Annotated in this window: 55 protein-coding genes and 1 pseudogene (2 of these 56 running past the window's edge); 22 read left to right on the top strand and 34 right to left on the bottom strand. The window is 61.6% G+C overall.

The window, feature by feature from the left end; translation table 11 throughout:
- Window positions 1–1,603 carry the 3' portion of an AMP-binding protein gene (locus J4E63_RS07500; RefSeq protein ID WP_207281515.1) on the top strand. The gene continues 95 nt to the left of window position 1, outside the view, so only the last 1,603 of its 1,698 coding nucleotides appear in the window; the start codon falls outside the window, past its left edge; it ends in the stop codon at window positions 1,601–1,603.
- A 654-nt stretch (window positions 1,604–2,257) separates the two neighbouring features.
- On the opposite strand, the gene J4E63_RS07505 is transcribed toward J4E63_RS07500, so the two are convergent.
- The 3 genes from J4E63_RS07505 to J4E63_RS07515 form a co-directional block, all read right to left on the bottom strand.
- Complete coding sequence (locus J4E63_RS07505; RefSeq protein WP_060738294.1) at window positions 2,258–3,157, bottom strand: hydroxymethylglutaryl-CoA lyase; 900 nt, start codon at window positions 3,155–3,157, stop codon at window positions 2,258–2,260.
- A gap of 151 nt (window positions 3,158–3,308) precedes the next feature.
- Window positions 3,309–3,710: a MerR family DNA-binding transcriptional regulator gene (locus J4E63_RS07510; RefSeq protein ID WP_057447765.1), complete on the bottom strand. Its 402-nt coding sequence runs from the start codon at window positions 3,708–3,710 to the stop codon at window positions 3,309–3,311.
- A gap of 188 nt (window positions 3,711–3,898) precedes the next feature.
- Window positions 3,899–4,828 (bottom strand): LysR family transcriptional regulator, encoded by a 930-nt coding sequence (locus tag J4E63_RS07515; RefSeq protein WP_207281516.1) that lies wholly within the window; start codon window positions 4,826–4,828, stop codon window positions 3,899–3,901.
- Window positions 4,829–5,017: 189 nt separating this feature from the next.
- On the opposite strand from J4E63_RS07515, the gene J4E63_RS07520 reads away from it, so the two are divergent.
- Entirely contained in the window at window positions 5,018–6,247 is a 1,230-nt protein-coding gene (locus J4E63_RS07520) for an acyl-CoA dehydrogenase (protein WP_053120907.1), read from the top strand.
- A gap of 234 nt (window positions 6,248–6,481) precedes the next feature.
- Here J4E63_RS07520 and J4E63_RS07525 read toward each other — a convergent pair whose 3' ends face one another.
- The 11 genes from J4E63_RS07525 to J4E63_RS07575 all read right to left on the bottom strand — a co-directional run bounded on the left by J4E63_RS07525 (window position 6,482) and on the right by J4E63_RS07575 (window position 16,615).
- Window positions 6,482–7,351 carry an oxaloacetate decarboxylase gene (locus J4E63_RS07525; protein ID WP_092175054.1) on the bottom strand — a complete coding sequence of 290 codons (870 nt, stop codon included), beginning with the start codon at window positions 7,349–7,351 and terminating at the stop codon, window positions 6,482–6,484.
- Between the two features lie 181 nt (window positions 7,352–7,532).
- On the bottom strand, window positions 7,533–7,715 hold the full coding sequence (locus J4E63_RS07530) for a hypothetical protein (RefSeq protein WP_207281517.1): 183 nt from the start codon (window positions 7,713–7,715) through the stop codon (window positions 7,533–7,535).
- Between the two features lie 38 nt (window positions 7,716–7,753).
- On the bottom strand, window positions 7,754–8,395 hold the full coding sequence (locus tag J4E63_RS07535) for a transposase (RefSeq protein WP_207281518.1): 642 nt from the start codon (window positions 8,393–8,395) through the stop codon (window positions 7,754–7,756).
- Window positions 8,392–9,165 carry a hypothetical protein gene (locus tag J4E63_RS07540; RefSeq protein WP_259333600.1) on the bottom strand — a complete coding sequence of 258 codons (774 nt, stop codon included), beginning with the start codon at window positions 9,163–9,165 and terminating at the stop codon, window positions 8,392–8,394. The genes J4E63_RS07535 and J4E63_RS07540 overlap by 4 nt, the downstream gene beginning before the upstream one ends.
- Before the next feature lie 218 nt (window positions 9,166–9,383).
- On the bottom strand, window positions 9,384–10,418 hold the full coding sequence (astA, locus tag J4E63_RS07545; RefSeq protein WP_207281519.1) for an arginine N-succinyltransferase: 1,035 nt from the start codon (window positions 10,416–10,418) through the stop codon (window positions 9,384–9,386).
- A gap of 61 nt (window positions 10,419–10,479) precedes the next feature.
- On the bottom strand, window positions 10,480–11,496 hold the full coding sequence (locus J4E63_RS07550) for an arginine N-succinyltransferase (protein WP_207281520.1): 1,017 nt from the start codon (window positions 11,494–11,496) through the stop codon (window positions 10,480–10,482).
- Window positions 11,497–11,607: 111 nt separating this feature from the next.
- Window positions 11,608–12,957 carry an APC family permease gene (locus J4E63_RS07555; RefSeq protein WP_207281521.1) on the bottom strand — a complete coding sequence of 450 codons (1,350 nt, stop codon included), beginning with the start codon at window positions 12,955–12,957 and terminating at the stop codon, window positions 11,608–11,610.
- Window positions 12,958–13,028: 71 nt separating this feature from the next.
- Complete coding sequence (locus J4E63_RS07560; protein WP_207281522.1) at window positions 13,029–13,781, bottom strand: N-formylglutamate amidohydrolase; 753 nt, start codon at window positions 13,779–13,781, stop codon at window positions 13,029–13,031.
- Window positions 13,765–15,117 carry a glutamine synthetase family protein gene (locus J4E63_RS07565; RefSeq protein ID WP_207281523.1) on the bottom strand — a complete coding sequence of 451 codons (1,353 nt, stop codon included), beginning with the start codon at window positions 15,115–15,117 and terminating at the stop codon, window positions 13,765–13,767. The genes J4E63_RS07560 and J4E63_RS07565 overlap by 17 nt, the downstream gene beginning before the upstream one ends.
- Window positions 15,114–15,758 carry an isochorismatase family cysteine hydrolase gene (locus J4E63_RS07570; RefSeq protein ID WP_207281524.1) on the bottom strand — a complete coding sequence of 215 codons (645 nt, stop codon included), beginning with the start codon at window positions 15,756–15,758 and terminating at the stop codon, window positions 15,114–15,116. Before J4E63_RS07570 ends, J4E63_RS07565 begins: the two co-directional genes overlap by 4 nt.
- A 2-nt stretch (window positions 15,759–15,760) precedes the next feature.
- Entirely contained in the window at window positions 15,761–16,615 is an 855-nt protein-coding gene (locus J4E63_RS07575; protein WP_060738282.1) for a MurR/RpiR family transcriptional regulator, read from the bottom strand.
- A gap of 300 nt (window positions 16,616–16,915) precedes the next feature.
- Between J4E63_RS07575 and J4E63_RS07580 the strand changes: the two genes are divergently transcribed.
- Both J4E63_RS07580 and cobF read left to right on the top strand, forming a co-directional pair.
- The gene (locus J4E63_RS07580; protein ID WP_207281525.1) at window positions 16,916–17,494 is read left to right on the top strand and encodes a histidine phosphatase family protein; all 579 of its coding nucleotides are present in this window, start codon (window positions 16,916–16,918) and stop codon (window positions 17,492–17,494) included.
- Entirely contained in the window at window positions 17,491–18,249 is a 759-nt protein-coding gene (cobF, locus tag J4E63_RS07585) for a precorrin-6A synthase (deacetylating) (RefSeq protein ID WP_207281526.1), read from the top strand. The genes J4E63_RS07580 and cobF overlap by 4 nt, the downstream gene beginning before the upstream one ends.
- A gap of 168 nt (window positions 18,250–18,417) precedes the next feature.
- On the opposite strand, the gene ftrA is transcribed toward cobF, so the two are convergent.
- Window positions 18,418–19,377 carry a transcriptional regulator FtrA gene (gene ftrA, locus J4E63_RS07590; RefSeq protein ID WP_207281527.1) on the bottom strand — a complete coding sequence of 320 codons (960 nt, stop codon included), beginning with the start codon at window positions 19,375–19,377 and terminating at the stop codon, window positions 18,418–18,420.
- Between the two features lie 103 nt (window positions 19,378–19,480).
- Here ftrA and J4E63_RS07595 point away from each other — a divergent pair, with 103 nt between their 5' ends.
- Window positions 19,481–19,915 carry a rhodanese-like domain-containing protein gene (locus tag J4E63_RS07595; protein ID WP_207281528.1) on the top strand — a complete coding sequence of 145 codons (435 nt, stop codon included), beginning with the start codon at window positions 19,481–19,483 and terminating at the stop codon, window positions 19,913–19,915.
- 232 nt (window positions 19,916–20,147) lie between these two features.
- Here the strand turns inward: J4E63_RS07595 and J4E63_RS07600 are convergent.
- A pseudogene (locus tag J4E63_RS07600) lies at window positions 20,148–20,433 on the bottom strand (fructose-bisphosphate aldolase).
- 817 nt (window positions 20,434–21,250) lie between these two features.
- Between J4E63_RS07600 and J4E63_RS07605 the strand changes: the two are divergent.
- The 3 genes from J4E63_RS07605 (at window position 21,251) to J4E63_RS07615 (ending at window position 24,045) form a co-directional block, all read left to right on the top strand.
- Window positions 21,251–22,030, top strand: a complete 780-nt coding sequence (locus J4E63_RS07605) for an ABC transporter substrate-binding protein (protein WP_207281529.1) — start codon at window positions 21,251–21,253, stop codon at window positions 22,028–22,030.
- A 120-nt stretch (window positions 22,031–22,150) separates the two neighbouring features.
- Entirely contained in the window at window positions 22,151–23,263 is a 1,113-nt protein-coding gene (locus J4E63_RS07610; protein ID WP_207281530.1) for a M14 family metallopeptidase, read from the top strand.
- 65 nt (window positions 23,264–23,328) lie between these two features.
- Window positions 23,329–24,045 carry an alpha/beta hydrolase gene (locus tag J4E63_RS07615; RefSeq protein WP_092472662.1) on the top strand — a complete coding sequence of 239 codons (717 nt, stop codon included), beginning with the start codon at window positions 23,329–23,331 and terminating at the stop codon, window positions 24,043–24,045.
- Window positions 24,046–24,719: 674 nt separating this feature from the next.
- Here the strand turns inward: J4E63_RS07615 and J4E63_RS07620 are convergent.
- From J4E63_RS07620 to J4E63_RS07635, 5 genes are all read right to left on the bottom strand, one after another.
- Window positions 24,720–25,556: an IS3 family transposase gene (locus J4E63_RS07620; protein ID WP_259333607.1), complete on the bottom strand. Its 837-nt coding sequence runs from the start codon at window positions 25,554–25,556 to the stop codon at window positions 24,720–24,722.
- The gene (locus J4E63_RS30790) at window positions 25,553–25,810 is read right to left on the bottom strand and encodes a transposase (protein ID WP_237140769.1); all 258 of its coding nucleotides are present in this window, start codon (window positions 25,808–25,810) and stop codon (window positions 25,553–25,555) included. The genes J4E63_RS07620 and J4E63_RS30790 overlap by 4 nt, the downstream gene beginning before the upstream one ends.
- Before the next feature lie 145 nt (window positions 25,811–25,955).
- On the bottom strand, window positions 25,956–26,543 hold the full coding sequence (locus J4E63_RS07625) for a hypothetical protein (protein ID WP_060738272.1): 588 nt from the start codon (window positions 26,541–26,543) through the stop codon (window positions 25,956–25,958).
- 76 nt (window positions 26,544–26,619) lie between these two features.
- Complete coding sequence (locus J4E63_RS07630) at window positions 26,620–27,384, bottom strand: hypothetical protein (protein WP_207281531.1); 765 nt, start codon at window positions 27,382–27,384, stop codon at window positions 26,620–26,622.
- 98 nt (window positions 27,385–27,482) lie between these two features.
- Window positions 27,483–28,412, bottom strand: coding sequence for a LysR family transcriptional regulator (locus J4E63_RS07635; RefSeq protein ID WP_207281532.1), 930 nt, complete (start codon window positions 28,410–28,412; stop codon window positions 27,483–27,485).
- Between the two features lie 142 nt (window positions 28,413–28,554).
- Between J4E63_RS07635 and J4E63_RS07640 the strand changes: the two genes are divergently transcribed.
- Window positions 28,555–29,157 carry an NADPH-dependent F420 reductase gene (locus J4E63_RS07640; RefSeq protein ID WP_092145707.1) on the top strand — a complete coding sequence of 201 codons (603 nt, stop codon included), beginning with the start codon at window positions 28,555–28,557 and terminating at the stop codon, window positions 29,155–29,157.
- Between the two features lie 13 nt (window positions 29,158–29,170).
- Here the strand turns inward: J4E63_RS07640 and J4E63_RS07645 are convergent, their stop codons facing one another.
- Entirely contained in the window at window positions 29,171–30,103 is a 933-nt protein-coding gene (locus J4E63_RS07645) for a LysR family transcriptional regulator (protein WP_207281533.1), read from the bottom strand.
- A gap of 114 nt (window positions 30,104–30,217) precedes the next feature.
- Between J4E63_RS07645 and J4E63_RS07650 the strand changes: the two genes are divergently transcribed.
- Window positions 30,218–30,715: a DMT family transporter gene (locus J4E63_RS07650; RefSeq protein WP_207281534.1), complete on the top strand. Its 498-nt coding sequence runs from the start codon at window positions 30,218–30,220 to the stop codon at window positions 30,713–30,715.
- 2 nt (window positions 30,716–30,717) lie between these two features.
- The gene (locus J4E63_RS07655) at window positions 30,718–31,170 is read left to right on the top strand and encodes a DMT family transporter (protein WP_092174976.1); all 453 of its coding nucleotides are present in this window, start codon (window positions 30,718–30,720) and stop codon (window positions 31,168–31,170) included.
- 5 nt (window positions 31,171–31,175) lie between these two features.
- Here J4E63_RS07655 and J4E63_RS07660 read toward each other — a convergent pair whose 3' ends face one another.
- The 3 genes from J4E63_RS07660 to J4E63_RS07670 all read right to left on the bottom strand — a co-directional run bounded on the left by J4E63_RS07660 (window position 31,176) and on the right by J4E63_RS07670 (window position 33,695).
- A complete protein-coding gene (locus tag J4E63_RS07660; protein ID WP_207281535.1) occupies window positions 31,176–31,460 on the bottom strand; it encodes a hypothetical protein in 285 nt (94 codons plus the stop codon).
- 212 nt (window positions 31,461–31,672) lie between these two features.
- Window positions 31,673–32,698, bottom strand: coding sequence for a purine nucleoside permease (locus tag J4E63_RS07665; RefSeq protein ID WP_207281536.1), 1,026 nt, complete (start codon window positions 32,696–32,698; stop codon window positions 31,673–31,675).
- Window positions 32,699–32,744: 46 nt separating this feature from the next.
- Window positions 32,745–33,695, bottom strand: coding sequence for a nucleoside-specific channel-forming protein Tsx (locus tag J4E63_RS07670; protein WP_207281537.1), 951 nt, complete (start codon window positions 33,693–33,695; stop codon window positions 32,745–32,747).
- Between the two features lie 298 nt (window positions 33,696–33,993).
- On the opposite strand from J4E63_RS07670, the gene selD reads away from it, so the two are divergent.
- Together selD and mnmH are read left to right on the top strand one after the other, a co-directional pair.
- Complete coding sequence (selD, locus tag J4E63_RS07675; protein WP_072405298.1) at window positions 33,994–35,028, top strand: selenide, water dikinase SelD; 1,035 nt, start codon at window positions 33,994–33,996, stop codon at window positions 35,026–35,028.
- Window positions 35,028–36,131, top strand: a complete 1,104-nt coding sequence (gene mnmH, locus J4E63_RS07680) for a tRNA 2-selenouridine(34) synthase MnmH (RefSeq protein WP_207281538.1) — start codon at window positions 35,028–35,030, stop codon at window positions 36,129–36,131. Before selD ends, mnmH begins: the two co-directional genes overlap by 1 nt.
- Before the next feature lie 99 nt (window positions 36,132–36,230).
- Here mnmH and J4E63_RS07685 read toward each other — a convergent pair whose 3' ends face one another.
- A complete protein-coding gene (locus J4E63_RS07685) occupies window positions 36,231–36,905 on the bottom strand; it encodes a hypothetical protein (protein WP_060738261.1) in 675 nt (224 codons plus the stop codon).
- 307 nt (window positions 36,906–37,212) lie between these two features.
- On the opposite strand from J4E63_RS07685, the gene J4E63_RS07690 reads away from it, so the two are divergent.
- From J4E63_RS07690 to J4E63_RS07705, 4 genes are all read left to right on the top strand, one after another.
- A complete protein-coding gene (locus J4E63_RS07690; RefSeq protein ID WP_092174953.1) occupies window positions 37,213–37,911 on the top strand; it encodes a glutathione S-transferase family protein in 699 nt (232 codons plus the stop codon).
- Complete coding sequence (locus tag J4E63_RS07695; protein WP_207281539.1) at window positions 37,908–38,765, top strand: PhzF family phenazine biosynthesis protein; 858 nt, start codon at window positions 37,908–37,910, stop codon at window positions 38,763–38,765. Before J4E63_RS07690 ends, J4E63_RS07695 begins: the two co-directional genes overlap by 4 nt.
- A 117-nt stretch (window positions 38,766–38,882) precedes the next feature.
- Window positions 38,883–39,857: a porphobilinogen synthase gene (gene hemB, locus J4E63_RS07700; RefSeq protein ID WP_207281540.1), complete on the top strand. Its 975-nt coding sequence runs from the start codon at window positions 38,883–38,885 to the stop codon at window positions 39,855–39,857.
- Window positions 39,858–40,669: 812 nt separating this feature from the next.
- Window positions 40,670–41,764, top strand: a complete 1,095-nt coding sequence (locus J4E63_RS07705) for a DUF1615 domain-containing protein (RefSeq protein ID WP_207281541.1) — start codon at window positions 40,670–40,672, stop codon at window positions 41,762–41,764.
- Window positions 41,765–41,979: 215 nt separating this feature from the next.
- On the opposite strand, the gene J4E63_RS07710 is transcribed toward J4E63_RS07705, so the two are convergent.
- Window positions 41,980–42,453, bottom strand: a complete 474-nt coding sequence (locus tag J4E63_RS07710) for a phage infection protein (protein WP_207281542.1) — start codon at window positions 42,451–42,453, stop codon at window positions 41,980–41,982.
- 221 nt (window positions 42,454–42,674) lie between these two features.
- On the opposite strand from J4E63_RS07710, the gene J4E63_RS07715 reads away from it, so the two are divergent.
- On the top strand, window positions 42,675–43,304 hold the full coding sequence (locus J4E63_RS07715) for a glutathione S-transferase family protein (protein WP_207281543.1): 630 nt from the start codon (window positions 42,675–42,677) through the stop codon (window positions 43,302–43,304).
- Between the two features lie 103 nt (window positions 43,305–43,407).
- Here the strand turns inward: J4E63_RS07715 and J4E63_RS07720 are convergent, their stop codons facing one another.
- The 5 genes from J4E63_RS07720 to J4E63_RS07740 all read right to left on the bottom strand — a co-directional run bounded on the left by J4E63_RS07720 (window position 43,408) and on the right by J4E63_RS07740 (window position 47,363).
- Entirely contained in the window at window positions 43,408–43,944 is a 537-nt protein-coding gene (locus tag J4E63_RS07720; protein ID WP_207281544.1) for a membrane integrity-associated transporter subunit PqiC, read from the bottom strand.
- Window positions 43,945–43,961: 17 nt separating this feature from the next.
- The gene (locus tag J4E63_RS07725; RefSeq protein WP_207281545.1) at window positions 43,962–45,620 is read right to left on the bottom strand and encodes an intermembrane transport protein PqiB; all 1,659 of its coding nucleotides are present in this window, start codon (window positions 45,618–45,620) and stop codon (window positions 43,962–43,964) included.
- The gene (locus tag J4E63_RS07730; protein WP_103309733.1) at window positions 45,601–46,260 is read right to left on the bottom strand and encodes a paraquat-inducible protein A; all 660 of its coding nucleotides are present in this window, start codon (window positions 46,258–46,260) and stop codon (window positions 45,601–45,603) included. Before J4E63_RS07730 ends, J4E63_RS07725 begins: the two co-directional genes overlap by 20 nt.
- Window positions 46,257–46,853, bottom strand: a complete 597-nt coding sequence (locus J4E63_RS07735) for a paraquat-inducible protein A (RefSeq protein WP_207281546.1) — start codon at window positions 46,851–46,853, stop codon at window positions 46,257–46,259. Before J4E63_RS07735 ends, J4E63_RS07730 begins: the two co-directional genes overlap by 4 nt.
- Window positions 46,854–46,922: 69 nt before the next feature.
- Window positions 46,923–47,363 (bottom strand): CBS domain-containing protein, encoded by a 441-nt coding sequence (locus J4E63_RS07740; protein WP_060738251.1) that lies wholly within the window; start codon window positions 47,361–47,363, stop codon window positions 46,923–46,925.
- Between the two features lie 209 nt (window positions 47,364–47,572).
- Here J4E63_RS07740 and J4E63_RS07745 point away from each other — a divergent pair, with 209 nt between their 5' ends.
- The gene (locus tag J4E63_RS07745) at window positions 47,573–49,936 is read left to right on the top strand and encodes a DNA polymerase II (RefSeq protein WP_207281547.1); all 2,364 of its coding nucleotides are present in this window, start codon (window positions 47,573–47,575) and stop codon (window positions 49,934–49,936) included.
- A 133-nt stretch (window positions 49,937–50,069) separates the two neighbouring features.
- Here J4E63_RS07745 and J4E63_RS07750 read toward each other — a convergent pair whose 3' ends face one another.
- The gene (locus J4E63_RS07750) at window positions 50,070–50,891 is read right to left on the bottom strand and encodes an aldo/keto reductase (protein WP_207281548.1); all 822 of its coding nucleotides are present in this window, start codon (window positions 50,889–50,891) and stop codon (window positions 50,070–50,072) included.
- A gap of 231 nt (window positions 50,892–51,122) precedes the next feature.
- Window positions 51,123–52,274 (bottom strand): aldose epimerase family protein, encoded by a 1,152-nt coding sequence (locus tag J4E63_RS07755; protein WP_207281549.1) that lies wholly within the window; start codon window positions 52,272–52,274, stop codon window positions 51,123–51,125.
- Window positions 52,275–52,615: 341 nt separating this feature from the next.
- Between J4E63_RS07755 and J4E63_RS07760 the strand changes: the two genes are divergently transcribed.
- The 3 genes from J4E63_RS07760 to J4E63_RS07770 all read left to right on the top strand — a co-directional run.
- Complete coding sequence (locus J4E63_RS07760) at window positions 52,616–53,320, top strand: hypothetical protein (protein ID WP_259333609.1); 705 nt, start codon at window positions 52,616–52,618, stop codon at window positions 53,318–53,320.
- A 107-nt stretch (window positions 53,321–53,427) separates the two neighbouring features.
- Complete coding sequence (locus J4E63_RS07765; RefSeq protein WP_207281551.1) at window positions 53,428–54,213, top strand: sulfite exporter TauE/SafE family protein; 786 nt, start codon at window positions 53,428–53,430, stop codon at window positions 54,211–54,213.
- 270 nt (window positions 54,214–54,483) lie between these two features.
- Window positions 54,484–54,913, top strand: partial view of a DUF4174 domain-containing protein gene (locus J4E63_RS07770; RefSeq protein WP_092199211.1) — the 5' portion only. It continues 119 nt past the right edge of the window; the window shows 430 of its 549 coding nt (coding positions 1–430); the start codon lies at window positions 54,484–54,486; its stop codon lies off the right edge, out of view.

Raw genomic sequence — 54,913 nt, forward strand, 5'->3', positions numbered from 1 at the left:
GACGGTGGCCCGTTATCCGGAGGGCGAGGCGTTGGTGGTTCGCCATCAATCGCTGCGCTATACCTGGCAACAACTGGCCGAGGCCGTCGATCTGCACGCCCGAGCCTTGTTGGCGCTAGGCTTGAAAACCGGCGATCGCCTCGGCGTGTGGTCGCCCAATTGCGCCCAGTGGTGTATCAGCCAGTTCGCCAGTGCGAAGCTCGGTGTGATTCTGGTCAACATCAATCCGGCCTATCGCGTTTCCGAGCTCGAATACGTGCTCAAACAATCCGGATGCCAATGGCTGGTGTGCGCCGGCGCGTTCAAGACCTCGGATTATCACGCCATGCTGCAAGCGCTGGCGCCAGAGCTGGCAGAGCAACCGATCGGCCATATGCTGAGCGAGCGCCTGCCGGAGTTGCGCGGTGTGATCAGCCTCGATTCCCAGCCACCGGCAGGCTTCCTGCCCTGGTCGCAACTGGCCGCCCTGGGCGCGGCGGTAACGCCTGGACAACTGGCCGAGCGTCAATCCAGCCTGCACTTCGATCAGCCGGTGAATATCCAGTACACCTCCGGCACCACGGGCTTTCCCAAAGGCGCAACCCTCAGCCACCACAACATTCTCAACAACGGGTACATGGTTGGCGAAAGCCTGGGCCTGACGGCTGGCGACCGGCTGGTGATCCCGGTGCCGCTCTACCATTGCTTCGGCATGGTCATGGGCAACCTGGGCTGCATGACCCATGGCAGCACCATGATCTACCCCAACGATGCCTTCGACCCGCTGCTGACGCTCAAGGCCGTGGCCGAAGAAAAAGCCACTGCGTTGTATGGCGTGCCCACGATGTTCATTGCCCTGCTGGACCAGCCGCAGCGAGGCGACTTCGACCTGTCCAGCCTGCGCACGGGCATCATGGCCGGTGCCACATGCCCCATCGAAGTGATGCGACGGGTCATCAACGAAATGCACATGGCCGAAGTGCAGATAGCCTACGGCATGACGGAAACCAGCCCGGTGTCGTTGCAGACCGGTCCTTCAGACGAACTGGAACTGCGTGTAACCACCGTCGGCCGCACCCAGCCGCAACTGGAAAGCAAGATTATCGATGAGGCGGGCAATCTCGTCCCGCGTGGCGCTGTCGGCGAATTGTGTACCCGCGGCTACAGCGTGATGCTCGGCTACTGGAACAACCCCAAGGGCACATCCGATGCCATCGACCCGGATGGCTGGATGCACACCGGCGACTTGGCGACCATGGATGAGCAGGGTTACGTCTGCATCGTCGGGCGCAACAAGGACATGATCATCCGTGGCGGGGAGAATATTTACCCCCGTGAGCTGGAGGAGTTCTTCTTCACCCACCCGGCGGTGGCGGATGTGCAAGTGATCGGCATCCCGTGTTCACGCTATGGCGAAGAAATCGTGGCGTGGATCAAGTTCCATCCTGGTCACAGCGCCAGCGAGCAAGAGCTGCAAGCCTGGTGCAAGGAGCGCATCGCCCACTTCAAGACGCCGCGTCATTTCAAATTCGTCGAAGAATTTCCCATGACAGTCACCGGCAAGATCCAGAAATTCCGCATGCGCGAGATCAGCATCGAGGAACTGCGCGATAAGCAAAGCTAGCCCCAATACTGTGGGAGCGAGCTTGCTCGCGATGGCGGTGGGATAGTTGACAGATAGGTTGGCTGTGTCGCCGTCATCGCGAGCAAGCTCGCTCCCACAGGGGGAAATGTGAAATCCGGGAAAGCACAAAGGGGAGCCGAAGCTCCCCTTTAATTTTGTCGTCGCGTGCTCTTTTTTTATTATTGAGGGGCGGCCTGTTGTTGTTTTTGGTAGCCGTGGCCCTTTACCGCTGTTTTTGGCGATCCCCATCCGGGATCAAGAGCAAACGTATTTTTTTGAGCGCTGATCTGCTTTTTCGCCTGGCGATCCAACCGATTCGGGAGCTACCTGAAGGTAGTTTTATTGTTCTCTGCCCGGTTGCGGGTTGCTCCTGGAAGCACCCTGAAAAGCACATCTTCTCCAAAAAAATCTGTTAGCTGCGTCTCTGCCGTGTTGTTTTTGTTATGTCAGAGTCGTTTCGTCTTGTTTTTATTGGGTTTGCTGCGTTTTTTTATTCTTGTTATGCAAGAGATATAGCAGGTGGCGTGCCAACTTTTAAAAATCTATATAAATCAAATACTTGTGATTTTCGTCTGAAAATTCTGACCGACCAAACCTGACAAATTGTTTCCGTGTTACTCGTTTCGCCCCTGTTACAAAGCCGGCGGTAACACCTCAGTGTGCGTTGCGGGCCTTGGCCACGCGCGAACCACTCGGGCGGCCGAGCACATCACAAATCTGCCGGCCCGCGGCGATCAGTGCGTCCAGGTCGACACCGGTTTCGATACCCAACCCATCGAGCAGGTACAGCACGTCTTCGGTGGCGACGTTACCGCTGGCGCCCTTGGCGTACGGGCAACCGCCAAGGCCGGCGATGGAGCTGTCGAACACCGCGATGCCTTCCAGCAGGCTGGCGTAGACATTGGCCATGGCCTGGCCGTAGGTATCGTGGAAGTGTCCAGCGAGTTTGTCTCGGGGCACTTCGGCGCCTACCACTTCGAATAGCCTGCGTGTGGCGCCAGCGGTACCGGTGCCGATGGTGTCGCCCAGGGAGACCTCGTAGCAGCCCATCGCATACAGCTCCCGGGCGACCCACGCCACCTGCTCAGGCTTGACCGCCCCTTCATAGGGGCAACCCAGCACGCAGGACACGTAGCCGCGCACACTGACACCGTGCTGTTTTGCGGCCGCCATGATCGGCGCGAAGCGCTCCAGGCTGTCCTTGATGGAGCAGTTGATGTTGCGCTGGGAAAACGCTTCGGACGCGGCGGCGAACACCGCCACCTCTTTCACGCCCGCCGCCAGCGCATCTTCAAACCCCCGCAGGTTCGGCGCCAGGGCGCCATAGGTCACACCGGGCTTGCGCTGGATCTGCGCGAACACCTCGGCGGACCCGGCCATTTGCGGCACCCACTTGGGCGAGACGAAACTGCCGACTTCGATATAGCCCAGGCCGGCGGCGCTCAGGGCATCCACCAGGCGCACCTTGTCGGCGACGCTGATGGGTTGTGCTTCATTCTGCAGCCCGTCGCGGGGGCCGACTTCGATCAAGCGTACAAACGAGGGGAGGGACATGGGAATTGACCTGTGGTGAGTTGCCAATATGTCGAGCGCAATGATGAACCCATTGTGGGAGCGAGCTTGCTCGCGATAGCGGTGTGTCAGCCACATCAACTTCAACTGATCCGACGCTATCGCGAGCAAGCTCGCTCCCACAGGGAGAGTGTTACTGGACGATTTCCTCGCCCTTGATCGTCTGCTCCAACGCCTGGATGCAGCGTTCTTCGGCGGTGTCGAGTTCCAGTTTCATCTGTTCGATGTCCAGCAATTGCTGTTCGAGCTGTTCCCGGCGCTCGGCGATTTTCGCCAGCATGCTGTGCAGCTGTTTCTGATTGCCGCTGGAGGGGTCGTAGAGTTCGATCAACTCGCGGCACTCGGCCAGGGAAAAGCCAATGCGCTTGCCGCGCAGGATCAGCTTCAGGCTGACCTTGTCCCGCGGCGAATAAATGCGCTCCTGGCCCCGTCGCTCCGGGCTCAACAGGCCTTGTTCTTCATAGAAACGGATGGCCCGCGTGGTGATATCCAATTCGCGGGCGAGGTCGGAGATGCTATAGGTCTGGCTGCTCATGGAAGCGCTCGAAACGAAAGGGGCTGGCGCTAAGCTAAAGGCAGGTTGACGTTCGCGTCAAGCAGTGAGGTTCTGCACACAAAACCCTGTGGGAGCGAGCTTGCTCGCGATGGCGTCGGACCAGTCGCCCTGGATATTGGCCGGTCTACCGCTATCGCGAGCAAGCTCGCTCCCACCGTTTCGATCTTTTAAACCTTATCGAGCTTCTTCTCATGGGCCGTCACCTGCTGGCACAGCTCGATCATCTGCTCGCGCATCCAGCGGTTGGCCGGGTCCTGGTCGGTGCTTTCGTGCCAGTAGAGATGGGTCTCCACCGGGGGCACGTCGTTGACCGGGAGCAGGAAGGCGTGCAAATCGTGACGCCGTGCGAAGCGCTCGGGGACGGTCATGACCATGTCGGTCTGCTGCAGCACCTGGGAGGCCATCAGGTAATGCTGGGAACGCAGGGCGATCTTGCGCTGGATGCCCATCTTGCCGAGGGCCAGGTCGACGTAACCCAGCCCGTTGCGGCGGCTGGAAATGTGCACGTGGGTCTGGGTCAGGTAATCATCGAGGGTGATCTTTTCCTTGCCTGCCAGAGGATGGCCCTTGCGCATGGCGCACACGTAGCGATCTTCCATCAACTTGACGTGGCGCACCTGTGGGTCGGTGTTGAGCGGCGCGTCCACGGCGAAGTCGAGGCGGCCGGCGGCCAGTTCCTTGGTGGTTTCACGGCGCTTGGACAGGAAGCTCTCGATCGCCACGGTCGGCGCCAGGCGGCGCAGGCGCTGGAACAGCAGCGGCAGGATCACGCCTTCGGTGAGGTCGGTCATGCTGATGCGGTAGGTCTTGACGGCCTGCAGCGGGTTGAATATCCGGCTTTCCTGCACCGACACCCGCAGCAGCGACAAGGCATTGCGCACCGGGCCGATGATGTTCTGGGCCATGGGCGTCGGCACCATCCCTTGGGCGGTGCGCACGAAGAGCGGGTCGTTGAAGGTCTCGCGCAGACGCGCCAGGGCATTGGACACGGCTGGCTGAGTGATGCCGACGATCTGCCCGGCGCGGGTCAGGTTGGCTTCGGTGTAGATCGCATCGAAGACAATGAAAAGGTTGAGGTCGACCTTGCTCAGATTCATGGCGCTGCACTCTTATTTTTGGGCTTGTTCTTAGGCTTGTTGTGAGGTGCCGGGTGGCGATGCGAATCAGTGAAACATATATCGGTGATGAATGTTAATACACGCCGAGAATAGGTTAGGTAAATTTTCGTAGCTGAACTAGCATCGATTTCATGACCTAAAACAACCTCTGCCAAGAAGGTGCTGCTCATGGATTTTGCCTATTCCCCCAAGGTTCAGGAACTGCGTGAACGCGTCACGGCGTTCATGGATGCCTACGTCTACCCGGCCGAAGCAGTGTTCGAACGACAAGTGGCCGAGGGCGACCGCTGGCAACCCACGGCCATCATGGAAGAGCTCAAGGCCAAGGCCAAGGCAGAAGGCCTGTGGAACCTGTTTCTGCCGGAATCCGAGCTGGGCGCCGGCCTGACCAATCTGGAATATGCGCCGCTGGCAGAGATCATGGGGCGCTCGCTGCTGGGGCCGGAGCCGTTCAACTGCTCGGCCCCGGACACCGGCAACATGGAAGTGCTGGTGCGCTACGCCAACGAAGAACAGAAGCAACGCTGGCTCGAGCCGCTGCTGCGCGGCGAGATTCGTTCGGCCTTCGCCATGACCGAACCGGACGTGGCCTCTTCGGACGCCACCAACATGGCTGCCCGCGCTGAGCGTGACGGCGACCAGTGGGTGATCAACGGCAAGAAATGGTGGACCTCGGGCGCCTGCGACCCGCGCTGCAAGATCCTGATCTTCATGGGCCTGAGCAACCCCGATGCGCCGCGCCATGCCCAGCACTCGATGATCTTGGTCCCGGTGGACACCCCCGGGGTCAAGATCGTCCGGCCGTTGCCGGTGTTTGGCTACGACGATGCGCCTCACGGGCATGCCGAAGTGCTGTTCGATAACGTGCGGGTGCCGTACGAAAACGTCCTGCTGGGCGAAGGCCGCGGTTTTGAAATAGCCCAGGGTCGACTCGGCCCAGGCCGGATTCACCACTGCATGCGTTCCATCGGCATGGCCGAACGCGCCTTGGAATTGATGTGCAAACGTGCCGTCAGCCGCACCGCTTTCGGCCAGCCGTTGGCGCGTCTGGGCGGTAACATCGATAAGATCGCCGACTCGCGGATGGAGATCGACATGGCGCGCCTGCTGACGTTGAAGGCGGCGTACATGATGGACACGGTGGGCAATAAGGTGGCGAAAAGTGAAATCGCCCAGATCAAGGTCGTCGCGCCGAACGTGGCCTTGAAGGTCATCGACCGGGCGATCCAGATCCACGGTGGCGCCGGGGTTTCCAACGATTTCCCGCTGGCCTACATGTATGCCATGCAACGCACCCTGCGCCTGGCCGACGGCCCGGATGAAGTCCACCGCGCGGCTATCGGCAAGTTCGAGATCGGCAAGTACGTGCCCAAGGAGATGTTGCGTAGCGGCCGCTGAAGGCCCGTTTCACCCTGGCAACGCCATCGCGCTCACCACAAATCCCCTGTGGGAGCGAGCCTGCTAGAGATGGCGTTGGCACATCCAACACTCATGCAAGCTGAACCGCCGCTATCGCGAGCAAGCTCGCTCCCACAGGGGAGTGTGGGGTGTGCCCGAGATAGATGTCGCACCGCCAACCCACCGTGGGAGCGAGCTTGCTCGCGATGGCGGCCTCCAGGACAGTGAGCCTTCTTACTCCTTGACGCTCATGTACTCCTCGGCCCAACGGATGTAGTCCTCGGGCTGGGTGTAGGTGTGGGTCAGTTCGGTGGCGCTGAGGTCCGAGGCCTGGGTGAATATCTGCCGCTGTTCGCGAAGGCTGTCGTAGGTGGCCTTGATCGCGGCGAAGTAGGCGCCGTGGCCATCGATGGTCACGCGTACGCCCAAGTCCGCCAGGCGCTTGTCGTCGCGCAGCAGTGGATTGCCGTAGGTGACAAGCATCAACGGCACCGTCAGGTTTTCACTGATTTTTTCCAGATGATCGAAGTCTTGCACGCCCACCATGCAAATCCCGTCGGCCCCGGCACGCTCATATTGCTGGGTCCGGCTGATGATTTCCTGGACCGGCAAGATCCCGGCGTTGGTCCGGGCGATGATCGCCATTTCCGGATCGACGCGTGCTTCCAGCGCTGCCCGAATCTTGCCGACGCCTTCGGCTACACCGATCAGGTCGGTGGATTTACGCCCGAACTGGGCCGGCAGCAAGGTGTCTTCGATGGTCAGCGCCGCGACGCCGGCCCGTTCCAGTTCGATGATGGTGCGCATCACGTTCAGGGCATTGCCGTAGCCATGATCGGCGTCGGCAATGACCGGCAACTGGGCCACGCGACCGATGCGAGTGGCCTGTTCGGCAAATTCGCTGAGGGTGATCAGGGCGAAGTCCGGCGCGCCCAATACTTGCAACGACGCGACCGAGCCTCCCAGGATACCTACTTCAAAACCCAGGTCGGCGGCGATGCGCGCCGACATCGGGTCAAACACCGAGGCGGTGTGGTAGCAGGTCTGGGAAGCCAGCAGTTGACGAAAGTTACGACGCAAATCTTGATGGGAAAGCCTGGACATATGAGTTCCACCAATGGAATGGAAAGGCTTGAACAAAAGTGTCAACGCCGAAAGATCCAAAGGCTATCACGTGGCAAGCGTAAAGATGATGACGAATGTGTATGGGCGATGCGTTCGCTGCATGGGAAAAGGCCGCAACCCGGTGGGTCTGCGGCCAGCGAAAGCATCCTAGGTGTGTCGCTCAGTCTGAGGTTGGTACGCTCCACAGTTGCTTGATCTCATGGATGTTTGCAACGTTGAAACGAGTGGGGAGCCCGGGGATTGTGCACTGGGTTTCGTTGATCAACTGCGTTGCGGTGTCGATCACTTGGGTGCTGGCTCGCAACAAGGGCGTTTCATCCCAGTCTTGCATCAGGTCATTCATGGTTTTCTCCTTCTTTTAAATGCCGGACAACGAAATGACTATCCGGTGTTGAGCAATGACAACGTGTCTGTGAATAGCGCGATTTCTTGCGTCGCTACACCCGGGTGAAGCGGTCGGTAGTCTTTATCGAAACACCAGGCTTCATCGAGTTTGAGCCAATGTTGCGGATGAACGAGCAGGCTCAATGAGGCCGACATTGACATTGGCGGGATCTGTCTATGGATTTCTTTGAGTGCGGGCATGTACAGCACTTCGCCGGGTGCAAGTTTTAGTTGTCGCTCTTTACCCAGGCGCGGTCTCTTATTCTTTTGCAGCGGTAGGTCGTCGAGTATCTCGCGGGTGATAGTGGTATAGCCGTCACCGCTGTAGCCAACGGCATAAATCTCGAAGTCGTGACTGTGGTTCAGGTTATAGATGAACGTTTCTTTTTCATCAGGGGTTCCTGCCGGTGCCCAGAAATTCAAACGAAGGCTGAACGAGTCATTGCGGTGCAGAACAAACCCATAGGCGTTATAGAGGCTGCTGCGGGTATCAAAGCCCTCTCGTTGGATCGTGGTGTACAGATGATCGCTCAACAAAGCGCGATTGTTGGCCAACTGCCGCAGGTCTTCGATAATCCGGGATTTATCTCGCCGCAGGTCATGGGTTTTCAATCGCTCGACAAAGGCTTCCAGCTTCATGCCGCCTGCTCGAACGGTTGGAGCAAGTTGTCCAGGCGCGAATTCCGGTGTTTTTTCAGGAGCGGAATGTAGCTCAAGGCGTCCTGGGGATTGGCCCGATAGAGCACCTGGAAGGCTTTCCACGCCACGGCCGGGTGATAGTGGTAGACCAGCTCCCCGGCGACGCGGCTGCGTTCGGGGTCTTGAACCGTTTCGAGCAGCTCCAGGCTCACCAGGTAGCGGGCGGCGCTGTCGTCATGGGGCAACCAGGCGACCTTGCGTAACGAGGCACGATCGAATACACCGATGTCTGCACTCCTGTCCGGCAGATTGACCCTGCCCATCAGCCCGGTGTTCGTTTGCGCTGGGCGGCAGTAGTCAAAGAGTGTCCGGCTGCCATCGATCACCAGCGGGTTGTTTTTATCTATGCGTACGGTATCGGCCTTTTCAAGCCGAGGCCCCTTGAGGGTATATCGCTGTACGTCGAATGGTCGATCAACGGCGAACAGAATACTTTGGCCGGGTATTGAATACAGTTGCGAAGAGACATCGACGGATGCCAGTGGCTTGATGCTGATATTGCCAATGTTCGTGCAATGCAACGTGATGGTGGCCGTGTGCAAGTTGGTAATGTTCATGATGGCTGCACGTCGAGAACGGGCAGTGGCAAATGTTGGCTGGTTGTTCAGCTCGGCAATTAATTGATTGATTTGCGCGGTCATGTCCAATGTTTTTATTTGTTCTGCAATCTCTTCAGGCGGCCGGTGCGTGGAAATCAGAGTCTTGATCATGAGCGGGTTCGTTACAGTAGGGCGATGGGCACAAGTATGGTTTTGGGAGGAGGTGGAGGCAATTATGGAATTGTCGGGAAGTATTGCCGATGAACAATACTTGAGTTGTTAAAGAGGCAGCACGGGGCAACTCGGCAACGCTGCGCTTTTGGCAGGACGATAAGACCGGCCGCCGGGGCGGCGGTGATCGGATATCGGTGTACGAGGCGCGAGAAAGGCTATGCCGCCACTGCCTGCTGCCCCTGCCTGAGCAACGCCACGGCGCGTACCGTATCACCCGGTTGCACTTGCAGGCGTTTGGCGGTGAGGCGATCGACGAGCAGGTTGTTGCCATGCAGGCGTGCGCGGGCGCTGGTGACGCGGCAGTTTTCCAGGCGCCGGTTGTGAATCAGCCAGACCGGTGCCTGTTCGTCCGGAGTGCCAATGGCCAGGGTCAGCGCCTGGCTGTCGCGTACGCTGCGGATTTTCGACACCGGCGCTTCGATCACCGGGCCGCCGTCGAAAATGTCGATGTAGCCCCTATGGCTGAAACCTTCGGCGCTGAGGATCTTCAGGGCCGGTTCGGTATTCGGGTGAGCCTTGCCGATCACTGCCTGGGCCTGTTCGGTGAGCAGGCAGGTGTACAGCGGCTGGCGTGGCATCAGCTCGGCGATGAACGACTTGTTGCCCATCCCGGACAACTGGTCGGCGTAGCTGAAATCCTTCTGGAAAAAATGCCGTCCCAGGCTGTCCCAGAACGGCGAACAGCCTCGTTCGTCGGCATGGCCCCGCAGCTCGGCAATGAGTTTTTCGCCGAACAGCTGGGAAAACTCGGCCACGAACAGCAGACGCGCCAGGGACAGCAGACGTCCGTTGTGCCCCTGGCGTTGCTCGGGATGCAGGAACAACGAGCAGATTTCCGATTGCCCGGACATCTCGTTGTTGAGAAACAGCGTCGGGATCTGCCGCTGGATTCCCAATTCCGGCGCCGAGCTGACTGTGACTCCGACCCGATAGTTGTACCAGGGCTCACGCAGCCCCACCGCCCCGGTCAGGGCGCTGATGCCCACCACCTGCCGGTCATCGTCTTCGAGCACGAACAGGTAGTCGGCGTCGGCACGTTCGACTTGGCCGGCGAAGGTCCGCTGGGCCCAGCGAACGCGGTGGGCCAGACGCTCTTCGTTGGCCGGCAGGCTGGTAAACCCCGGGCCCGCGCAACGGGCCAGGTCCAGCAAGGCAGGCAGATCGGTGAGGGCCACCGGACGGACAATCATGATGCAGCTCCTTCATCGTGCCGGTCCAAACGTCGGTGCAGGTCATGGGATCGAGTGAGGTTCATAGGGCAATCACCCGGATCCGCGCGCCATCCTGGATGTCCAGGGCCGTCAGCATGGCGGGCGACAGGGCCACAGGGCCGTCGGCGCCGACGTCCAGCTCGGCGACGATGGCCCGGTAGCTGGCAAGGTGCTCGTTGCTCACCAGGTACAGGCCCCGTGCGTCAATCTGAGGGCTCTGCCTGGCCGTAGTGGTGCGACTTTGCGTGATGGAACGGATATTGGCGATACGGGCATGCAAGGTCGGCCCGCCGTCGAAGATATCGACGTAGCTGTTGGTCTCGAAACCCTCGCGTTCGAGGATGTCGAAGGCTTCCTGGCCGTCGGGATGCACCCGGCCGATGCAGGCCTGGGCTGCGGGTGGCAGCATGGGCACGTAGATCGGGTACTGCGGCATCAGCTCGGCGAGAAAGGTCCGGCTTTGCAAGCCACACAACCGTTCGGCTTCGGCGTAGGGCAGGTCGAAGAAGTGCTGGCCGATGGCGTCCCAGAAGGGCGACTGGCCGTCTTCGCTGCTGAAACCGACGATTTCGGTGATGACCGATTCGGCAAAACGCTGGGGGTGGGCGGCGATGAACATCAGCCGGGCCCGGGATAGCAGCTCTGATTCCGGCGTGCGCACTCGTTCGGTGTCGATGTGGAAGCCACGCAGCAGTGTTTGCCCGTTGAGGTCCTGGCACAGTGACAACGCGGGTACGCCGTGCTGGATGTTCAACTCCCGGGATTCGCTGGAAAACGGCCGGTTGCGCAGGCTGTAGAACGGTTCGTTGCAACCGGTGCTGGAGAGGATTTCCGAACAACCGACCAAGCGTCCGGATTCCAGGTCCTGCAAGACGAAAAAGTAATTCTCTGCCCCCGGCCCCTGCGCATCGGCGGCGAACGAGGCGCACGAGTCGAGGATTTTTTCCTCCAGCCGCCGGGTATCGTCCGGCAGCGACGTGACGCCCACCAGGCTGTCACGGGCCAGTCGTTGCAGTTGCGGCAGATCGGCTAATTGAACTGGACGTAAGGCCAGCATGGATTGCACTCCTGTTCCCAGAGAACCCGGTGACCGGCACCGGGCTTGACGATCACTGTCGATGTCCACGCGTTACAACCATGGCTGGCCGAACCCTTCGACCGCCGTTTCTCATTGACCCGCCGGATCGGGCAGGGCGGTACGACTGCCGAATTTGTTGAGCAGGCACAGATAGACCACACCCGCGGCGATCCAGATCAGGCCGAGTTTCTGCGCGGCCACGCCCATGTTGTACATGATGGCCGCGACGATCACGAAGCCGACCAGCGGGCAGATCAAGTGACGAATCAGTTGGCCGGAGCTCTGGCGGCGCCAGTAATGGTTGATGACCGTGATGTGCAGCAACATGAAGCCGCTCAGGGCACCGAAGTTGACCAGGGAGGTCAGGGTGTCCACGGCGTTGATGAACAGGTAGCAGATCAGCAACGACAGCACCGCCACCAGGTAGATGCTCATGTAGGGGGTGTTGTGTTTCGGATGGACCTTGGCCAGCACCTTGGGCAACTGGCCGTCCCGGGCCATGCCGAACAACAGGCGCGACACCGCTGCCTGGGAGGTGATCGCTACCGCTACGCCCCAGGCCAGGGCTGTGGCCACCGCGGTCAAGGTGGCCAGCCAACTGCCGGCTGCCAATTCGGCGATTTCATAAAACGCGGTATCGGCGGACTTGAAGCCCATGCCGGCTGCCAGATCGGTGGCGATCCAGGTCTGCACCACGAAAATCGCCCCCATCACCAGCAAGGTCACCAACGCAGCCTTGCCGACGCTGCGGCCCGGGTCGCCCTTGATTTCTTCGGCCAGGGTGGAAATGGCGTCGAAGCCCAGGAACGACAGGACCGCGATGGACACGGCTTGCATCAGCAGGGCGAAGTTGAAGTGTTCCGGGCTGTACAGCGGCGCCAGGGTCAGTTGGCCGTGACCGGCCCCGCCGTGCAGGGCATTCCAGGCGTAGAACAGGAAAATCCCCAGCACCACCAGCTGTGCCAGCAGGAAAATGATGTTCATCCGTGCGGTGAACGTGATGCCCCGCAGGTTGACGAAGGTCGCGCTCACCAGGAATGCCAGGATGAAACCGACCTTGGGAATGTCCGGGTACAAATGGTTCAGCGCCATGGCGGCGTAGACATAGAGCAGCGGCGGGATCAGCAGGTAGTCCAGCAGCATCAGCCAGCCAGCGATGAACCCGACGTGTGGGTTAAGGCCTCGTTGCGCGTAGGAATAGACCGAACCTGCCACCGGAAAGGCCCGGGCCATGCTGCCGTAGCTCAAGGCGGTAAACAGCATCGCCACCATGCCGATGATGTACGCCAGCGGCACCATTCCCGGAGCCTCGGCGTTGACGTAGCCATACACGCCGAACGGTGCGATGGGGATCATGAAAATCATCCCGTATACCACCAGGTCTGTCAGCGACAGGCCGCGTTTCAATTCCTGTTTGTAGCCAAATGCCTCAATGCTCATGAGCCGTTTTCCTTTTCAGCTGTGTGGGTTGCGCTTGCTTGCTGTCTGTCGCTGGTAACTTGCCGCTGCCGCTATAGCAGGGGCGCCAGGTAGGCGCTCCAGGTCCGTACCCCCTCGGGGCTGCGCAGCTGGTCGTTGCGCACTTCGATCAGCACCGAGTCCAGGCCGCGGCCATCGCCGTGCACCGGGACCGTCATGTCGGTCAGGGGGTTGATCTTGTAGGGCTGGTTGCCCGCTGCCCGCAAAGAATGCCGGCTCAGTCCGTCGACGATGCGCTGGGCGTACTCCTTGGCTTCGCCGAACAGCACGCCGGCTTCCAGGGCGCGTGGCTGGCCATAGAACACTGGGGTGAAACTGTGGATGCCCACCACGCGCACCGGCCGGTTGGCGGCCAGGCGCTGGTCGATCAGCGCCCGCAAGCGATCATGGAAGGGATGGAACAGGCGCTGCTGGCGATACTCGCGCGTGGCCTCGTCCAGGTCGTGGTTGCCCGGGACCTGGTAGATCTCGCTCTGGGGCGGAATGCTGTCCGGCACGTGCAGCGGGCGGTTGAGGTCGATCAACAGCCGTGAATAATTGGCCGACAGCAAGGTCGCGCCGAGGGTTTCGGACAGGCGTTCGGCCAGGAGCAGGGCGCCGATGTCCCAGGCGATGTGTTCCTGGGACGCGGTTTCATCCAGGCCCAGGTCGTTCAGCGCCGCGGGAATGAAACGGCTGGCGTGTTCGCACACCAGCAGCACCGGGTGGTCGGATTCCTCCCGGGTCAGTCGATAGGCTGGCCTGGTGTAGAGGCCCGATTCAGCACATTCAATAGATTCGTGCATAGTGCTCGCAACGTTCGGCAGGTGAGAGCGCCTGGGTTAAGGCCAGCTCCTGGGCCTTCAAGGCGAAATAGGTTTCGACCAGCGGGCCGGGCAGGGTCTCGAGCAGCGCCCCACTGTGGCGCAGGCAGTCCAGTGCCTGGGCCAGGGTTGTCGGCAGGGCGATAATGCCACGGGCGCGACGTTGTGTTTCATCCAGCTCATCGGGTATTTCATCGGTGACAGCCTGCAGTTCTCGCCGTTGCTGGATACCCAGTCGCCCGGCAATCAACAGCGCGGCCATCGCCAGGTGCGGTGAGGCGGTGGCGTCCATGGCGCGAAACTCCAGGTTGTACTGGTTCGCCAGCGGCTTGCCACCCAGGCTCACCGTCGGGCAGATGCGCAGCGCCGCTTCGCGGTTGCGCTGTCCCAGGCACGCATAGGATGCGCTCCAATGATGAGGTTGCAGGCGCTCGTAGGACAACGGCGTCGGCGCGGTCAGCGCGCACAGCGCCGGCAGATAATGCAGCACCCCCGCGGCCCAATGCTGGCCGAGGCTGGACAAGCCATTGCTGCTGGCGGCGTCATGCAGCACCGGGTCTGCGCTCAGGTTTTGCAGGCTCAGATGCAGATGCACGCCGTTGCACACGGCATTTTCCGAGGTCTTGGGGGCAAAACTCACGTCCAGGCCCATCTGCCGGGCGATCTCGCGGGTGATTTCCCGTACGTTCACCGCCCGATCGGCAGCGGCCACGCCCAGGGTCGGGCGGCAGGTGATCTCGTATTGCTGCTTGCCGTATTCCGGCAGGAACATTTCCGGTTCGACGCCGCCGGCCCGCAGGGCACTGAGCAGCCACCCGGCGAAGCCGGCCTGCTGGCGCTGGGCCTGGAGGCTGAAGGCCAGGCGATCAGGCTGCGCAGGCACGGCAGCCAGGTTGAATTCATGCTCGAACGCGGCGAAAACCTGCAGACCCAGTTCGCTGCGATAACGCTCCACTTCGTCCTGCAGCAGCGTGCGCGGGCAGGCGCTCCAGGGCCGGCCGTCGGTCTCCCGGATATCGCAATGGATGAAGTCCAGGGCCGGCGCCTGGGCGTCGGGGCCATTGTTGACGGTCACCCGGCTGGACAGGTCCGGTACCAGCCGCAGGTCGCCATAGGCGCCCCAGGGGTTGGTCGAGGCGATGACATCCTGGGGCGTCAACGCGCTGTTGGCCGGCACCCAGCCGCAACCGGCGGTGACGTAGTGGGGCAACTCATCGCTGGGAAACGAGCGCCCACGGGTGACGCCGATCAGGTCGGTGGTCACCAGGGTCGTGACCGGCAGCGGTGCGAGGAGGGCAGCGGCATCGAGACGGCTCATGGCTGCATCTCCTGCAAACGAGCGAGTACGGTGTCGGTGTCGGTGATCCAGCAATAGCCCTTGATCGCGTTCAGGCACGCCAGGTGCCGTTGTTCGGTGTGGGTCGCACAGGCGTCTTCCACCAGCGTGACCAGGTAGCCGCGGTCGGCGGCGTCACGCACGGCCATGTCGACGCACTGGTCGGTGACGATTCCGGCGACGATCAGGTGCCGGGTCTGCAGGTTGCGCAGCACGTAATCGATGTTGGTGGAATTGAACACCCCGGAGGAGGTCTTGGGCAGCACGATTTCGTTTTCCTGCGGCGTCAGCTCGGCAATGATCTGCGCCTCGGGGCTGCCCTTGGGCAGGTGCATGTCCGACAGCTTGTGATCCAGGGAGCGGTCGCGGCCATCGGCGGTGAGGCTTTCGATGTGGGTGTGCAACACGTTGTGCTGCGCCGCGCGCATCGCCTCGAGCAAGCGCTGCTGATTGGGAATGACCTGCTGGCGAGCCCGTTGTAGGAAATACTTGGCCTCGGGGCTGTGCAGGTGGGCATCGAATTGCGGTTCCAGCCAGGCGCGTTGCATGTCTACCAACAGCAGGGCCGTGTGCTGGCGGGTGAACGGCAAATCCCGGGGCGAGTGGTGGGGGAGCGAGAACATCCTTATTTTTCCTCCAGCAGGTGCGTGTTGAATTCCGTGCGCAGGGCATCGATGCCTTCCAGGCGTTCGGCCAGCTCGGGGCATTGCAGGGTCAGGCAGGCGATCAGGGCCTCGACCTGAGCCAGCGCCGGTACCAGGCTGTCGAAGGCCGACGCCGATTCCACCGGGGCGCTGATGATCAGGTCGGCCAGCTCGCGCAACGGCGAAGCATAGACGTCGCTGAACAGGACGACCCGGGCGTGCCGCGCCTTGGCCGCGCTGGCCACGCGCAGGGCCTGGGCCTGGTAGCGGCGGTAATCGAAAATCAGCACCACGTCCTGGCGCTGCACGTCGAACAGGCGGTCAGGCAGTTGGGCATTGTCTTCCAGGGCAAAACAGCCGGCGCGCAGCAGCCGCAAATGGTTGAGCAGGTAATGGGCCAGGAAGCTGCTGAAGCGCCCGCCGAAGCAATGCACCTGGTGGCGGCTGTCGAGCAACCACTGCACGAGAATGCGCACGTCTTCGGGTTGGGTCAGGGCCTGGGTGTCGACGAGGTTGCGTTGGCTGGCGGCCAGGTACTGGCTCCAGGTATCGCCTTGCTGCAACTTGGCCCGCGGTTGCAGCAGCGTGCGAGGGGAGCGCAGGCGATGGTCCATGTCACTGAGCAGCGCATCCTGGAATTCGGCATAACCGCCAAACCCGAGTTTTTTCACCAGCCGCACGATAGTCGGGTCGCTGACGCCGGCATGGTCTGCCAGGCGTGACATCGGACCGAGGCCGTTGCGTGGGTAGTGATCGAGCAGGGCACGGACGACCTTGCGCTCCGACGGTGTCAACACCAGGCCGGGATCGGTGATCAGGTCTCTGAGGGGCGGCATCCGTGCTCCTTGCCTGGATGAATGTTGAATTTCTTTCATAACTCCTGAAAACAGTATTTATGTAGCTGGTGCTACATGTCCAGTGGTTTTTACGTTCCGTTTAAAATGCTCCAAAGTTGTGCGAAAACCCTGTAGGAGTTGGTCTCGGCCGGGTGGAGTGAGTATGTCAGCCGTTGCATCTTGGACATGTAGGACATAGCTCCTTTTTGTCTCACTTATTTGATTTCGTATAAGGTGCTGTACAACTAAACCCGTGAATATCCCGTCCATGCGACCCGTTCGATTACCCGAGAATCCAGTGTGCAAGCCACTCGCCTGACGTTGATCTGCCACGCCCGCACCGTTTCCCAGAAACAGGCGCGCTTCAGCGTGGACGAGGCGCTGGACGCCGACTGGTTGAGGCGACGCGGGCAGGTCGAGCATGGCTATCGAAACGTCCGGCAACTGCTGTGCGGGCCGGAACTGCGCACTCGCCAGACGGCCGCGCTGTTCGGCGACGAGTTTGAGGTGGACCCGGCCCTGGCCGATTGCGATCTGGGACGCTGGCGCGGGTTATCCATCGATGAATTGCTCAAGGTGGAACCGCAGGCCCTGCAAACCTGGCTCGACGATGCCGAGGCGGCTCCCCATGGCGGTGAGTCCGTCGCCCGGTTGTGTCGCCGTGTCGGGGATTGGCTGGTCAGCCTGGAAACCCGACCGGGGCATCTGCTGGCCGTCACCCACCCCTTCGTGATCCGCGCAGCCTTGATGAACGTCTTGGGCTGCCCGGCCGCCACCTTCAATCGAATCGACATTGAACCGTTGTCCACCCTGGAGTTGCGTTTCAACGGCGTATGGCGATTGCGCACCCAGGAACCTGGCCAGGAGTCGCCGCGATGAAGAGGTTGTCAGTCATTGGCATTGGGGCCGGCGATCCGGATCACCTGACGATCCAGGCAGTGAAAGCCTTGAACCGTTTGGACGTGGTCTTCCTCATGGACAAGGGCCCGGCCAAGGACAAACTGTTGGACCTGCGGCGCGAAATTTGTCGACGCTACATCGTTGATCGCCCCTACCGTTTCGTCGAAACCTACAGCCCGGAACGCCAACGCGGCGACCTGGACTACAAGGACAGCGTCGAAGCGCTGAACCGTGCGAAACAGGCCACCTTCGAACGCTTGATCGATGAAGAACTGTCCGATGGGCAGCGGGGCGGTTTTCTGGTGTGGGGCGATCCGGCGTTGTACGACAGTACCGTGCGCATCCTGCAGGCTATTCTCGACGGGGGCCGTTGCGCCTTCGAGTTCGAGGTGATCCCGGGTATCACCAGTGTCCAGGCCCTGGCCGCCCGGCACAAAGTGCCGTTGAACAGCATTGGTGGTGCGCTGGAAATCACCACCGGACGCCGTTTGGCGACGGGGCAGGTGGGCGACGCGGCGAGCGTGGTGGTGATGCTCGATGCCGAGGATGCCTATCGCCAGGTGAGCGATCCCGATACGCAGATTTACTGGGGCGCCTATGTGGGGACGCCGGATGAAATCCTGATCGCCGGCCGGCTGGGGGATGTGGCCGATGACATCGAACGCACCCGCAAGTCCGCGCGAAAAGCCAATGGGTGGATCATGGATACGTATTTGTTGCGTAAGCCTCAATGATGCCGCACATCAACCTGTGGCGAGAGGGATGTGGGAGCAAGGCTTGCCCGCGATACAGGCGATGTAAGTCTTCCAGAAATCGACGCGCTCATATCGCGAGCAAGCTTTGCTCCCACCTGTATTCCCTCGCCCTGACAGCGTTCGACAGCTTCATCGCCAGTAGGCTATTTACCCCCTTCCAAACCGCTCCCGATACACCGACGGCGCCAACCCCACGACGCTGCGAAACGCCACGCGAAAGCTTTCCACCGAGCGGTAGCCACACAGTTGCGCGATATTGTCGGTGTTGTCGCCGGTGCTTTCCAGCAGCTCGCGGGCCCGGGCCAGGCGTTCGTGTTGCAGCCAGGCCTTGGGCGACATGCCGCAGGCCTGGGTGAAGTGGCGCAGGAAGGTGCGTTCGCTCATGGCCGCCTGGCTGGCCAGTTCGCGCACACCGAGGGGGGCGTGCAGGCGCTCGCGGGCCCATTGCATGACGCTCGACAGGTCGCTGCGTGGCGTACGGCTGACCGGCGAGGGAATGAACTGCGCCTGGCCGCCCGTACGTTGCGGTGACATGACCAATCGGCGCGCCACGGTGTTGGCGACCTGGACGCCATAATCCCGTGCCACCAGGTGCAGGCAGGCATCGATGCCGGCGGCGCTGCCCGCCGAAGTGATGACCTGTCCCGAGTCCACGTACAGCACATCCGGGTCGACCCGGACGGCGGGAAAGCTCTTGGCCAGTTCGTCGGTGTAGCGCCAGTGAGTCGTGGCGCCCAGGCCATCGAGCAGCCCGGCGGCGGCCAGTACGAAGGCCCCGGAGCAGATCGACAGCAGGCGCGCCCCACGGGCGTGGGCCCGGCGTAGTGCATCGAGCAACGCCTCGGAAGGTGGCTCGCTGCGGCTGCGCCAGCCTGGCACGACAATGGTCCGGGCGGTTTCGAGCAGTTCCATGCCGCCATCGGCCAATATCTGGAAGCCACCCATGGCGCGCATCGGACCGTCATCGACCGCGACGATCCGATGCTCGTACCAGGGGAAATCGAATTCCGGCCGCTCCAATCCGAAGATCTCGACGGCAACGCCGAATTCAAAGGTGCATAGGCCGTCGTAGGCGAGGATCGCGACCAGACCCGGTAGAGGCTGCATTTGTCGGAAAATTCCCACAGAGTGTCTTGTACGCCACTGTAGCCGCAAGCCTCGGGGGGATAAAGTCTCTTCACGCCTTTATCTACCCCTGGAGTACACCCCCATGACCAGCCTGGTTCGCGAAGTGCCTGCCGCCCCTTCCGATATCGCCCTACAGCATTTCAGCCGTCGTCTGTCATTCGAAACGGATTGTTCCGACGTTCACGCCAGCCAACAGGCCGGCAATGTCGATTTTGTGCTGGTGGATGTACGCGGACCGCTGGCTTACGAACGCGGCCACGTACCCGGGGCGATCAACCTGCCGACCCGCACGCTCACCGCCCAGGCATTGGCCGCCTATGCCAAGACCACCCTGTTCGTGGTGTATTGCGCCGGCCCCCATTGCAATGGTGCGAACAAGGCGGCGGTGCGTTTGGCGACTTTGGGGTATCCGGTCAAGGAAATGATTGGCGGCATCATGGGCTGGCTCGATGAAGGCTTTCGCCTGACCGGTTCGGTGGAGCGCGTGGCGGACGAGGCGATCCGCTGCGACTGCTGACTTTTTGCCCTGTGCGGCTATCCCGCATTCATGCCGGGATGCCCGCTGCGCAAATGCCTGCGATCGGCCAGCGTGGTTTAACGGGGCGCCCCAGATCAAAATCAAACGCGAGGCGGTCTTATAGCCGGCCTGGTTCAGAGTGAACGCGTTCACCCTGTGGGAGCGAGCTTGCTCGCGAAGGCGATGTAACTGTCGATGAGGATATTGAGCAAGCTCGCTTCTCAGGGAAGCTTTAGTGCCCTTCGAGCCCGCGCTGTTCAATCACCCCAAAAACATCCGCCACATCCTGGACCATGATCCGGGCGATGTTGGTGACGGTATTGATGTCGGTCTCGGCTGAGTCGCGCAGGGTAGTACAGGCCATGAGCGTCAGGTAGTCGAGGGTGGCGTGCAGGCGTTCGCTGACGCAGGCGTGGAGTTCGGGCAGCGGGGCCGTTTTATCGATGAACAGGATGGGTTGGGTGGTGGCGATGGGGGGTTAGCGGGGTAAAGCGGTTAGATGATTGATTTGTCGTCATAAGGTTGGGCTCTATCAAGGAAAATGAATTGCCACCTTGTTTGCTGCGAATCAAACGGGCGGCAGTTGCGCGCGGGTTCGCAGACCGAGGAAGAGACCAAACCCGGCAGACCCGAAAGTCTCCCACGCGCAACCGCCATAAAACGAACGCGGGCAAGTTTGCCTGAGTTTTCATTCGACGGTGCAAAGTCTCATCCGTTGTTAGGGCTGCGAAACCCTCCCCACTGACCAAAGCCAGCAGGTGAACCAGACTATAGAAGGGGATTTTTGAGGCAACAACCGACCTGTAGGACGGCCACAAACCCTGTGGCGAGGGAGCTTGCTCCCGCTCGGTGGCGCAGCCGCCGTAAACCCTGGGGCATGGGGTTGGTCTGACGAAAAGAGGGGGCTGCTTCGCAGCCCAGCGGGAGCAAGCTCCCTCGCCACGGTGAGTGAATTCCTACGAGATTTTCAGAAGGCCAGGGGGAGCAATTGATTTCAGAAACGGAACGCGGAGCATCAAAAACTTGTGGGAGCGAGCTTGCTCGCGATGACGTAGGCACAGCCAACATCACCGCAAACTGGCCCTCCGCTTTCGCGAGCAAGCTCGCTCCCACAGTTGGAGCGGAGTACGACAAAGAGACAGGCCGGCTATAAAGCCGCCTCGCTTTGGCCTTTTACAAACCAAGCTATTTTTATAACTAATTGTCGCTTCTACACAATTCCCCTCCTGAGCACCCCTCTAGACTCCCGGCCACTTCGGTTCCTCGTTGACCGAACGCTGCCTACGAATCTGCCAATAATTGCCAATAAAAACCCCTGCACACTCAGGAGCGAAAATGAAGAAGCTAGCCATGTTCGGTGCCCTGGCACTGTCCGTGTTGTCCCTGTCGGCCGTGGCCGAAGACGCCAAGCCGATCCGCCTCGGGATCGAAGCCGGTTACCCGCCTTTTTCGATGAAAACCCCCGACGGCAAGCTGGCCGGCTTCGATGTCGATATCGGCGATGCGCTGTGTGAACAGATGAAGGTCAAGTGCGTCTGGGTCGAGCAGGAGTTCGATGGCCTGATCCCTGCGCTGAAAGTGAAAAAAATCGACGCGATCCTGTCGTCCATGACCATCACCGACGATCGCAAGAAAAACGTCGATTTCACCATCAAGTACTACCACACCCCAGCGCGCTTCGTGATGAAGGAAGGCTCCGACGTCAAGGATCCGCTGACCGAACTCAAGGGCAAGAAAGTCGGTGTGCTGCGCGCCAGCACCCATGACCGTTTCGCCACCGAAGTGCTGGTGCCCGCCGGTATCGACCTGGTGCGCTACGGCTCCCAGCAGGAAGCCAACCTGGACATGGTCGCCGGCCGCCTCGACGCCATGCTGGCCGACTCGGTGAACCTCGACGAAGGTTTCCTGAAAACCGACGCCGGCAAAGGTTTCGCCTTCGTCGGCCCGACCTATGAAGATGCGAAATACTTCGGCGGCGGTGCCGGCATTGCGGTGCGCAAGGGCGATAAGGCCCTGGCCGATCAATTCAACGCAGCCATCACCGAAATCCGCGCCAACGGCACGTACAAGAAAGTGCAGGACAAATACTTCGCCTTTGACGTCTACGGGCATTAATCGGTAGGAGCTGCCGAAGGCTGCGATCTTTTGATCTTTCGCTTGAGATTCAAGTGTCTGGGGAAAGATCGCAGCCTCGTTGCACTCGACAGCTCCTACACCTGCTCATTCGGAGATTTCATGCAACGCATCGACCATACCCTGCCATGGAGCCACCTGGGCACCGAGCGCCGGCTCAGTGTGTTTCGCTACGGCCATGGGCCGCGCAAGGCCTACATCCAGGCCAGCCTGCACGCCGATGAATTACCGGGCATGCGCACCGCCTGGGAGCTGAAGCAGCGGCTCAAGGATCTGGAGGCCCAGGGTTTGCTCAAGGGGGTGATCGAACTGGTGCCGGTGGCCAACCCCATCGGCCTGGATCAACACCTGCAAAGCGCCCACATGGGGCGTTTCGAACTGGGCAGCGGCAAGAATTTCAACCGTTCCTTCGTGGAGCTCAGTGCGCCGGTGGCGCAACGCATCGGTGATCGCCTGGGGGACGACCCGGCCGCCAATATCACCTTGATCCGCCAGACCATGGCCGAGGTCCTCGATGACCTGCCGCCAGCCCCTTCGCAACTCGAAGCGCTGCATCGCCTGCTGCTGCGCCATGCCTGCGATGCCGACATCACCTTGGACCTGCATTGCGATTTCGAGGCCGCGATCCATTTGTATGCCTTGCCACAGCAGTGGCCGCAGTGGCGTTCTTTGGCCGCACGCTTGAAAGCCGGTGTGGCCTTGCTGTGCGAGGATTCGGGCGGCAGTTCGTTCGATGAATCCTGCTCCTCGCCCTGGTTGCGCCTGGCCAAAGCCTTTCCTGGGGCGGCGATCCCACCGGCGAACCTGGCGACGACGCTGGAATTGGGCAGCATGGGCGATACTCGGGTGGAGCAGGCCCAGGCCAATTGTGAAGCCATCCTCGGGTTTCTCGCCGAGCAGGGACTTATCGCTGGGGACTGGCCGCCCGCACCCAGCGAGTGCTGCGAAGGCTTTCCGTTCGAAGGCACGCAATACCTGTTCGCGCCGCACCACGGCGTGGTGAGTTTCCTGCGGGAGGCTGGCGAATGGGTGGAGCGGGGCGATCCGCTGTTCGAAGTGGTCGATCCGCTGAATGATCGGGTCACCACCGTGCGGGCCGGCACCAGTGGCGTGCTGTTTGCCCTGGACCGCGGGCGCTACACGCAGCCGGGGATCTGGCAGGCAAAAGTCGCTGGGCGTGAACCGATTCGTACGGGGAAATTGATCAACGACTGATAACTGCTGTCTACCTCACCGCACGGGCCTTGCCGTGCGGCTATCGAAACGATGGAGGAAGATCGATGTTCAAAGCGCTTGCCCTGTTCCTGTTGCTGGTCTCGTCCGGGTTGCAGGCCCAACCTTCGCTGCACACGGACTTGCCGCTCAACTACCTGGCCCAAGTCGATGAGCAGGCTCGGAACCGACCGCTGGTGATCTTCCTGCACGGTTCCGGCAGTAACGAGCAGGACCTGTTCGCACTCAAGGACGAGTTGCCGCGCGATTACAACTACCTCTCGGTGCGGGCGCCGAAGAGCATGGAGCAGGACCGTTACCAGTGGTTCGCCAAAAAGGGCGAGGGCGCCTACGACGGTGACACCTCCGACCTGAAGGCCAGTGGCCAGATGCTGCTGGAGTTCATCGACAAGGCCCGGGCCAAGTATTCGACCGACGCGAGCAAGGTCTACCTGGTGGGGTTCAGCCAGGGCGCGATGATGAGCTACGAAGTGGCCCTGCGACACCCCGAAGCCGTCGGCGGCATTGCCGCGATGGGCGGGCGGGTCCTGTCGGCGCTGCGGGCGGAACTGACCCCCGACGAGTCACGACGGACGCTGGCGGTGTTCATCGGCCATGGCACGGCCGACCCGATCATTCCCTACCACGATGGCACCGAGGCCAACACTTTCCTCAAGACCTTGGCGCTGGAACCGGAATTCCATGCCTACCCCGGCGTTGGCCACAGCATCAGTGCCCTGGAAGTGCAGGACCTGCGGGCCTGGCTGGAGCGGCTCAACCCCTGACCAAAATAGAACCCTGTGGGAGCTGAGCTTGCTCGCGATAGCGGTGGTTCAGCTTGCCTCAAGGTTGGGTGTGCCGACGCCATCGCGAGCAAGCTCGGCTCCCACATTTTTGATGGTGATTGTCCTCGACTCTTCGGCGAATACAGAACCCTGTGGGAGCGAGCTTGCTCGCGATAGCGGTGGGTCAGCTTGCCTCAAGGTTGGGTGTGCCGACGCCATCGCGAGCAAGCTCGCTCCCACATTTTGACGGTGCTTGTCCTCGATTCTTCGGCGAATACAGAACCCTGTGGGAGCGAGCTTGCTCGCGATAGCGGTGGTTCAGCTTGCCTCAAGGTTGGGTGTGCCGACGCCATCGCGAGCAAGCTCGGCTCCCACATTTTTGATGGTGATTGTCCTCGATTCTTCGGCGAATACAGAACCCTGTGGGAGCGAGCTTGCTCGCGATAGCGGTGGGTCAGCCTGCATCAAAGTCGAGTGCGCCGACGCCATCGCGAGCAAGCTCGCTCCCACATTTTTTGATGGTGATTGTCCTCGATTCTTCGGCGAATACAGAACCCTGTGGGAGCGAGCTTGCTCGCGATAGCGGTGGGTCAGCTTGCCTCAAGGTTGGGTGTGCCGACGCCATCGCGAGCAAGCTTGAACTGGTCAACTAATTTTGGACACCAGTTACGGTTTCATGCTGCCAGTTTCTCCATAGCTACCGGCGACCGGTAGTCGTTGTAGCTATGGAGTCTGACGTTGTTGTAACGCATCACATAACGCTGCACATCCACGCGGGCTTCATGCTCCGAGCTGTAGCCATCTTCTGGCACCCACTCCGACTTCAGGCTCCCAAAGAAACGCTCCATCGGGGCGTTGTCCCAGCACTCACCTTTGCGACTCATGCTTTGCAGGAGTCCATGCTTGCGCATTTCATTCCTGAATTTGTGGCTGGTGTATTGGCAGCCTTGATCGGAATGAAACAGCACCTCTTTTGGGCAACCTCGCAATTGCACCGCCATTCGCAACGCTTCGCAGGTCAGCGAGGCATCGGAAATCATTGAAAACGACCAGCCCACGATCCGGCGAGCAAACAGATCCAGCACCGCCGCGAAATACATCCAGCGCTTGCCGACCTTGATGTACGTCACATCGCCACACCACACCTGGTTGATCGCCGTGACATCAAACTTGCGCTTGAGCACGTGCGGCGCCACCAACGCTTCCACGCCGGAAGATTTGTACTTGTGCCGCCGGCGCTGACGACTGGCAACACCGGCTTCGCGCATCAAGCTGCGAGCCATATGCCGCCCGACACGATGTCCCTTTGCTTGCAGCTCCTTGGAAAGGGTGCGAGACCCCGCGGATGCTCTGGACTCCTTGTGATGCTCGACCAGCACGGCTTTAAGTTTCTCCCGCTCGGGCTTCACTTTGCCTTGGCGCTGACGCCAGGCGTAAAAGCTGCTGCGGTTGACTCCAAACGCCCGACAGCAATTGTTAATGCCGTACTGCTCGTCCAGCTCATTGATCAACGAGAATGATCTTTGGAGTCCAAAAGCAGGAGAGCACTGGCCTTTTTTAGGATTTCAATGTCCAGGTCTTTTTGCCTGAGCAACGCTTTGAGCTGCTGAATTTCACGCTGATCAGCGGTAATCGCCTTGGCGCCCACCGGGGTCGAACCCAAGCGTTCCTTGCGAACCTGATCGACCCAGCGGCGAAGCGCCGTGGGCCCAATATCCAGGCTGGCGCAGACTTCGGGAACCGACTGTCCCTCGTCCAGCACCATGCTGGCCGCTTTGAGTTTGAACTCACTGGAGTAAGATTTACGCATAACCAAAACACCTCAGATTTGGGCGCCATCATAGCGCCCGATTGAAGTGTCCAAAATCATTAGGCCAGTTCAGCTCGGCTCCCACATGTTCCGGGGGGGCTTATTGACCGCTGGCGATCTGTTTCACCAACGCTTCATGGCCGGTCTTGTCGCTGGCCCGGGAGATGATCTGCACCACCGCCATGCGCGTGCCGGAGGCACCCAGCAAGGTGGTGTCGAGGGTTGGTCCGCCGCCCTGGGTCGCGCGGGTGTCGAGCTGGCGCAGGCCCAGGCCGGTGCCTTTTTGCTTCAGGCTTTTTTCGCTGAGGATCTTGGCATCCGGCAGGGACTTGAGGCGCTGGGCGGCGAAGTCGGCCATGGTGGTGTCGAGGAACGTGCCATCGTCATCCTTCACATTCGCACCGTCGATGATGATGTTTTCCGCTGCGATCACCACGGTCTTGCTGGTGGCATTGCTGTACATCGTCCCCGTCGCCCCGGCGGTGCCCTGGGCGGCTTCACCGGCGGGCAATGGCGTCGCCGTAAAACCCTTGGGCAAGGTGAAGGTGAACTTGCCGCCCAGCATCGACACCTTCTGCGCCGGTGCATCGCTGGCAGGTTTGGCTGGGGCCGCCTGGGCGGATGCCACGACCAGGCTGGCGATGGCTCCCAGCAACAGGACGGCGGCTTGTTTACTCAGCAATGACATTGAAAATCTCCACAGATGGTCGCGCTTGAAGACCGATCATCCCATGGGCGTCGTACCGGACTCCAGCAAGAGACCGTCATTTTGGCGATGCCGCCCGCACCAGCAGGCGGCGGGTCACCAGCAACATGGCCACCGACACCGCGACGCCCAAGGCAAAGGCCGGCATGCCCAGCACTGGCAGGGCGAGAGCCAGGGTCAGGCAGAAGGCGGCGAAACAATACATGCCGGTGGCCGTCGCCCGCAGCAGCGCGGCGGTGAAGGCCGGCCCACGGGTTTGTTGGGAGAACACCGCCATGACACTGCCCAGCACCGGGAACACCGCCAGCAGCCCGCTCCAGCGTTCGCCTACGGTGCTGGCCAGCAGTGTCACCGCCAGGGTCAATAGCGCGCCGGCGATCATGCGTAGCAGCAGTTTGTCGGATTTGGCCGCCGGCCCGCTCATCACCGGCCGGACCGTCGGGAACAGATACGGCGCCCCCAGCAGCGCGACCAGGGCGATCAGGCTCGACAACGGCAGCGAAGCCGGTAGCCAGGACAGGATCAACGCCACCAAGGCCCAGACGCCTAGCGCGATGCCCAACGCCCAGGGCCAGGCACGACGCTGGGCAACCTGGGCGTACACCACGCAGAAAGCGATCATTGCAAACATGGCCGCCAGTGCCGCGGTCGCCGACTGCGCGGCGAACACCTCGCCTTGCTCCACGGCCAGGAACAACAGAATCGGCCCCACCACCACCGGCAACCCCGAGAGCCAGCCGGCCACGCCCGGTCCCCAACGCCTGCCCGCCCGGGAAATCAGTAGCAGGAACGCGGGAATCACCAGCAGTTTGAGCAGCAGCACGCGATCATCCTTGTCGGAGGTGGGCCGTCACGTTAGCACCGCCTCGCCCAGGTCATCCACCGACAGCCGACGCGCCTTCAATGCCGTGTCGCCGATATTCAATCCGGCCCGGCCCTGAAGCGCCGAGCCAACGCCTCGCGCTCGAAGTGCTCGGTGATGAAGTCGATAAAGGCCCGGGTCTTGGCCGGCATCAGCGTGCGACTGGGGTAGTAGAGGGAAATCACCCCCAGATCGACGTACCAATCCGGTAACAGCCGCACCAGTTCGCCACGTTCCAGCCAGGGCAGGGCGTCGGGCACCACCAGCAGGGTCACGCCCAGGCCGAGCAAGGCGGCCTCTCGCATGGCGACGGGATCATTGAAGATCATGGATTCGGCCAGTTGCACGGCGCATTCGCACCCGGCGGCGTTGCGCAGCACGGTCTGGCGCACCCGGCCGGTGCGGCTGGCCCGCAGCACGATGTTGTCCAGGCCGGCCAGGTCCTCGGGTTGCCGGGGCAGGGCGCGTTCGGCCAGGTAGGCGGGGCTGGCGACGGCAATCAGGTGAGCGGGCGCCAGGGTGCGCGATACCACCCCGGGCGTCAGTGCGAAGCCGCCTCCGATGGCCGCGTCGAAACCTTCGGCGATCAGGTCCACCGGGCGGTTTTCGAAATGCCAGTCCGGACGGATCAACGGGTACCGAGCCAGCCATTGTGGCATCAACGGCAGTATCTGGCCGATGCCAAAACTTGGCGAGAGACTGACGCGCAAGACGCCGGCCGGTTCGCCGCGCTCCGTGGTCACCGCACCAATGGCCGACTGCAGGGCGTGCAGGTTGCCACCGATGCTGGCCAGGAAATGTTCTCCTGTTTCGGTCAGGGACAGCTTGCGGGTCGAGCGCTGGAACAGTCGCACCCCCAGGTTGCGCTCCAGCATCGCCACGTTGCGGCTCACGGCAGCGGGAGTGAGGGCAAGCAGCCGCGCGGCCGCCGAGAAACTGCCAGTTTCGGCGCTGCGGACAAAGCATTCGAGATTGGCGAGGCTTTCCATGGCATGGACCTGATAGTAATGCTTGAAAATGATTCGCCATATTACCGGCTAATCAGAAGGTAATGGCAAGGGCACCATGCACCTCAACGGCGGATATCACCGCCAGGCTTACCCAACCTTGAGGACACAAAACATGAGCAGCATCGACACCATCGGCATCATTGGCGCTGGCGCCATCGGCAGTGCTTTCGCCCGCGCCCTGGCCCGCCAGAACATCAACGTAGTGATTGCCAACAGCCGTGGCCCGCAAAGCCTGGCCGAACTTGTGGCTGACCTCGGTCCAAGCGTACGCGCCGGCACCGTGGAGGAGGCCGCCGCCCAGCCGATGGTGCTGGTGGCGGTCAACTGGTCGAAGTTGCCCCAGGCGCTGGGCGGTCTGCCGGATTTTGCCGGGCGCATCGTGATCGACGCCAACAACGCGATCGAAGTGCCGGGGTTCAAGGCCGTGGATCTCCAGGGCCGGGCTTCGACCGAGGTGTTCAGCGAGTGGGTGCCGGGTGCACGGGTGGTCAAGGCCTTCAATCATCTGCTGGCGCGCCTGCTGGAGGCAGACCCGACCTCCGAAGGCGGCAAGCGGGTGCTGTTCCTGACTGGTGACGACGCGCAGGCACGGGGTGAAGTCGCGCAGTTGATCGAGCGCCTGGGCTTTTTCGGCGTGGACCTGGGCCCCTTGAGTGTCGGCGCACGCTTGACCCAGTTCCCGGGCGGCCCGCTGCCGGTGCTGAACCTGGTCAAGTTCGACTGAGGCCGCGCCGTGTTCAGCGATCCCAGTAGGGCACTTCGCCAAAACACTCGAGGAAGAAATCGATGACCGTGCGGACCTTCACCGACAGGCGTCGACTGCCCGGCCAGAGGATGGCGATCTGTTGGGGTTCGAGGCTGTTGGATGCCTGGTAATCCTGTAGCACCGGGACCAGCGTGCCGTTACGCACGGCTTCGCCGATCAGCCACGACGGGAACATCACCAGCCCCAGGCCTTGTTCGGCGGCCTGGGTCAAGGTGTCGGCGTGGTTGCCGGTGATCGGGCCGCTGACGCTGTAGGGTGTCCAGGCGTGGCCCGGGCGGCGGAAGAACCAGCGCTGCTGACCGGTCACGCCCTTGTAGGCCAGGCACCGGTGGTGAACCAGGTCCTGGGGCTTGAGTGGTGCGCCGTGGCGGGCCAGGTAGGTCGGGCTGGCGGCGATCTGGAAGCGATGGGGCGCGAGGATGCGCGCCTGCATGCTCGAATCGTGCAGCGCACCGATGCGGAACAGCAGGTCGGCGCCTTCCTGCAGTGGGTCGACGTAGCTGTCGGTCTGCTGGATCTCCAGTTGCAGCTTCGGATAACGCTCGCATAGCTGCCCCAGCCACGGTGTCAGGTGGCGCTGGCCAAACACCACCGGCGCATTGATCCGCACCAGTCCGGACGGCTCGCTGTGTTGCTCCTGCAGCGCCTGTTCGGCTTCCTCCAGTTGCACCAGCAGCAGCCGTGCATGATGCCCCAACAGGCGGCCAGCCTCGGTGGGTGAAACGGCGCGGGTGTGGCGATAGAGCAACTGTTGGTTCAGGGCCTGTTCCATCAACTGGATCTGCCGGGAAATCGAAGACGGCGCCAAGCCTTCGCGCCGTGCGACTTCCGAAAAACTGCCGTGATCGAGCACCGCGACGAACAATCGCAATGCCTTGAAACCCAGTTCATTGAGGCCGTGCATGGGGTGGGCGTTCCTGTGCGTATTGCGCAAAAGTGTTGTCGGGATACTCACATTTATTGCACAGCGACACCAGCCGATAATGCCGGCCATCTTTCAAGTGAACAGGTTCTGATCATGCAAACATCTTCACTGAGCGAGGCCGTGCCGGTATCGACGCCCGCCAGACCCCGGACATTGCTGCGCTGGCTATTGCTGCCCCTGGTGATCCTGGCCGGCATGGGCTTGTCGGTGGAAGCCGGCCTGCTCGGGCCGCTCGGGGCCCAGGTCGGGCAGCTGTGGGCCACGCTGAGCATCTTCGGCGTCGGTTCGGCGATTCTTTTCCTGCTGTTGTTGCTCAGTGGCCGGCAGCAAGGCCCAGCCTTGCATGAGTTGCCACGCTGGCAATTGATCGGCGGTTTCCTCGGTCCGATCTATGTGGTCGTGCTGACACTCGCCACGCCGCACATCGGCATCGCCATGACCATGGTCGCGATTCTCTCCGGCCAGGTGGGTAAAAGTGTCCTGATCGATCATTTCGGCTGGTTCGGGACGGCCCGCAAGCGGGTCAACGGCGAACGCTGGCTGGCGTTGGCCTTGATTGTCGTCGCCCTTGTCCTGATTGCCCGAGGTTGAACATGAACCTGTTTGTTTTGTTGTTGCTGGTGGTCGCGGCCGGTGCGGTGTTGAGTGTGCAGGCGGCTATCAACGGGCGCCTGGGCCAGACGGTCGGTGTGTTGCGCAGCAGCTTGCTGACGTTCACGGTGGGCACGGTGACCACCGGGCTGCTGATCGTGTTTTTCGAGCCGGCCCACGGCTTGACGCTGTTGGACATGCCGAAATGGCAACTCAGCGGGGCCTTGTTCGGTGTGGTGTACATGATGGTGATGGTGGGCGCGGTGCCCAGGGTCGGCACGGCCGTGGCCACCGTGGCGGTCATTGTCGGGCAACTGGGCATGGGCATGCTGATCGACAATTTCGGCTGGCTGGGCAACCCGGCCATCGAATTGTCCGGCAGTCGAGTCCTCGCCATGGCCTGCCTGGCATTGGCGCTGGTGTTCATGTATCGCAGCAATGCCCGTCAGGCCTGAACGGTTCAGTCGGGTTCCACGTTGAGTTGCAGGCTGCCATCGGCCAGGCGTTCAGTGCTGCGCACGATGCCGCTCAGGCGCCGGCCCTCGGCGCTGAACACCACGATCTCGGCCTTGTCCAGGTCGTCCGGCATCGGCGGTTGAACGTGCAGCGCGAACCACACCGGCTTGTCCTCGTCGAGGCGCTGGACGGTGTATTGGCAGTCGATACTTTTGGTCTGGCGGCCGAACAGGGTGTCGAGACCGTAGTCCAGGTGAGTGCTGTCGGCGGGGGAGGGTGTGAGAGGCATCGGCGGTCTCCTGGGGCGCGCGGTTGATGTTCAAATGATCCTGCCCGGGAGGGAAAATTCCATTGGCTGAGCCGTTGGGAACAGCCCTGGGGCTCAGCTCGATAACCCCGTGGCGAGGGAGCTTGCTCCCGCTCGGGTGCGCAGCAGCCGCAAAGAGCCAGGGGCCGCTGCGCAGCCCAGCGGGAGCAAGCTCCCTCGCCACGGAGGAGAAATCAGAGGCCAGGCACGCCGTTCTTCCACGCCGACCAGTTCTTCACAATGTCTTGCACCAGCGGGTTGCCGGTGCGGAACAGGTTTTCCAACGCAGGGACGAACGCGCCCTGGTCGGCGTACTTGAGCAGGTTATCCACTTCATTGCCACCGGGCTCGGGGCGGTCGAAGTCGGAACCGGCCCGCAGCACTGCCAGCCGGTTGATGTCCACCCGACCTTCACGGCTGGCCCGTAGCAAGGCCTCGTAAGTCGAGTTATCTTCCTGTTGGGTCGTGCAGTAGACGCCTTTGTTGTCGGTGAGCAGGCGGGTCCAGACTTCGGCCCGCTCGCTCAGGCGCGTGCCGGAGAACCAGGTGTTGCCGGCCAGGGTGTCACAGCGGGTCACCACCGGCGGCTGGTTGGCTGGGGCATACGGATACTTCAAGCGCCAGGCTGCCGACTCCTTGCTTTCGGCCAGGGTCACCTGCTGGCTGAGGGCAAAGGCCTTGGCTTGCAGGGCCGGGTTGAGTTCGAAGACTTCTGTCTTGTAGTCCAGCGGTGGTTTTTCGTTCGGCCCCTTGGTGTTGATGCCCAGGTAGCCGGTGGGCCAATCCTTGGGTACATCCCGCGAATCCAGCTCCCATTGAGTACCGAACTCCACCAGGTAATGGGCCCAGGCGGTTGTGCCGAGCGTGCCGTGGTGCGGGTTGATGCCGGCGATCCCGGCCACCAGGAAATAGCTCTTGCGCAGGTCGACGGTCGGGGAGAGCGCCAGGGCCAGGGTCGAAGCCGCCGCGTTGGTCTGGCCCATGCCGGTGATCAGCAGGCAGACCCGTTCGGCATTGCAGCGGATCGTCGGGTACTCGGCGGACAGCCCCGGTACACGGATTTCATCCTTGAGCTGCAAGCGTTCGATCCAGTTCTGCGCTTCAGGGGCGAACATCGTGATCAGCATCACTTTGGGTTGAAGTGGCGGTGCGGCCCCGGCGCTTGCCGCGAAGAGTGCAGTACTTGCCAGGCCGATTGAAGCAAACAGGCGATTGATCATGTGTTCGTGACCTCCATGGATTCGAAAGGGTGCTGCGACGATGTGCTCAGAATTGATAGCCGACCCCGGCGTAATAGCCCCACCCATCGGAGCGGGCGCGGAAGTTGCCCTCGCCAAAGTTGAGTTCACTGCCATCCTGCCAGTTGCCGCCGTTGTGGAAGTAGCGGCCCACCAGAGTGAAGCGTACGTGGGTGAACGCGTACAGCAAGACATTGGTGGCGACCGTGGCGTTGGCGGTGCGGGCCGGGTTGTCCTTGTGCAGGTCCGAACCGAAGTCGAAGTTGGTGAAGCCAATGTACGTCAGCGAGGCACCATTGCTGAACTGGCTGATCGGCACGATGTACTTGAGTTGAGCGCGGTAGCCGTCCCAGGAATATTCATTGCTGGCGCCATAGTTTTCCCATTGATAACGGCCATAGAGGTTGGCCGACAAGTTGACCCTCGAGTGCGTGTCAATGTCGGTGCCCAGGCCGCTGTACAAGGTGTTCGCGCGATTGGCGCTGTTGCTGCCGTGATCGTAGATCCAGTCGAACGCCACATACCATTCCTTGAACGGCCCGATGGCCAGGCTGCGGCCGGCCAGGTAGTCGATGGAAACCCGCGGTTCGTGTTCCATGAACACGGGTGAGCCGTGGTCCCACGCACCTTTGTCGTGGCTGTTGCCAATGTTGAAAATCTTCGGGATGTCGACGTAGCCATAGAGCTCGAAGGGCCCCTTGCGTCCGAAGTATTCATATTCCAGATAGATATCGTCGACCGGTTGCGGGCCGAAGCTGATGTCCTTGCTGCCGATGAGCGTCAGGTCCTGGTTGTACCAGTCCGACAGGTAGGCGCCTTTTTTCGATGGGGTGGCTTCTGGACTGAGGGCTTCGCCTTGGGCGGACACCTCGGTGGGTTGGGCGTGGGTCGTGGCGCTGAGTAGTCCGGTAACGGCGGTCAGTAGCAGGGTGGTTGCCCATACGCCGGGCGTGGCGCGACACCGGGAAGTGAAGTGCATGGAAAGTCCTTGTTCGTGCGGGCCGAAGCCCGGGTTCCGTGATTGAAAAAAACCGTCGATCCGCTGGCGGTGATCGAATGCGCAAACGTTTGCACATCCCATACCAATTTTATGCAGTGGCTTGAAAAGCTTGGGTTTAAGGTGGTTTTCCTGTCCTTTTGGTCAGGCCTGGTGCGCCGAATGCTTCACGCTCGCCTGAAGCAGCACCAAAGTGTTGCACGGGCGAATGCTCGGCACGGCACTGAGTCGGCGGCGTTGCTGTTAGAATCGATCCCCTTGATTGACCGGAGATATGCCCATGAGCGAGCCGATTCGCCTGACCCAGTACAGCCACGGCGCCGGTTGCGGCTGCAAGATTTCGCCCCAAGTGCTGGAAGTGATCCTGGCCGGCAGCGGTGCGCAGAACCTCGATCCCAAGCTGTGGGTCGGCAATGCTTCTCGCGACGACGCCGCGGTGTATGCCATCGACGAAGAGCGTGGGGTGGTCTCGACCACCGATTTTTTCATGCCGATTGTCGATGATCCCTTCGATTTTGGTCGCATCGCCGCCACCAATGCCATCAGCGACATCTACGCCATGGGCGGTGATCCACTGATGGCCATCGCGATTCTTGGCTGGCCGGTCAACGTATTGGCCCCGGAAATTGCCCGGGAAGTGATTCGCGGCGGTCGTTCCGTGTGTGACGAGGCCGGTATTCCCCTGGCGGGCGGGCATTCGATCGACGCGCCCGAGCCGATCTTCGGCCTGGCGGTCACGGGCCTGGTGCAAAAGCGTCATATGAAACGCAACGACACGGCCACCGCCGGTTGCCGCCTGTACCTGACCAAGCCCCTGGGCATCGGCATCCTCACCACGGCGGAAAAGAAAGGCAAGCTGCGCGCCGCCGATGTTGGCCTGGCCCGTGACTGGATGTGCACCCTCAATAAACCCGGCAGCCGCTTCGGCAAGCTCGATGGCGTGACGGCGATGACTGACGTCACCGGTTTCGGCCTGCTCGGGCACCTGGTGGAAATGGCCGACGGCAGCCAGTTGACCGCGCGCATCCGCTATGACGCGGTGCCGCGTCTGCCGGGCGTCGAATACTACCTCGACTTGGGCTGTGTGCCGGGCGGTACGCTGCGCAACTACGACAGCTACGCCAGCAAGGTCGGTCGAGTCCAGGAACTGCACAAGCGAGTGCTGTGCGACCCGCAGACCAGCGGCGGCCTGTTGATTGCCGTCACCCCCGAAGGCGAGGACGAGTTCCTGCGGGTGGCCACTGAACTCGGCCTGGCGCTGGAGCCCATCGGCGAGTTGGTCGAGCGACAGCGTTACGCGGTCGAGGTGTCTTGATGAGCCATGACATCACCGATTACCGCGACATCTTCCTCCGTGACCGACCGATGATGGACACGCGCGCCCCAGTCGAATTCATCAAGGGCGCTTTCCCCGGCGTGGTCAATTTGCCGTTGATGACCGACAACGAACGGCAACGTGTCGGGACCTGCTACAAACAACAGGGGCAACAGGCCGCCATTGTCCTGGGGCATCAATTGGTGTCCGGTGAGACCAAGGCCCAGCGCATCCAGGCTTGGGCGGCGTTCGCCAAGGCCCATCCCGACGGTCTGCTGTATTGCTTTCGCGGCGGCTTGCGTTCGCAGATCGTCCAGCAATGGCTCAAGGACGAAGCGGGCATCGACTACCCTCGGGTCGGCGGTGGCTACAAGGCCATGCGCACGTTCTTGCTGGACACCGTCGAACAGGCGGTCGCCGAGTGCGACCTGGTGCTGCTGGGCGGCATGACCGGTACCGGCAAGACCGAAGCGCTGGGCCAACTGGGCAACAGCCTGGACCTGGAAGGGTATGCCAACCATCGCGGTTCGAGCTTCGGCAAACGCGCCACCGGCCAGCCTTCCAACATCGATTTTGAAAATCGCCTGGCGGTGGATGTGCTGAAAAAACGCGCCGCCGGCATCGAACAGTTTGTGCTGGAAGATGAGAGCCGCGCGGTCGGCAGCTGCGCCTTGCCACTGTCCTTGTACCAGCGCATGCAGCAGGTTCCGATGGTCTGGCTGGAAGACAGCCTGGAGCGCCGGGTCGAACGGATCCTGCAGGATTACGTCATCGACCTGTGTGCGGAATTTGTCGCGGTACATGGCGACGAAGGTTTTTCGCTGTTTTCAGAGCGATTGCTGGCAAGCCTGGACAACATCCACAAGCGCTTGGGTGGCGACCGTCACCGGCGCTTGAAGGACATCCTGGAAATAGCCCTGGCCGAGCAGGCCCACAGCGGCGCGGTCGATGCGCATCGCGGTTGGATCGAGGGTTTGCTGCGTGAGTATTACGACCCGATGTACGTGTTCCAGCGGGAAAAGAAGGGCTTGCGGATCGAGTTCTCGGGAGAGCAGGCGGCGGTGCTGGAGTATTTGCGCGAGCGGGCGGCCTCGGTACGGTGACCTGTGGGAGCGAGCTTGCTCGCGATGGCGGCGACACAGGCACCCTTGAGGCAAGCTGACTCACCGCCATCGCGAGCAAGCTCGCTCCCACACTGATGATCAGGTCGGACAGGTTTGCTGGCCATTGTCCAAACCTTGCTTGTAGCTCTGGCTGGTGAGGCTGGCCTTGCCGTTGTGCCAGGTCAGGGTCAGCACATACAGCGAATCGAAGTCCCCGGATGCCCAGTCTTCGGTAATGGTCTGCTCCTTGCCCACCGCCTCACCGGCGACCTTGTTGATCAGCTCCGGCAGGTAGCCATGGGACCAGGCAGTATAGATGGTGGAGTTGTGGTACTTGTCGTGCAGCAACTCGTCAGCCAGGTCGCTGGTGTCGTTGGCTGAAAAATTGATGTTTACCGGCAGCCCGAGCTTGATGGCGCTGGGGCTGATGGTCATCAGCGGGCGAATATAGCTGTAGGAGTTGTCCAGCTCACCCTCTTCGACATTGCGGGTCGGGTTAGCCGCGAACACGTAGTCGGCCTTGCCGAATTTTTCCGGCAGCAGGGTGGCCAGGTCGATGGCGCGGTTGAGGCCCTGGCAGTTGAGCTGGCCCAGGCCACCGGCGGGTTTCTCGGCGTGGCGCAGGAACACCAGGGTCTGGACGCCGTCGGCTGGCTGGGCGCGGCTGACGCTGGATTCCAGCGACAGCACCAGGCCACAGACCACAAGCAGCGTTGGCAGCATCAGCCACGAACGGTGTTTGAAGCGTCTGGCGAAATTCAGTGGGTTCATCATCGAATAATAGTCTTCAGCACGCTTGAGTCAGGCTGACAAACCCTGGCACCGCGAAGCGCTTGGCCTCGGGTGTTTTCCCTGTCGTTACGCCTCGTCGGTTCTTCGGAGGCATTGCTCAGAGTCCCTTCGAGCGCTTTGGTTCGATTCCGGTGCACTGTAGCGATCTCCGTCAGGAGATGGGACGAACGTTAACGACAGGATGTTGCTGAATTAAGAAGGGACGACGTGAATTCTGTGACGGGCAGTGGTGTCGTCCCCAACATCTTGGATTATCCTCGGGGTTTTCTTCATTTCCGAGCCGACCCCCATGCCCGACTTGACGCCATACCTCATCACCCAGAAATGGCCCGCCCAATACCCGGAGTGGATCCAGCTCTACTCCCTGCCAACCCCCAACGGCGTGAAGGTTTCGATCATGCTGGAAGAGATCGGCCTGCCGTACGAGCCCCACAAAGTGGACTTCGCCAGCAACGACCAGCTGTCGCCCGAGTTCCTGTCCCTGAACCCCAACAACAAGATCCCGGCGATTCTCGATCCCCATGGGCCAGGGGACCAGCCGTTGGCGTTGTTCGAGTCGGGGGCGATCCTGATTTATCTGGCGGACAAGAGCGGACAGTTGCTGGCCCAGGAGTCGGCGGCGCGCTACGAGACGATCCAGTGGCTGATGTTCCAGATGGGGGGGATCGGGCCCATGTTCGGGCAGTTGGGGTTCTTCAACAAGTTCGCTGGCAAGGATTACGAGGACAAGCGGCCACGCGATCGTTATGTCGAGGAAAGCAGGCGCCTGCTCAAGGTGCTCGATGGCCGTCTGCAAGGGCGGGACTGGATCATGGGCGAGCGCTACACCATTGCCGATATCGCCACGTTTCCCTGGGTGCGTAACTTGATCGGTTTTTATGAAGCCGGTGATTTGGTGGGTATCCAGAACTTCCCCAATGTGACGCGGGTATTGGAGCGCTTCCTGGCGCGACCGGCCGTGGCCCGTGGGTTGAAGATTCCGGAATGAGCAAACCGACGACCCGCCGATTCGATTACAAGCAACTGGATGTATTCAGCGACGTACCGCTCAAGGGTAATCCGCTGGCAGTGGTGCTGGGGGCCGATGGGCTCAGTGACTCGCGCATGGCCGCTTTTGCCAACTGGACCAACCTCAGCGAAACCACGTTCCTGCTGGCGCCGCAGCACCCGGAAGCCGATTACCGGGTGCGTATTTTCACCACGTCCACCGAATTGCCGTTTGCCGGGCATCCGACCCTGGGCAGTTGTCACGCCTGGCTGGAAGCCGGAGGCGTGCCCAAAGGGCAGGAGATCGTGCAGGAGTGCGGCGTCGGCCTGGTCAGGGTGCGCCGCAGCGATCATGGGTTGGCGTTCCTCGCGCCGCCCTTGCTCAAGTCCGGCCCGCTGGAGGCCGAGCTGCTGGAGCGGGTGCGCAAGGGGCTGGGGCTCGCAGCGCAGGCGATTGTCGAGGCGCAATGGGTCGATAATGGTGCCGGCTGGCTGGCGGTGATGCTCAAGGATCGCCAGCAAGTCCTGACGCTCGAGCCGGATTACCCGCAGTTGCTGGATTTGGCCGTGGGTGTGGTCGCACCCTGGGATCGGGCCGTGGATGGCGATGAGGCCCACTTCGAAGTGCGCGGCTTTATCGCCGGTGATGGCATGCCCGAGGATCCGGCCACCGGCAGCCTGAACGCCGGGCTTGCCCAATGGATGCTGGGCAAAGGGCTGGCGCCTGCGTCCTACGTGGTCAGCCAGGGGCTGACGATGGGCCGGGCCGGGCGAATTCATGTCGAGCAATTGGGAGAAGAGGTTTGGATTGGCGGTGCCGTCGTGACGTGCATCAATGGCTCGCTGACTTTGTGAGGCGATTATTACCCGGCTGGTAACACTCTGTTTTCCAGCTGGCGTTTGTGCCCTGGCTGGCCTGGGCATAAGCTTCGCTCCCTGTGATCGAGCCGCATTTTTTTGCCCAGGAGTCCCATGTCCAGCCAGTTCCCCGAAGCACGTCCACGCCGCCTGCGTCGCAATGCAAGCCTGCGCAGCCTGTTCCAGGAAACCGAGTTCACCCTGAATGATCTGGTGCTGCCGATTTTCGTCGAAGAAGAAATCGATGATTTTGTACCGATCAAGAGCATGCCCGGCGTGGTGCGCATCCCTGAGTCGAAGCTGGCCGGTGAGATCGAGCGCTATGCCCGTGCTGGCATCAAGTCGGTGATGACCTTTGGTGTATCCCATCACCTGGACAACGATGGCAGCGACACCTGGAGTGAGTGGGGCCTGGTGTCACGCATGGCTCGGATCTGCAAGGACGCGGTGCCGGAAATGATCGTGATGTCCGACACCTGCTTCTGTGAATACACCGACCATGGTCACTGCGGCGTGCTCCACGGCGATGAAGTGGACAACGACCGGACCTTGATCAACCTGGGCAAGCAGGCCGTGGCGGCGGCCCGCGCCGGTGCCGATGTGATCGCGCCGTCGGCGGCCATGGACGGTCAGGTCCAGGCGATTCGCAAGGCTTTGGATGAAGCCGGTTTCAGCCAGACGGCGATCATGGCCTATTCCACCAAATTCGCCTCGGCGCTGTATGGGCCGTTCCGCGAAGCCGGCGGCAGCGCACTGAAAGGTGACCGCAAGAGCTACCAGATGAACCCGATGAACCGCCGCGAAGCCTTGCGTGAATCCCTGCTCGATGAGCAAGAGGGTGCCGATGCGCTGATGGTCAAGCCGGCCGGTGCCTACCTCGACATCATCCGCGATATTCGCCAGGCTTCGAACCTGCCGTTGTCGGCTTACCAGGTCAGTGGCGAATACGCGATGATCAAATTCGCCGCCCAGGCCGGCGCCATCGACGAAGCCCGTGTGGTCCGCGAGAGCCTTGGCGCAATCAAGCGGGCGGGGGCAGACCTGATCTTCACCTACTTCGCCATGGACCTGGCGCTGAGCGGGATCTGATCCCGCGCTCCTTCTACTTGCATCAGTGGTGACTGTACCGCCGTCATCGCGAGCAAGCTCGCTCCCACAGGAGAATGACGGCGTCCCCGGATCTTCCGTCCAACCCAAAACCCATGTGGGAGCGAGCTTGCTCGCGATAGCGGTGGGTCAGCTTGCATCGAGGGGGACTGTGCGGTCGTCATCGCGAGCAGGCTCGCTCCCACAGGAGAATGGCGGCGTCCCCCGGATCTTGCGTCCAACCCAAAACCCATGTGGGAGCGAGCTTGCTCGCGATAGCGGTGGGTCAGCTTGCATCGAGGGTGCCTGTGTCGCCGTCATCGCGAGCAAGCTCACTCCCACAGGAGAATGGCGGTGTCCCCGGATCTTCCGTCCAACCCAAAACCCATGTGGGAGCGAGCCTGCTCGAGATAGCGGTGGGTCAGCTTGCATCGAGGGTGCCTGTGCCGCCGTCATCGCGAGCAAGCTCGCTCCCACAGGAGAATGGCGGTGTCCCCGGATCTTCCGTCCAACCCAAAACCCATGTGGGAGCGAGCTTGCTCGCGATAGCGGTGGGTCAGCTTGCATCGAGGGTGCCTGTGCCGCCGCCTTCGCGAGCAAGCTCGCTCCCACAGGAGAATGGCGGCGTCCCCGGATCTTCCGTCCAACCCAAAACCCATGTGGGAGCGAGCTTGCTCGCGATAGCGGTGGGTCAGCTTGCATCGAGGGTGCCTGTGCCGCCGCCTTCGCGTGCAAGCTCGCTCCCACATTGGGCATAGCCCGCATCCACTTTTGATCGTATGGTTGCTCCGGAATAACGAACGCGATGGAGCACCATGCAATTCAACCAATTGATGATCAGCCTCGCGGCGTTGCTGGCCCTGGCCGGTTGCGGCAGCCGTCAGTTGCAGGAGCCCGAGCGCCAGCCTGCTGAGGTCAAGAAGCAGATCGTGCAGTTGTTGCCGGCCAAGACGGTGGATCGTGAAGGCTGGGCGACAGACATCTACGTGGCCTTTGCGGCCCAACAGATTCCGTCCACGACGCAGAATATCTGTGCGGTCCTGGCGGTGACCGAACAGGAGTCGACGTTCCAGGCCGATCCGCCGGTGCCGGGGCTGGGCAAGATCGCTCGTCAGGAGATCAACCGCCGCGCGGCGAAGGTGCACATTCCGGAGCTGTTGGTCAGCGGCGCGCTCCAGGTGCGTTCGCCCAATGGCAAAAGCTACAGCGATCGGCTCGACGCGGCCCGTAGCGAGAAAGAGCTGAGCGGGATTTTCGATGATTTCATCGGCATGGTGCCACTGGGCAAGACCCTGTTCGGCGGTTTCAATCCGGTGCACACGGGTGGGCCGATGCAGGTCAGTATCGCGTTTGCCCAGGCCCATGCGCGGGATTATCCCTACACGATGGATGGCTCGATTCGTCGCGAAGTGTTCAGTCGCCGTGGCGGGATGTATTTCGGTATCGCGCATTTGCTGGGCTATCCGGTGAACTATACCGAGCCGTTGTATCGTTTCGCCGATTTCAATGCCGGGTGGTACGCCAGTCGCAACGCGGCTTTCCAGCATGCGGTGAGTGTGGCGTCGGGCATTTCCCTGGCGCTGGATGGCGATCTGGTTGCCCATGATTCAATCATGCCGGGCAGCACGGAGCTGGCGGTACGCACGCTGGGCAAGTCGTTGGGAATGCGCAACCCGACCATTCGCGATCAATTGGAGCAGGGCGACAGTCTGGCGTTCGAGGACAGCAAGCTCTACAAGCGTGTGTTCGAACTGGCTGAGCGGGCCGAGGGCAAGCCGTTGCCGCGGGCGGTATTGCCGGGGATCGTGCTCAAGAGCCCGAAAATCACGCGCAAGCTGACCACTGCGTGGTTTGCCAAGCGGGTGGATGAGCGTTATCAGCGCTGCATGGCGCGGGCGGCGGGGCGCTAGCCAGGCATTGAGGCATGAAAAAGCCCGGCGGATGAGGCCGGGCTTTTATTGTGATGAGTTTGGTTTGGGAGTGTTCTGCAACGGTGTGTCGGGTGAACTGCGCGGCGGCTGCTTGAAGGTTGCGGCCGCTGCGCGCCCGAGCGGGAGCAAGCTCCCTCGCCACGGGGTGTGTTGCACATGATTTGCGATATTTTCAGGCATTGCGGTCAAGCAACTCATGCGCGGTTTTCGATCAGACGATCGGAGCCGCCTTCGGCGACGCGGCGTTCCAGCAGGCGATCGGCACCGCCTTCAGCGACGCGGTTTTCGATCAGACGATCGGAGCCACCTTCGGCGACGCGGCGTTCCAGCAGGCGATCGGCACCGCCTTCAGCGACGCGGTTTTCGATCAGACGATCGGAGCCACCTTCGGCGACGCGGCGTTCCAGCAGGCGATCGGCACCGCCTTCAGCGACACGGTTCTCGATCAGGCGGTCAGAGCCACCTTCGGCGACGCGGCGTTCCAGCAGGCGATCAGCACCGCCTTCAGCGACGCGACGTTCCAGCAGGCGATCGGCACCACCTTCAGCGACGCGGCTTTCGATCAGGCGATCAGAACCGCCTTCGGCGACGATGGGTTGCGAGGAGGCGGCAAATACGTTGGCGGCCAGTACGGAGAAAGCGAGGCTGAGGATGACTTGGCGTTTCATGATGGTGTGCTCCGGGGGTGCAGTGGTTTGTGTGGGGCCATTGTTGTCCCGGGCGATCATCAAGAGAACTTCATTGGCATGATGGTGAACATCGACGGCAGTGATAGCTCGTCAGTCCCATCGATGTCGAAACTGAGCCGCAACGTGCGCGTCGTCCTCCGGGTGGAACACGGCCAGGTTTGTGGGCTCTACCGGGTAACCCACAGGCAGGAGGCAAGTTCATGTACCAGTTATTCGGTTACAGGCAATCCGGTTCTGCGGCGGTGGAAATTGCCCTGGACCTTTGTGATGTGGCATATCGGCGGGTCGACGCCTATTCGACCCAGGACAACGACGCCGCGAAAGCGCTCGAGGCACTCAACCCTCAGAAGCAGGTCCCGACCTTGCAGTTGCCGGACGGCTCGGTGCTGACCGAAGCGGCGGCGATCCTGATTCACCTCGGGCTGACCTTCCCGGCTTCGAAGCTGCTCCCTGATGACGCAACCCAGCGTGCCCAAGCCATACGGGGGCTGGTCTATATCGCAGCCAATTGCTACACGCCCATCGGCATCATCGATTTTCCGGAACGCTGGTTGGACGAGGCGGACGAAGCGACTCGGCAGCGCTTGGTAGCGGGCACCCAGCAACGGCTGTACCGCAACTGGGCGCTGTTTGCCGATCAGTTCCCGGCCCAGCCTTTCCTTGGCGGTGCCGAGCCGGGGGCGATGGATATCCTGGCGGCCGTGATCACGAAGTGGAGAAACACGCGGGAGGCAATGCTCAACGCCCGTCCGGCGTTCTACGGATTGTTGGAGCGCATCGACCACCATCCGCGCGTTGCACCGATGCTGTCGTTGCATTGGCCTTCGTAGGCGCTGCCGAGCGAAGCGAGGCTGCGATCCTTGCGCTAACGCTGGAATCTCAAGCGAAAGATCAAAAGATCAAAAGATCGCAGCCTTCGGCAGCTCCTACGGGTCAAGGACAAGCCTTGCGTACAGCCGCCTGCTCAACCAAGTCGACAAACTGCTGGACGTTCTGCTGATGCGCCGTCACCAGTTCGTCGATACTGGCCCCCGCCGGCGTTTGCAGGCTGCTGCGACAGGTGAGGGGGCGGGTATCGCCACCCAGGTTGCGCAGGCGCCATTGCACGTCCATGCGGGCATAGCGGCCGGGGATCGAGTCAAAGCGCTGCACGTCTACCCGCAGCGATGATTTCGGCGCGCCAGGGTTGCTCAGTTGTTCGTCCAGGCTGCTGTGCAGTTCATCTGCCAGGCTGGCACCCCACCATTCGGTTTCCAGGATCGCCAACCCGCTGTTGCCCTGGCGAATGACCATTTGGGTGCGATCCACCTGGGGTGGGACGCTCACCTGTTCGATCTGGATGTCCACGCCGGCGCGTGCCTGGCCTGTCGGCTGAGCCGGGCTCAGGGTGTGGTAATGAATCGGATCGCTGCGACAGGCGCCGAGCAGCAGTGCCATGGCGACCAGGGTAAATTTCAGCGTCAGTGGCATGGGACGGGCTCCTGTACTCATTCTTTCACCGGCAATGTGAGGTTCCGTGCCGGTGCGTCCTTGGGACGGCCGCGAAGCAGCGATTCGGGATGGCGGCTCAGGTAGTCCGACAGCTCGCGCAGCGAACGCGACATGCGCCCCAGGTCGTCCAGGGTCTGGGTCAGTTGTTCGCGCTGGGGTGAGTCTTCGGCCAGGGTCGAGTTGGCCGATTGCAGGGTCTTGCTGACGTCTTGCAAGGTGTGTTGCACGCCTGGCAGGGTCTTGCTGTTGAACTGGGCCAGGCCTTTGCGCAGCTCCACCAGATTGCCATCCAGGTTGCCGGCGATACTCTCCAGTGGCAGCTTGTTGATTCGCTCGACCATCGTCTGCAGTTGTTCCTGCAATTGCTGGAGGCTGCCCGGGAGGGTCGGGATACGCACGGGGCGGGCGCTGGGGTCGAAGGCCACTTTTTCGGCCTTGGGGTAGAAGTCCAGCGAAATGTACAACTGCCCGGTCAGCAGGTTGCCGCTACGGGCCTGGGCACGCAGGCCGCGCTCGACGAAGCTGCCCATCAGGCGGGCACTGGCGGCTTCGTCTTCAGGATCGTGGTTGAGCGACTTGAGCAGTTTTTCATGGGCCTTGCCCAGGCGCTGAGGGTAGATCACCACGCCGACGTTGACCGGAAAGCTGCGTTGCTTCTCATCGAAATCGAGGTTGATGGCCACCACCCTGCCGACTTCCACGCCGAGGAACTCTACCGGCGCCCCGACGCGCAACCCGCGCAGGGCCTGGTCGAAACGCAAGGCCAGGTATTGGCCCTTGCCATCGGGCGGGGCGAGGGCGCTCTGCTGGTCGGCAAACAGTTCGAAGGTCTTGTCTTCGCTGGCGGCGGTGTCGTTGGGGCTGTACTCCGGTGCCCGGAACGCGATGCCGCCCAGCAGCAAGGCCGAGAGCGATTCGGTCTTGACGGCGAAACCATTGGCGCCGACGTTCACGTCCACGCCGCTGACGTTCCAGAACCGGGTGTTTTCGGTGACATACACATCGTTGGGCGCGTTGACGAACACGTCGATGTTGACGCCTTTGCCGTCGGCGTCCAAGGCGTAGGACACCACCTGGCCCACCGGGATCTTGCGCAGGTACACCGGCGAGCCGATGTCCAGCGAGCCGAGGTCCTGGGCGTGCAGGGTAAAGCGCTTGCCCGGTTCGCCATAAGTGATCGGCGGTGGGTTCTCCAGCCCCGTGAAGGATTTGGCGCGCACTTTCGACTGGCCGGCGTCGGCACCGATGAAATCACCGGACAGCAGCGTGTCGATCCCCGAGATCCCACCGGCACCGATGCGCGGCCGTACGACCCAGAACACCGAGTCTTCGTGGGTGAAGGTGTCGGCGGTCTTGGCGAGCTTGACCGTGGCGGTGACGTTCTTCTGGTCGTTGCTCAGTTGCACGTCGGTGACCTGGCCGATGACCACGTTGCGGTATTTCACCTGGGTCTTGTTGGCGGTCAGGCCCTGGCCGGTCTTGAAGGTGATGGTGATGGTCGGGCCTTCCTGCAGCCAGTTGTGGACCACCAGGGAAACACCCACCAGCACCGCGATGATCGGCACGATCCACACCAGCGACACCGTCCAGCGGCGGGTGGTGACGTGGGCCCGGCCGGGGGCGGGTTGTTGCCCGTCAGTGGCTTGCGACTTCATCCATGACCTCCTCGGATGGTTGAGTGTCCCAGATCAGGCGGGGGTCGAAACTCATGGCCGAGAGCATGGTGAACAGCACCACCAGGCCGAAGAACAGGATACCCGGTCGTGGCTCGATATCGCTCAGTGCCTGGAACTTGACCAGGGCGGCCACCAGGGCCACCACCAGCACATCGAGCATCGACCAATAGCCGATGACTTCCACCAGCCGGTACAGCTTCGCCCGCTGGACCTGGGCCCAGGTACTGCGTCGTTGTACGGTCACCAGCAACAGGGTCAGTACCACGAACTTGATGCCGGGCACCGCGATGCTGGCGATGAAGATAATCAGCGCAATGTCCCAGGCGCCGCTTTGCCAGAACTCGATGACACCGCTGATGATGGTGCTGTCGGCACCTTCGCCGAGCATCTGGGTGTTCATGACCGGTAGCAGGTTGGCCGGGATGTAGAACACCAGCGCCGCGAGCATGTAGGCCCAGGTGCGGGTGATGGCGTCGGGTTTGCGGCGGTGCAGGGCGGCGTCGCAACGCGGGCAGGTCTGGGGGCCGTCGGCCATGTCGCAGGCCAGGCCACAACTGTGGCACAGGCACAGGTCCAGGTCGCGGGCCTCTGGCGGGGTGTCCTGCGGCTGGCCGTTCATGGGGTGTCCCACAGGTCGCGGACATCGCGCCCGGCAATACGGATCATCAGCAGGCTCAAGGCCGCCAGGGCGAACAGGCCGATACCCGGGAGCACGTCCAGCAGGCCGGCGAGCTTGATTACCGCCACCAGCGCGCCCAGCAGGCACACCTCCAGCATGCTCCAGGGCCGCAGGGTTTCCAGGCTGCGCATGCACAGGCTGAACCCTGGCGCCCGCCGCTGGACGTAGGCATGGCCCAGTACCCAGAGCAGCAGCGCCAGTTGGAAGGCCGGTGCAACGATGATCGCCACCGCTGTCACCAGGGCGATGAAGGTGATGGGGCCCTGGCTCAGCGCCACGATGGAATCCCACAACGTCGCGCTGTTGCTCAGGCCCTGGAGACGGATGCTCATCACCGGGTAGAGGTTGGCGAAAGCCCACAGCACCGCGGCCGTCACGCTCAAGGCCAGGCGCTGTTCGATGGTCAGGCCGTTGTAGCGCTGGATCACCGCGTGGCAGCGCACGCACGCGGCCTTTTGATGCGGGGCGAGCACAACCGGCTCGTACACCGCATCGCAATGTTCACAAATGATCAGTCGGTCGGTGGCGGCCATCGGGATGCTCGCAGGAACAACCCCTTCAATATAGAAGTGTGTTGGGAATGAGCAACCCGATGGAAAGGATCATTCGCCGCGAATGTATTGCTCCAGTTGTCGGATCAGGTCGGCCTGTTCGGCGATGGCTTCCTTGACCAGGTCGCCAATGGACAGCAGTCCGACGAGCTTGCCGTCTTCTACCACCGGCAAATGTCGCAAGTGCTTGTCGGTCATGATGCTCAGGCACGTCTCGACATTCTGGTGCGGGTCGATGGTGATCACGGGGGATACCATGATGTCGCTCACTTTCGTGCCCACGGATGAGCGACCGTGCAGGACCATTTTGCGTGCATAGTCGCGCTCGCTGATGATCCCCAGCACTTTTTCGTCCTTCACCACCAGCAACGCGCCGACGTTCTTCTCGGCCATGCGCATCAGGGCCTGCAATACCATGTCGTCCGGTGAGATGGTGTGCACTTGCTGGTTCTTATCATCTTTTAGCCGGAGCAACTGCGCGACGGTTTTCATGGGGAGCCTCAGGTGTTGTTTTTGCGGGTGATTAAAGAATCGTAGACCCAGCGGCGCAGAGCAAGCGGTAAAGCGGCGGCCAGTCGTCCAAAAGCGTCATTGCCCGGGAAATTACCACCCATCCCGTGGTCGGGCGCTGTTGTGGCGAGGGGATAAATCCCCTCGCCACAGGTAGAATCGTCGCCTACGCAAAATTCGAGGTTTCAGCGGTGGATTTACAGCAGGGCTTCGTCCTGACCCGGCATTGGCGCGACACCCCGGCCGGCACCGAAGTCGAGTTCTGGCTGGCGACCGACGCCGGTCCCCGGCGCGTGCGCCTGCCGGTGCAGACGTCGGTGGCCTTTGTGCCGCAGATCCAGCGCGGCCAGCTCGAAGCCTTGCTGCAAGGGGAAAAGGAGGTAGAGCTACGCCCCCTGGACCTGCTGGATTTCGAGCATCGCCCGGTGCTGGGCCTGTATTGCCAGCAACACGCCCAACTGATGCGCCTGGACAGCACTTTGCGCCGCGCCGGTGTGGAGGTGTTCGAAGCAGACATCCGGCCGCCGGAGCGCTACCTGATGGAGCGCTTCATCACCGCCCCGGTGTGGTTCGGCGGTACGCCGGCTGTCGATGGCCTGCTGGTGGATGCCCAGATGAAACCGGCGCCCGACTACCGTCCATCGTTGCGCCTGGTGTCCCTGGACATCGAAACCACCGCCCAGGGCGATTTGTATTCCATTGCCCTGGAAGGCTGCGGCGAGCGCCAGGTCTATATGCTCGGGCCGCCTAATGGCGACAATAGCGGCGTGGATTTCCAGCTGGAATACTGCGAATCGCGCACTCTGCTGCTGAAGAAACTCAACGACTGGTTCGCCCGTTTCGACCCCGACGCCATCATTGGCTGGAACCTGGTGCAATTCGACCTGCGGGTGCTGCATGAGCATGCCCGGCGGCTGGCGGTGCCGTTGCGCCTGGGCCGCGCTGGCGAAGAAATGCAGTGGCGCGAGCACGGCGCGCGCAACAACCACTTTTTCGCCTCAGCGGCCGGTCGACTGATCATCGACGGGATCGAGTCCCTGCGCTCGGCGACCTGGAGCTTCCCGTCGTTCAGCCTGGAAAACGTCGCCCAGACGCTGCTGGGGGAGGGCAAGTCCATCGACAACCCGTACCAGCGCATGGACGAGATCAATCGCATGTTCGCCGAGGACAAGCCGGCCCTGGCCCGCTACAACCTCAAAGACTGCGAGCTGGTGACGCGGATCTTCGCCAAGACCGAGTTGCTCAAGTTCCTGCTGGAACGGGCCAGCGTCACCGGCCTGCCAGCGGACCGCAGCGGCGGTTCGGTGGCAGCCTTCACGCACCTGTACATGCCGCTGATGCACCGCCAGGGTTTTGTTGCCCCCAATCTCGGCCAGCGTCCGCCCGAGGCCAGCCCGGGTGGTTTTGTCATGGATTCCCAGCCGGGGCTCTACGAGTCGGTGCTGGTGCTGGACTACAAGAGCCTGTATCCGTCGATCATCCGCACCTTCCTGATCGACCCGGTGGGCTTGATCGAAGGGCTGCGTCACCCGGATGACCGTGAATCGGTGCCGGGCTTTCGCGGGGGGCGCTTCTCCCGAAGCCGACATTGCCTGCCGGCCATCGTCGCGCGGGTCTCCGAAGGCCGGGAGACCGCCAAGCGCGAACACAATGCGCCGCTGTCCCAAGCGTTGAAAATCATCATGAACGCCTTTTATGGCGTGCTCGGCTCCAGTGGTTGTCGCTTCTTCGATCCGCGCCTGGCCTCGTCCATCACCCTGCGTGGCCACCAGATCATGCAGCGCACCCGCCAGTTGATCGAAGCCCAGGGCCATGTGGTGATCTACGGCGATACCGACTCCACGTTCGTCTGGTTGCGTCGGGCCCATGGTCAGGAGGAAGCGGCCAGGATCGGTCGCGAGTTGGTGGCACACGTCAACCAATGGTGGCGTGAGCAGGTGCGTGTCGAATTCGGGTTGGAAAGCGCGCTGGAACTGCAGTTCGAAACGCACTTCAAGCGCTTCCTGATGCCGACCATCCGGGGCGCCGAGGAGGGCAGCAAGAAACGCTACGCCGGGCTGGTGACCCGCGCCGACGGCAGCGATGAAATCGTCTACAAAGGCCTGGAAACCGTGCGTACCGACTGGTCGCCGCTGGCCCGGCAGTTCCAGCAGGAATTGTACGGGCGGATCTTCCACCGCCAGCCCTACCAGGATTATGTGCGTGATTATGTGCAGCAGACCCTGGCCGGTGCGTTCGATGATCGGCTGGTCTACCGCAAGCGCCTGCGGCGGCCGCTGGAAGATTACGAGCGCAACGTCCCACCCCACGTGCGGGCCGCGCGGTTGGCCGATGAGTTCAACCAGCGCCAGGGCCGTCCGCGGCAATACCAGAATGGCGGCTGGATCAGCTACGTCATCACCGTCGCCGGCCCCGAGCCGCTGGAAATTCGCAGTGCGCCAATCGATTACGACCACTACGTGACCAAACAACTGCAGCCGGTGGCGGATGCGATCCTGCCGTTTGTGGATGATGATTTTTCGACATTGGTGGGGGGGCAGATGGGGTTGTTCTGACGGGAGGAGACCCTGTTATTGGCAGGACGCCTTTGTGGCGAGGGAGCTTGCTCCCGCTGGGCTGCGCAGCGGCCCCTTTTGCGATCGCTTCGCGATCGAGCGCCCTCGCCACAACAAGCGTTTTGCGCGAGGACTACACCATCGCCAAGCGCTGCTTGCCCTGGGGCTGGGGAAATATCAGGTCCAGGGCGGCCAGGTCCTGAGGCTCGAGCCTGAGGTTGGCCGCTTCGGCATTCAGGCGCACATGTTCAGGTTTCACAGCCTTGGGTATGGCAATCACATTGTCCTGGCGCAGCAACCAGGCCAGTGCGATCTGCGCGGGTGTTGCCCGATGGCGTTCGGCGATTTGTCCCAGGGTGTGATCCTTGAGCAGGTGCCCGCCCTGGCCGACCGGGCAGTAAGCCATGATCGGCATGCGCCGTTGCTGGCACCAGGGCAGCAGGTCGAATTCGATGCCGCGTTCCTGCAGGTTGTACAGCACTTGATTGGTGGCGCAGGCCGGCGAGGCCAGCTCCTCGAGGTCATCGACGTCAAGGTTCGACACACCCCAACGACCGATCTTGCCTTCTTCGCGCAGACGTTCGAACGCTTCGACGGTTTCTGCCAAGGGGTACTGCCCGCGCCAGTGCAACAGATACAGGTCGATGTAATCGGTGTCGAGCCGGCGCAAGCTGCGTTCGCAGGCCAGGGGAATGCCTTTGCGACTGGCGTTGTGGGGATAGACCTTGCTCACTAGGAACACCTGGTCGCGCAGGCCGGTGATCGCTTCGCCAACGACGGTCTCGGCACCGCCTTCGGCATACATCTCCGCCGTGTCGATCAGGGTCATGCCCAGTTCGATCCCCAATCGCAGGGCCGCTACTTCTTTCTTGTGATGGGACGGTTCTTCACCCATGCGCCAGGTGCCCTGGCCGATTACCGGTACGGACACACCCGCCAATTCCAGCGTCCTCATGCCTATCTCCTGTTTTTTGCTTTGACGTGTGGCAGCAGGATAGACCAAGTGTTCCCGCATGGATCGTTCCCATGCTCTGCGCGAGCCCGCAGCATCCGAACTCAACACCAACCCGTGGGAGCGAGCTTGCTCGCGAAGGCGTCGGCCCATCCAGCATCATCACACGCAGACACACCGCTATCGCGAGCAAGCTCGCTCCCACAAGAGCATGGGAACGATTCGGCGGGGGCGTTACTTCGCAGAGAACTTCAACACCATGGTCTGGGTGTAGGTCTGGCCCGGATCAAGCCGCGTCGAAGGGAAGTTCGGCTGGTTTGGCGAGTCGGGGTAGTGCTGGGTTTCCAGAGTGAACGCGCCCCAATGCGGATAGACCTTGCCTTGCTTGCCCTTGACGGTGCCATCGAGGAAGTTGCTGGTGTAGAACTGCACGCCAGGTTCGGTGGTGTACAGCTGCAGGCGTCGTCCGGACTCCGTGTCATACACCTCGGCGGCCAGTTTTTTCACATCGCCCTTGGCGTCCAGTGCCCAGTTGAAGTCGAAGCCGCCCTGTTTCGGTTCGGCGAACTTGAGTTGTGGGTGATCAGCCTTGATATGGGTGCCGATGGCGGTGGGTTGGGTGAAATCCATCGGTGTGCCGGCCACCGGGGCCAGTTCGCCGGTGGGAATGAGTTTGCCGGTGACCGGCGTGTAGTGGGCCGCGTGCAGGGTTGCGACCTGCTCGAGTATGTCGCCGTTGCCTGCGCCGGCCAGGTTGAAATAGCTGTGGTTGGTCAGGTTCAGCACCGTGGGCTTGTCGGTGGTGGCCTGGTACTCGATGCGCAACTCGTTCTGTTCATTGAGGCTGTAGGTGACGTCGGTTTTCAGTGCACCGGGAAAGCCCATCTCGCCGTCGGGTGACAGGTAGGTCAGGGTGACGCCCACCGAGTCCTTGGCATTGTGGGGCTGGGCCTTCCAGACACGTTTGTCGAACCCTTGCGGCCCGCCGTGCAAGGAGTTGCCATGGTCGTTCTGCGGCACTTGGTAACGCTTGCCGTCCAGCTCGAAAGCCCCGTCGGCCAGGCGATTGCCGAAGCGGCCGATGGTCGCGCCGAAATACACGCTGCCATTCTTCTGGTAACCCTGCACATCGTCGAAACCGAGCACGATGTCGGCGACCTTGCCGTTTTTGTCCGGCACGCTCAATGACTGGAGGATACCGCCATAGGTGATGACCGTGGCTTCCACGCCATGACTGTTGCGCAGTACGAATTTTTCCACCGCTGTGCCGTCGTCGGTCTTGCCGAACGCGCCGCGTTCATTGGTCAGGCCGGCAGCCTGGGAAGCCGAGGTGGCGATCATCAGAGACACTCCGAGGGCCGTGAGCAGTTGTCTGGATTCAAGCATGGTATGACCTTCCTTCCTGTTGTTTTGTTGTTGTTTTAACGCGGGTCGAGTCCGTTACTGGTCGGACAGCGATGAAGGCTTTTGTGTCTAGTAGTCTTTCTATTTGATGGGTGAGAAGGGATTTATAGCCATAAATTAAGATTTATCAATTAAAAAGTAAGACTAATTAGGCAAAAAAGACTTTGCTAAAGGTCGAGGATTTTCTCTGGGCACTGCACTTTTGCGATTTTTTCCGCTCTATCCATGGCCTGGAAGCGGCGACCCCCATCGCTTCCCCCTGCCCAGATTGAGACTCGATGGCTGGTGTTTTTTCTTCTGTGACGAGGTTGCGCCGTGCCTGCATGGCAGGATTGGTCGGTGTGTCGATGTTGTTCAGCGGCGGCTGCAGCCATCAACAGGGGCAGGACATGGTCACGCAATTCAGCAATGCCAGGCCCCAGGAGTTTTTGCAGACCAGTGTCGACCGCATGGCAACGCTGGCCATGCACGACAACCTGCAAAGCCTCTACCTGCTGATGAGCAAGCTTTACCTGCGCAACCCCGAGGAACTACGAAAATCCGGCTTTCTTGACGCCCGTACCGCGGAAAAACAGGTGCGCATGGCCATCGAGCAGCAACAACCCTTGCCGACCCTGGGTGGCAAGAAGGACCTGGCCGCCCTGAGCTATGCCATGAGCCCGGAGTTTCTCGGCGATCGGGTCGGGGCGTTCATCTATGCCATCGGCAGCATGCTGGTCACCGCTCATGGCAATCGCCTCGAGTTCTACATGACCGACACCATCGACCCGCGTTTTGTCAGCAATGCGGCGCGCAACATCGAAAAAGCCACTTGGCTGCTTAGCCAGCGGCAGAACAAGGACGGCAAGCCGCTGCTGTTTTCCAATGAGATTTCGGAGGAGGGCAGCAACCTGAGTTTCGCCGTCGAGTTCGGGAAAGTTGTCGCCCGATTGGACCTGCTGACCCAGATGCTCGACGAGCGCTACCGGCGTATCGGTTTGAATTACGCCCAGAGCCTGCTGTTCCTCAATTTCCTGCCGGTTCAGTGACTAGAGGATAAAGGAATAAAGATAGATCATATCGATATAGGGCGTTATAAGAAAAATCGCTATGCTCGCGGCCAGATTTTTCATGCGGTCGTGTTGAGACGGGTTTAATGGATTTCGGTAATGTCGGTTTAGTCGTTGCGGGCCTGGTGGTCGGCTTCATCGTTGGAATGACCGGCGTCGGTGGTGGGTCGCTGATGACCCCGATCCTGTTGTGGTTTGGTATCAACCCGGCGACGGCGGTGGGTACGGACCTGCTGTATGCGGCCATTACCAAGTCTGGTGGCGTGTTGGTTCATGCCAAGAACCGCAACATCGACTGGGCCATCACCGGCTGGTTGACGTTGGGCAGCGTGCCGGCGGTCGGCTTGACCTTGTGGTTCCTCAGCAGCCTGCACAGCTCGCCCGACGCCATGAACGCGGTAATCAAGCAAGCCTTGGGCTTCGTGTTGTTCGCCACCGCCCTGGCAATCCTGTTCAAGAAGCGTCTGCTGCAATTCGCCCACGACCGTGCCGGTGGTCACTACAACCCCTCTGGCGCGCGTCTCAATGTGCTGACGGTCATCACCGGTCTCGTGCTGGGGACGATGGTCGCGTTGACGTCCATTGGCGCCGGCGCCCTGGGCACCGTCGCGCTGTTCATTCTCTACCCGTTCCTGGTCACCAAGCGCCTGGTGGGCACCGAGATCGCCCACGCCGTGCCGCTGACCCTGGTCGCTGGCCTGGGCCACGCGAGCATGGGCAATATGGACTGGCACATCCTGGGTTTCCTGCTGGTCGGTTCGTTGCCGGGGATCTACCTGGGCAGTCATTTGTCGGGACGTATCTCCGACGAGCTGTTGCGCCCCTGCCTGGCGGTGATGCTGGCGATGATCGGGTTCAAGCTGGCGTTCTAGCACGATCACCCCGATCCAGTGTGGGAGCGAGCTTGCTCGCGATAGCGGCATGACAGTCAACATCGAAGTCGACGGGTCGATCGCTATCGCGAGCAAGCTCGCTCCCACAGTGATCCCCGTTCCAACTCTCGCGCCGCACTCTCGCTACGGTTGCGCAATGATCCCCCTGGCCTAAGCTTCAAGGCAGGCAGGCGCAGTATTGAGCGACTCTCGCGGAACAATCGCCGCCCTGTGCAATCAGTACAGCGTAAATATCAAAAGGAGAGGCGCATGCTCATTCGGTCGTTGACCTTCGCTACCTTGCTGGCCATCGCCGGCCCCCTGTTCGCAGCCGATGGCGACTCACCCCTGGTGGCGGATGCAGGCAGGGCACGTCCCCTGATCGTCATCGCGCCCAGTACAGTCGACCCGGCCTGGGTCAGCCTGAAAAAGGCCTTGGATGAACCGGCGGGCAAGCAGGGTTTTTCCGAGCGCAACATGGTGCTCTACACCGTGCTCAATACCATTGGGCAGCGCGATGGCAAGGACCTGGACCCGCAAAGCACCATGGCGCTGATCCGCTCCCTCAAGCTGGGCGCCGGGGCCCAGACCAAGATCATCCTGGTAGGCAAGGACGGGGAAAAGAAGCTTGAGCATTCCGGGGCGATCGAATTGAAAGACCTCTTCGACACCGTCGATAAACTCCCCGCCGCGGAAAAAG

The organism is Pseudomonas sp. FW300-N2F2, from assembly GCF_017351655.1.
Taxonomy (GTDB): Bacteria; Pseudomonadota; Gammaproteobacteria; order Pseudomonadales; family Pseudomonadaceae; genus Aquipseudomonas; species Aquipseudomonas fluorescens_AA.

What these genes read in the sequence shown, in the direction of transcription:
- J4E63_RS07550 (WP_207281520.1), bottom strand. Translation starts at nt 11,496, where the DNA reads ATGCTGGCCTTACGTCCAGTTCAATTAGCCGATCTGCCGCAACTGCAA.
- J4E63_RS07750 (WP_207281548.1), bottom strand. Translation starts at nt 50,891, where the DNA reads ATGAGGACGCTGGAATTGGCGGGTGTGTCCGTACCGGTAATCGGCCAG.
- J4E63_RS07535 (WP_207281518.1), bottom strand. Translation starts at nt 8,395, where the DNA reads ATGAAGCTGGAAGCCTTTGTCGAGCGATTGAAAACCCATGACCTGCGG.
- J4E63_RS07695 (WP_207281539.1), top strand. Translation starts at nt 37,908, where the DNA reads ATGAGCAAACCGACGACCCGCCGATTCGATTACAAGCAACTGGATGTA.
- J4E63_RS07715 (WP_207281543.1), top strand. Translation starts at nt 42,675, where the DNA reads ATGTACCAGTTATTCGGTTACAGGCAATCCGGTTCTGCGGCGGTGGAA.
- J4E63_RS07595 (WP_207281528.1), top strand. Translation starts at nt 19,481, where the DNA reads ATGACCAGCCTGGTTCGCGAAGTGCCTGCCGCCCCTTCCGATATCGCC.
- J4E63_RS07650 (WP_207281534.1), top strand. Translation starts at nt 30,218, where the DNA reads ATGCAAACATCTTCACTGAGCGAGGCCGTGCCGGTATCGACGCCCGCC.
- J4E63_RS07655 (WP_092174976.1), top strand. Translation starts at nt 30,718, where the DNA reads ATGAACCTGTTTGTTTTGTTGTTGCTGGTGGTCGCGGCCGGTGCGGTG.
- astA (WP_207281519.1), bottom strand. Translation starts at nt 10,418, where the DNA reads ATGATTGTCCGTCCGGTGGCCCTCACCGATCTGCCTGCCTTGCTGGAC.
- J4E63_RS07520 (WP_053120907.1), top strand. Translation starts at nt 5,018, where the DNA reads ATGGATTTTGCCTATTCCCCCAAGGTTCAGGAACTGCGTGAACGCGTC.
- J4E63_RS07665 (WP_207281536.1), bottom strand. Translation starts at nt 32,698, where the DNA reads ATGATCAATCGCCTGTTTGCTTCAATCGGCCTGGCAAGTACTGCACTC.
- J4E63_RS07725 (WP_207281545.1), bottom strand. Translation starts at nt 45,620, where the DNA reads ATGAAGTCGCAAGCCACTGACGGGCAACAACCCGCCCCCGGCCGGGCC.
- J4E63_RS07505 (WP_060738294.1), bottom strand. Translation starts at nt 3,157, where the DNA reads ATGTCCCTCCCCTCGTTTGTACGCTTGATCGAAGTCGGCCCCCGCGAC.
- J4E63_RS07670 (WP_207281537.1), bottom strand. Translation starts at nt 33,695, where the DNA reads ATGCACTTCACTTCCCGGTGTCGCGCCACGCCCGGCGTATGGGCAACC.
- J4E63_RS07615 (WP_092472662.1), top strand. Translation starts at nt 23,329, where the DNA reads ATGTTCAAAGCGCTTGCCCTGTTCCTGTTGCTGGTCTCGTCCGGGTTG.
- J4E63_RS07540 (WP_259333600.1), bottom strand. Translation starts at nt 9,165, where the DNA reads ATGATCAAGACTCTGATTTCCACGCACCGGCCGCCTGAAGAGATTGCA.
- J4E63_RS07735 (WP_207281546.1), bottom strand. Translation starts at nt 46,853, where the DNA reads ATGGCCGCCACCGACCGACTGATCATTTGTGAACATTGCGATGCGGTG.
- J4E63_RS07740 (WP_060738251.1), bottom strand. Translation starts at nt 47,363, where the DNA reads ATGAAAACCGTCGCGCAGTTGCTCCGGCTAAAAGATGATAAGAACCAG.
- J4E63_RS07760 (WP_259333609.1), top strand. Translation starts at nt 52,616, where the DNA reads ATGGCAGGATTGGTCGGTGTGTCGATGTTGTTCAGCGGCGGCTGCAGC.
- J4E63_RS07515 (WP_207281516.1), bottom strand. Translation starts at nt 4,828, where the DNA reads ATGAATCTGAGCAAGGTCGACCTCAACCTTTTCATTGTCTTCGATGCG.
- J4E63_RS07530 (WP_207281517.1), bottom strand. Translation starts at nt 7,715, where the DNA reads ATGAATGACCTGATGCAAGACTGGGATGAAACGCCCTTGTTGCGAGCC.
- J4E63_RS07710 (WP_207281542.1), bottom strand. Translation starts at nt 42,453, where the DNA reads ATGAAACGCCAAGTCATCCTCAGCCTCGCTTTCTCCGTACTGGCCGCC.
- J4E63_RS07730 (WP_103309733.1), bottom strand. Translation starts at nt 46,260, where the DNA reads ATGAACGGCCAGCCGCAGGACACCCCGCCAGAGGCCCGCGACCTGGAC.
- selD (WP_072405298.1), top strand. Translation starts at nt 33,994, where the DNA reads ATGAGCGAGCCGATTCGCCTGACCCAGTACAGCCACGGCGCCGGTTGC.
- J4E63_RS07605 (WP_207281529.1), top strand. Translation starts at nt 21,251, where the DNA reads ATGAAGAAGCTAGCCATGTTCGGTGCCCTGGCACTGTCCGTGTTGTCC.
- J4E63_RS07525 (WP_092175054.1), bottom strand. Translation starts at nt 7,351, where the DNA reads ATGTCCAGGCTTTCCCATCAAGATTTGCGTCGTAACTTTCGTCAACTG.
- J4E63_RS07565 (WP_207281523.1), bottom strand. Translation starts at nt 15,117, where the DNA reads ATGAGCCGTCTCGATGCCGCTGCCCTCCTCGCACCGCTGCCGGTCACG.
- J4E63_RS07510 (WP_057447765.1), bottom strand. Translation starts at nt 3,710, where the DNA reads ATGAGCAGCCAGACCTATAGCATCTCCGACCTCGCCCGCGAATTGGAT.
- J4E63_RS07720 (WP_207281544.1), bottom strand. Translation starts at nt 43,944, where the DNA reads ATGCCACTGACGCTGAAATTTACCCTGGTCGCCATGGCACTGCTGCTC.
- J4E63_RS07560 (WP_207281522.1), bottom strand. Translation starts at nt 13,781, where the DNA reads ATGCACGAATCTATTGAATGTGCTGAATCGGGCCTCTACACCAGGCCA.
- J4E63_RS07705 (WP_207281541.1), top strand. Translation starts at nt 40,670, where the DNA reads ATGCAATTCAACCAATTGATGATCAGCCTCGCGGCGTTGCTGGCCCTG.
- J4E63_RS07660 (WP_207281535.1), bottom strand. Translation starts at nt 31,460, where the DNA reads ATGCCTCTCACACCCTCCCCCGCCGACAGCACTCACCTGGACTACGGT.
- J4E63_RS07755 (WP_207281549.1), bottom strand. Translation starts at nt 52,274, where the DNA reads ATGCTTGAATCCAGACAACTGCTCACGGCCCTCGGAGTGTCTCTGATG.
- mnmH (WP_207281538.1), top strand. Translation starts at nt 35,028, where the DNA reads ATGAGCCATGACATCACCGATTACCGCGACATCTTCCTCCGTGACCGA.
- J4E63_RS07555 (WP_207281521.1), bottom strand. Translation starts at nt 12,957, where the DNA reads ATGAGCATTGAGGCATTTGGCTACAAACAGGAATTGAAACGCGGCCTG.
- J4E63_RS07635 (WP_207281532.1), bottom strand. Translation starts at nt 28,412, where the DNA reads ATGGAAAGCCTCGCCAATCTCGAATGCTTTGTCCGCAGCGCCGAAACT.
- cobF (WP_207281526.1), top strand. Translation starts at nt 17,491, where the DNA reads ATGAAGAGGTTGTCAGTCATTGGCATTGGGGCCGGCGATCCGGATCAC.
- J4E63_RS07610 (WP_207281530.1), top strand. Translation starts at nt 22,151, where the DNA reads ATGCAACGCATCGACCATACCCTGCCATGGAGCCACCTGGGCACCGAG.
- J4E63_RS07625 (WP_060738272.1), bottom strand. Translation starts at nt 26,543, where the DNA reads ATGTCATTGCTGAGTAAACAAGCCGCCGTCCTGTTGCTGGGAGCCATC.
- J4E63_RS07645 (WP_207281533.1), bottom strand. Translation starts at nt 30,103, where the DNA reads ATGCACGGCCTCAATGAACTGGGTTTCAAGGCATTGCGATTGTTCGTC.
- J4E63_RS07690 (WP_092174953.1), top strand. Translation starts at nt 37,213, where the DNA reads ATGCCCGACTTGACGCCATACCTCATCACCCAGAAATGGCCCGCCCAA.
- hemB (WP_207281540.1), top strand. Translation starts at nt 38,883, where the DNA reads ATGTCCAGCCAGTTCCCCGAAGCACGTCCACGCCGCCTGCGTCGCAAT.
- ftrA (WP_207281527.1), bottom strand. Translation starts at nt 19,377, where the DNA reads ATGCAGCCTCTACCGGGTCTGGTCGCGATCCTCGCCTACGACGGCCTA.
- J4E63_RS07570 (WP_207281524.1), bottom strand. Translation starts at nt 15,758, where the DNA reads ATGTTCTCGCTCCCCCACCACTCGCCCCGGGATTTGCCGTTCACCCGC.
- J4E63_RS07685 (WP_060738261.1), bottom strand. Translation starts at nt 36,905, where the DNA reads ATGATGAACCCACTGAATTTCGCCAGACGCTTCAAACACCGTTCGTGG.
- J4E63_RS07575 (WP_060738282.1), bottom strand. Translation starts at nt 16,615, where the DNA reads ATGCCGCCCCTCAGAGACCTGATCACCGATCCCGGCCTGGTGTTGACA.
- J4E63_RS07765 (WP_207281551.1), top strand. Translation starts at nt 53,428, where the DNA reads ATGGATTTCGGTAATGTCGGTTTAGTCGTTGCGGGCCTGGTGGTCGGC.
- J4E63_RS30790 (WP_237140769.1), bottom strand. Translation starts at nt 25,810, where the DNA reads ATGGTGCTGGACGAGGGACAGTCGGTTCCCGAAGTCTGCGCCAGCCTG.